This window comes from Vibrio anguillarum, from assembly GCF_001989995.2.
Classification (GTDB): domain Bacteria; phylum Pseudomonadota; class Gammaproteobacteria; order Enterobacterales; family Vibrionaceae; genus Vibrio; species Vibrio anguillarum.
Genome location: NZ_JAHGUP010000009.1, coordinates 57,672 through 115,342, shown reverse-complemented (window position 1 = coordinate 115,342; position 57,671 = coordinate 57,672). Strand labels below are relative to the sequence as shown.

Annotated in this window: 50 protein-coding genes and 1 other RNA gene (1 of these 51 only partly in view); 38 read left to right on the top strand and 13 right to left on the bottom strand. The window is 45.5% G+C overall.

What is annotated here, in order from left to right:
* Positions 1-120 precede the first annotated feature (120 nt).
* The gene (locus PL85_RS02050; RefSeq protein WP_013856040.1) at positions 121-1,761 is read left to right on the top strand and encodes a CTP synthase; all 1,641 of its coding nucleotides are present in this window, start codon (positions 121-123) and stop codon (positions 1,759-1,761) included.
* Positions 1,762-1,840: 79 nt separating this feature from the next.
* Positions 1,841-3,142, top strand: a complete 1,302-nt coding sequence (gene eno / locus PL85_RS02045; protein WP_013856041.1) for a phosphopyruvate hydratase — start codon at positions 1,841-1,843, stop codon at positions 3,140-3,142.
* A 116-nt stretch (positions 3,143-3,258) separates the two neighbouring features.
* Here the strand turns inward: eno and PL85_RS02040 are convergent, their stop codons facing one another.
* On the bottom strand, positions 3,259-4,470 hold the full coding sequence (locus PL85_RS02040) for a multifunctional CCA addition/repair protein (protein ID WP_064625887.1): 1,212 nt from the start codon (positions 4,468-4,470) through the stop codon (positions 3,259-3,261).
* A gap of 88 nt (positions 4,471-4,558) precedes the next feature.
* Between PL85_RS02040 and PL85_RS02035 the strand changes: the two genes are divergently transcribed.
* Positions 4,559-6,157 carry an ExeA family protein gene (locus tag PL85_RS02035; RefSeq protein ID WP_115339284.1) on the top strand — a complete coding sequence of 533 codons (1,599 nt, stop codon included), beginning with the start codon at positions 4,559-4,561 and terminating at the stop codon, positions 6,155-6,157.
* Positions 6,157-6,924 carry a general secretion pathway protein GspB gene (locus PL85_RS02030; RefSeq protein ID WP_115339283.1) on the top strand — a complete coding sequence of 256 codons (768 nt, stop codon included), beginning with the start codon at positions 6,157-6,159 and terminating at the stop codon, positions 6,922-6,924. The genes PL85_RS02035 and PL85_RS02030 overlap by 1 nt, the downstream gene beginning before the upstream one ends.
* 62 nt (positions 6,925-6,986) lie before the next feature.
* Here PL85_RS02030 and PL85_RS02025 read toward each other — a convergent pair whose 3' ends face one another.
* The 3 genes from PL85_RS02025 to PL85_RS02015 all read right to left on the bottom strand — a co-directional run bounded on the left by PL85_RS02025 (position 6,987) and on the right by PL85_RS02015 (position 9,838).
* A complete protein-coding gene (locus PL85_RS02025) occupies positions 6,987-7,595 on the bottom strand; it encodes a TIGR04211 family SH3 domain-containing protein (protein ID WP_026029138.1) in 609 nt (202 codons plus the stop codon).
* 158 nt (positions 7,596-7,753) lie between these two features.
* A complete protein-coding gene (locus PL85_RS02020) occupies positions 7,754-9,013 on the bottom strand; it encodes an inorganic phosphate transporter (RefSeq protein WP_026027278.1) in 1,260 nt (419 codons plus the stop codon).
* A 144-nt stretch (positions 9,014-9,157) separates the two neighbouring features.
* The gene (locus PL85_RS02015) at positions 9,158-9,838 is read right to left on the bottom strand and encodes a TIGR00153 family protein (RefSeq protein WP_013856047.1); all 681 of its coding nucleotides are present in this window, start codon (positions 9,836-9,838) and stop codon (positions 9,158-9,160) included.
* A 204-nt stretch (positions 9,839-10,042) separates the two neighbouring features.
* Between PL85_RS02015 and PL85_RS02010 the strand changes: the two genes are divergently transcribed.
* The 4 genes from PL85_RS02010 to hldE all read left to right on the top strand — a co-directional run bounded on the left by PL85_RS02010 (position 10,043) and on the right by hldE (position 17,670).
* Entirely contained in the window at positions 10,043-11,566 is a 1,524-nt protein-coding gene (locus PL85_RS02010; RefSeq protein WP_029388459.1) for a CYTH and CHAD domain-containing protein, read from the top strand.
* Positions 11,567-11,946: 380 nt separating this feature from the next.
* The gene (locus tag PL85_RS02005; RefSeq protein WP_115339281.1) at positions 11,947-13,203 is read left to right on the top strand and encodes a methyl-accepting chemotaxis protein; all 1,257 of its coding nucleotides are present in this window, start codon (positions 11,947-11,949) and stop codon (positions 13,201-13,203) included.
* Positions 13,204-13,329: 126 nt separating this feature from the next.
* A complete protein-coding gene (glnE, locus tag PL85_RS02000) occupies positions 13,330-16,176 on the top strand; it encodes a bifunctional [glutamate--ammonia ligase]-adenylyl-L-tyrosine phosphorylase/[glutamate--ammonia-ligase] adenylyltransferase (protein WP_029388460.1) in 2,847 nt (948 codons plus the stop codon).
* 63 nt (positions 16,177-16,239) lie between these two features.
* Positions 16,240-17,670, top strand: coding sequence for a bifunctional D-glycero-beta-D-manno-heptose-7-phosphate kinase/D-glycero-beta-D-manno-heptose 1-phosphate adenylyltransferase HldE (gene hldE, locus PL85_RS01995; protein WP_115339280.1), 1,431 nt, complete (start codon positions 16,240-16,242; stop codon positions 17,668-17,670).
* 85 nt (positions 17,671-17,755) lie between these two features.
* Here hldE and tolC read toward each other — a convergent pair whose 3' ends face one another.
* The gene (gene tolC, locus PL85_RS01990) at positions 17,756-19,063 is read right to left on the bottom strand and encodes an outer membrane channel protein TolC (protein WP_017046499.1); all 1,308 of its coding nucleotides are present in this window, start codon (positions 19,061-19,063) and stop codon (positions 17,756-17,758) included.
* Positions 19,064-19,297: 234 nt separating this feature from the next.
* Between tolC and nudF the strand changes: the two genes are divergently transcribed.
* From nudF to parC, 6 genes are all read left to right on the top strand, one after another.
* Complete coding sequence (gene nudF, locus PL85_RS01985) at positions 19,298-19,927, top strand: ADP-ribose diphosphatase (protein WP_019283349.1); 630 nt, start codon at positions 19,298-19,300, stop codon at positions 19,925-19,927.
* Positions 19,915-20,349 carry a DUF1249 family protein gene (locus PL85_RS01980; RefSeq protein ID WP_017042669.1) on the top strand — a complete coding sequence of 145 codons (435 nt, stop codon included), beginning with the start codon at positions 19,915-19,917 and terminating at the stop codon, positions 20,347-20,349. Before nudF ends, PL85_RS01980 begins: the two co-directional genes overlap by 13 nt.
* 47 nt (positions 20,350-20,396) lie before the next feature.
* Positions 20,397-21,218, top strand: coding sequence for a 3',5'-cyclic-AMP phosphodiesterase (gene cpdA, locus PL85_RS01975; RefSeq protein ID WP_013856058.1), 822 nt, complete (start codon positions 20,397-20,399; stop codon positions 21,216-21,218).
* Complete coding sequence (gene yqiA, locus PL85_RS01970) at positions 21,208-21,804, top strand: esterase YqiA (RefSeq protein ID WP_017042667.1); 597 nt, start codon at positions 21,208-21,210, stop codon at positions 21,802-21,804. The genes cpdA and yqiA overlap by 11 nt, the downstream gene beginning before the upstream one ends.
* A gap of 212 nt (positions 21,805-22,016) precedes the next feature.
* A complete protein-coding gene (parE, locus tag PL85_RS01965) occupies positions 22,017-23,900 on the top strand; it encodes a DNA topoisomerase IV subunit B (protein ID WP_017042666.1) in 1,884 nt (627 codons plus the stop codon).
* Positions 23,901-26,177, top strand: a complete 2,277-nt coding sequence (gene parC, locus PL85_RS01960) for a DNA topoisomerase IV subunit A (protein ID WP_017042665.1) — start codon at positions 23,901-23,903, stop codon at positions 26,175-26,177.
* A gap of 72 nt (positions 26,178-26,249) precedes the next feature.
* Here parC and degS read toward each other — a convergent pair whose 3' ends face one another.
* From degS to zapG, 3 genes are all read right to left on the bottom strand, one after another.
* Positions 26,250-27,314, bottom strand: a complete 1,065-nt coding sequence (degS, locus tag PL85_RS01955) for an outer membrane-stress sensor serine endopeptidase DegS (RefSeq protein WP_026027274.1) — start codon at positions 27,312-27,314, stop codon at positions 26,250-26,252.
* A gap of 142 nt (positions 27,315-27,456) precedes the next feature.
* Positions 27,457-28,821: a Do family serine endopeptidase gene (locus PL85_RS01950; RefSeq protein WP_115339279.1), complete on the bottom strand. Its 1,365-nt coding sequence runs from the start codon at positions 28,819-28,821 to the stop codon at positions 27,457-27,459.
* A gap of 116 nt (positions 28,822-28,937) precedes the next feature.
* Positions 28,938-29,381 carry a Z-ring associated protein ZapG gene (gene zapG / locus PL85_RS01945; protein WP_013856064.1) on the bottom strand — a complete coding sequence of 148 codons (444 nt, stop codon included), beginning with the start codon at positions 29,379-29,381 and terminating at the stop codon, positions 28,938-28,940.
* A gap of 144 nt (positions 29,382-29,525) precedes the next feature.
* Between zapG and zapE the strand changes: the two genes are divergently transcribed.
* From zapE to sspB, 8 genes are all read left to right on the top strand, one after another.
* Positions 29,526-30,632: a cell division protein ZapE gene (gene zapE, locus PL85_RS01940; RefSeq protein WP_115339278.1), complete on the top strand. Its 1,107-nt coding sequence runs from the start codon at positions 29,526-29,528 to the stop codon at positions 30,630-30,632.
* Positions 30,633-30,869: 237 nt separating this feature from the next.
* Positions 30,870-31,298 (top strand): 50S ribosomal protein L13, encoded by a 429-nt coding sequence (gene rplM, locus PL85_RS01935; protein WP_010318042.1) that lies wholly within the window; start codon positions 30,870-30,872, stop codon positions 31,296-31,298.
* A 15-nt stretch (positions 31,299-31,313) separates the two neighbouring features.
* A complete protein-coding gene (gene rpsI, locus PL85_RS01930) occupies positions 31,314-31,706 on the top strand; it encodes a 30S ribosomal protein S9 (RefSeq protein WP_010318040.1) in 393 nt (130 codons plus the stop codon).
* Between the two features lie 326 nt (positions 31,707-32,032).
* The gene (petA, locus tag PL85_RS01925; protein ID WP_010318038.1) at positions 32,033-32,629 is read left to right on the top strand and encodes a ubiquinol-cytochrome c reductase iron-sulfur subunit; all 597 of its coding nucleotides are present in this window, start codon (positions 32,033-32,035) and stop codon (positions 32,627-32,629) included.
* The gene (locus tag PL85_RS01920; protein ID WP_017046505.1) at positions 32,629-33,894 is read left to right on the top strand and encodes a cytochrome b; all 1,266 of its coding nucleotides are present in this window, start codon (positions 32,629-32,631) and stop codon (positions 33,892-33,894) included. The genes petA and PL85_RS01920 overlap by 1 nt, the downstream gene beginning before the upstream one ends.
* Positions 33,891-34,628 carry a cytochrome c1 gene (locus tag PL85_RS01915; RefSeq protein WP_115339277.1) on the top strand — a complete coding sequence of 246 codons (738 nt, stop codon included), beginning with the start codon at positions 33,891-33,893 and terminating at the stop codon, positions 34,626-34,628. The genes PL85_RS01920 and PL85_RS01915 overlap by 4 nt, the downstream gene beginning before the upstream one ends.
* 97 nt (positions 34,629-34,725) lie before the next feature.
* Positions 34,726-35,361: a stringent starvation protein SspA gene (gene sspA / locus PL85_RS01910; RefSeq protein WP_026027272.1), complete on the top strand. Its 636-nt coding sequence runs from the start codon at positions 34,726-34,728 to the stop codon at positions 35,359-35,361.
* Positions 35,362-35,370: 9 nt separating this feature from the next.
* On the top strand, positions 35,371-35,850 hold the full coding sequence (sspB, locus tag PL85_RS01905) for a ClpXP protease specificity-enhancing factor (RefSeq protein WP_026027949.1): 480 nt from the start codon (positions 35,371-35,373) through the stop codon (positions 35,848-35,850).
* A gap of 86 nt (positions 35,851-35,936) precedes the next feature.
* On the opposite strand, the gene PL85_RS01900 is transcribed toward sspB, so the two are convergent.
* The 4 genes from PL85_RS01900 to PL85_RS01885 are packed head-to-tail and all read right to left on the bottom strand — an operon-like array spanning position 35,937 to position 39,264.
* Positions 35,937-36,506, bottom strand: a complete 570-nt coding sequence (locus tag PL85_RS01900; protein WP_017042658.1) for a BON domain-containing protein — start codon at positions 36,504-36,506, stop codon at positions 35,937-35,939.
* Between the two features lie 3 nt (positions 36,507-36,509).
* Positions 36,510-37,100, bottom strand: coding sequence for a phosphoheptose isomerase (locus PL85_RS01895; protein ID WP_010318025.1), 591 nt, complete (start codon positions 37,098-37,100; stop codon positions 36,510-36,512).
* Between the two features lie 3 nt (positions 37,101-37,103).
* A complete protein-coding gene (locus PL85_RS01890) occupies positions 37,104-37,472 on the bottom strand; it encodes a YraN family protein (protein ID WP_017046509.1) in 369 nt (122 codons plus the stop codon).
* Positions 37,459-39,264 (bottom strand): penicillin-binding protein activator, encoded by a 1,806-nt coding sequence (locus PL85_RS01885; RefSeq protein ID WP_115339891.1) that lies wholly within the window; start codon positions 39,262-39,264, stop codon positions 37,459-37,461. The genes PL85_RS01890 and PL85_RS01885 overlap by 14 nt, the downstream gene beginning before the upstream one ends.
* Positions 39,265-39,333: 69 nt before the next feature.
* Between PL85_RS01885 and rsmI the strand changes: the two genes are divergently transcribed.
* The 16 genes from rsmI (at position 39,334) to lpxC (ending at position 57,433) form a co-directional block, all read left to right on the top strand.
* Positions 39,334-40,200 (top strand): 16S rRNA (cytidine(1402)-2'-O)-methyltransferase, encoded by an 867-nt coding sequence (gene rsmI / locus PL85_RS01880; RefSeq protein WP_013856074.1) that lies wholly within the window; start codon positions 39,334-39,336, stop codon positions 40,198-40,200.
* Positions 40,201-40,319: 119 nt separating this feature from the next.
* Positions 40,320-40,723: RNase P RNA component class A (gene rnpB, locus PL85_RS01875), an RNA gene on the top strand.
* 200 nt (positions 40,724-40,923) lie between these two features.
* Positions 40,924-41,874: a 16S rRNA (cytosine(1402)-N(4))-methyltransferase RsmH gene (gene rsmH / locus PL85_RS01870; RefSeq protein ID WP_010318016.1), complete on the top strand. Its 951-nt coding sequence runs from the start codon at positions 40,924-40,926 to the stop codon at positions 41,872-41,874.
* A 3-nt stretch (positions 41,875-41,877) separates the two neighbouring features.
* On the top strand, positions 41,878-42,195 hold the full coding sequence (ftsL, locus tag PL85_RS01865; protein WP_010318013.1) for a cell division protein FtsL: 318 nt from the start codon (positions 41,878-41,880) through the stop codon (positions 42,193-42,195).
* On the top strand, positions 42,192-43,922 hold the full coding sequence (locus tag PL85_RS01860; RefSeq protein WP_013856076.1) for a peptidoglycan glycosyltransferase FtsI: 1,731 nt from the start codon (positions 42,192-42,194) through the stop codon (positions 43,920-43,922). Before ftsL ends, PL85_RS01860 begins: the two co-directional genes overlap by 4 nt.
* Before the next feature lie 16 nt (positions 43,923-43,938).
* Positions 43,939-45,426, top strand: coding sequence for a UDP-N-acetylmuramoyl-L-alanyl-D-glutamate--2,6-diaminopimelate ligase (gene murE / locus PL85_RS01855; protein WP_115339276.1), 1,488 nt, complete (start codon positions 43,939-43,941; stop codon positions 45,424-45,426).
* The gene (locus tag PL85_RS01850; RefSeq protein WP_115339275.1) at positions 45,423-46,781 is read left to right on the top strand and encodes a UDP-N-acetylmuramoyl-tripeptide--D-alanyl-D-alanine ligase; all 1,359 of its coding nucleotides are present in this window, start codon (positions 45,423-45,425) and stop codon (positions 46,779-46,781) included. Before murE ends, PL85_RS01850 begins: the two co-directional genes overlap by 4 nt.
* Positions 46,778-47,860, top strand: coding sequence for a phospho-N-acetylmuramoyl-pentapeptide-transferase (gene mraY, locus PL85_RS01845; protein WP_017046513.1), 1,083 nt, complete (start codon positions 46,778-46,780; stop codon positions 47,858-47,860). The genes PL85_RS01850 and mraY overlap by 4 nt, the downstream gene beginning before the upstream one ends.
* A gap of 27 nt (positions 47,861-47,887) precedes the next feature.
* Positions 47,888-49,213: a UDP-N-acetylmuramoyl-L-alanine--D-glutamate ligase gene (gene murD, locus PL85_RS01840; RefSeq protein ID WP_412766526.1), complete on the top strand. Its 1,326-nt coding sequence runs from the start codon at positions 47,888-47,890 to the stop codon at positions 49,211-49,213.
* Between the two features lie 42 nt (positions 49,214-49,255).
* Positions 49,256-50,431 carry a cell division protein FtsW gene (gene ftsW / locus PL85_RS01835; RefSeq protein WP_038148764.1) on the top strand — a complete coding sequence of 392 codons (1,176 nt, stop codon included), beginning with the start codon at positions 49,256-49,258 and terminating at the stop codon, positions 50,429-50,431.
* Positions 50,418-51,479: an undecaprenyldiphospho-muramoylpentapeptide beta-N-acetylglucosaminyltransferase gene (gene murG / locus PL85_RS01830; RefSeq protein WP_088732836.1), complete on the top strand. Its 1,062-nt coding sequence runs from the start codon at positions 50,418-50,420 to the stop codon at positions 51,477-51,479. The genes ftsW and murG overlap by 14 nt, the downstream gene beginning before the upstream one ends.
* Positions 51,480-51,492: 13 nt before the next feature.
* Complete coding sequence (gene murC, locus PL85_RS01825; RefSeq protein ID WP_013856083.1) at positions 51,493-52,953, top strand: UDP-N-acetylmuramate--L-alanine ligase; 1,461 nt, start codon at positions 51,493-51,495, stop codon at positions 52,951-52,953.
* A 188-nt stretch (positions 52,954-53,141) separates the two neighbouring features.
* On the top strand, positions 53,142-53,915 hold the full coding sequence (locus tag PL85_RS01820) for a cell division protein FtsQ/DivIB (RefSeq protein ID WP_088718004.1): 774 nt from the start codon (positions 53,142-53,144) through the stop codon (positions 53,913-53,915).
* Complete coding sequence (gene ftsA, locus PL85_RS01815; RefSeq protein WP_010317995.1) at positions 53,908-55,170, top strand: cell division protein FtsA; 1,263 nt, start codon at positions 53,908-53,910, stop codon at positions 55,168-55,170. The genes PL85_RS01820 and ftsA overlap by 8 nt, the downstream gene beginning before the upstream one ends.
* 30 nt (positions 55,171-55,200) lie before the next feature.
* A complete protein-coding gene (gene ftsZ, locus PL85_RS01810) occupies positions 55,201-56,418 on the top strand; it encodes a cell division protein FtsZ (protein WP_017042647.1) in 1,218 nt (405 codons plus the stop codon).
* Between the two features lie 97 nt (positions 56,419-56,515).
* Positions 56,516-57,433, top strand: coding sequence for a UDP-3-O-acyl-N-acetylglucosamine deacetylase (gene lpxC / locus PL85_RS01805; RefSeq protein ID WP_064625869.1), 918 nt, complete (start codon positions 56,516-56,518; stop codon positions 57,431-57,433).
* A 70-nt stretch (positions 57,434-57,503) separates the two neighbouring features.
* Here lpxC and PL85_RS01800 read toward each other — a convergent pair whose 3' ends face one another.
* Positions 57,504-57,671, bottom strand: partial view of a DUF721 domain-containing protein gene (locus PL85_RS01800; RefSeq protein ID WP_010317992.1) — the final stretch only. 288 nt of this gene lie beyond the right edge of the window; the window shows 168 of its 456 coding nt (coding positions 289-456); the start codon falls outside the window, past its right edge; the stop codon is at positions 57,504-57,506.

The following is a 57,671-nucleotide window of genomic DNA, read 5'->3' as shown; positions in this document are numbered from 1 at the left end:
CAAAAAATAAAAAATGACAGTGTGATAGATTTCACGTTGTAGCGAATAAGGGCTTCTGGTATATTTTTATCCCGTCCAGAAGAAATCCATTTCCCTCATTCAACCAATTTCAGGTTAAACATGACGACAAATTACATTTTTGTTACTGGCGGGGTTGTATCCTCTCTAGGTAAAGGTATTGCGGCAGCATCTCTTGCGGCGATTTTAGAAGCTCGTGGTCTTAAAGTGACTATGATGAAGCTTGACCCTTACATCAACGTTGACCCAGGCACAATGAGCCCAACTCAACATGGTGAAGTGTTTGTCACGGAAGATGGCGCTGAAACTGACCTTGACCTTGGTCACTACGAACGTTTTATTCGTACCAAAATGACCAAGCGCAATAACTTTACTGCTGGTCGTGTTTATGCCGATGTATTGCGTAAAGAGCGCCGCGGTGACTACCTAGGTGCAACGATTCAGGTTATTCCACACATCACTAATGCGATTAAAGATCGCGTTATCGCAGGCTCTGAAGGTCACGATGTCGCTATCGTTGAAGTGGGCGGAACCGTTGGTGATATCGAGTCATTGCCATTTATGGAAGCGATTCGTCAGCTTGCGATTGAAGTGGGCCGTGAACACGCGATGTTTATGCACCTGACTTTAGTTCCTTACCTTGCCGCTGCTGGTGAAGTGAAAACCAAACCGACTCAACATTCAGTTAAAGAGCTGCTTTCTATCGGCATTCAGCCTGATATTTTGGTTTGTCGTAGCGATCGCGTTATCCCAGCGAACGAACGTAAGAAAATTGCTTTGTTCTGTAACGTGCCTGAAAAAGCCGTTATCTCGATGAAAGATGTTGATTCTATCTACAAGATCCCTCAACTGATCAAAGCTCAAGGTTTGGATGATATCGTTTGTAACCGTTTTGGTATTAAAGCACCGGAAGCGGATCTTTCTGAATGGGAACAAGTGATTTACGAAGAGGCTAACCCAACCGCTGAAGTGGTGATCGGGATGGTCGGTAAATACATTGAATTGCCTGATGCTTACAAATCGGTTAACGAAGCACTGAAACACGCAGGTTTGAAAAACCGTTTGAGCGTGAAAATCAAATACATCGATTCTCAAGACGTTGAAACCAAAGGTGCGGAAGTGCTGACTGGTTTGGACGCAATCCTAGTACCTGGCGGTTTTGGTGATCGCGGTATCGAAGGCAAAATTCTTGCTGCGCAATATGCCCGCGAAAATAAAGTTCCTTACCTAGGGATTTGTCTAGGTATGCAAGTGGCGCTGATCGAATACGCACGTAATGTTGCGGGTATGAAAGGTGCGCATTCAACAGAATTTAACAAAGAGACTCAATACCCTGTGGTAGGCTTGATCACCGAATGGGTAGATGACGAAGGTAACGTAGAAGAGCGTACTGAAAAGTCTGATCTTGGTGGTACTATGCGCCTTGGTTCGCAGCTATGCCACTTAGAGAAAGGCACCAAAGCGTATGAGCTTTACGGTAGTGCAACCATTCATGAACGTCATCGTCACCGTTATGAAGTTAATAATAAACTTCGTCCGCAGATCGAAAAAGCCGGCTTGAAAGTATCAGGTCTGTCTGCTGATAAGAAGCTAGTTGAAGTGATTGAGAACCCTGCTCACCCATGGTTTGTAGCAGCTCAGTTCCACCCAGAATTCACGTCAACCCCTCGTGATGGTCACCCACTATTTGCAGGCTTTATTAAAGCGGCAGGTGAGTTCCAACGCGGTGAATCAGAGAAGTAACAAGGATACGGGCAGTTGCAATTGTTGTGCTGCTGCCCTTTATAGTTTTGACATTTAAATTCAACGAGAGGAAACATTAATGTCTAAGATCGTTAAAGTTCTAGGTCGCGAAATCATCGACTCACGTGGTAACCCAACAGTAGAAGCTGAAGTTCACCTAGAAGGCGGTTTCGTAGGTATGGCAGCTGCGCCATCTGGTGCATCTACTGGTTCTCGCGAAGCTCTTGAGCTACGTGACGGTGACAAATCACGTTTCCTAGGTAAAGGTGTTCTTAAAGCGATTGCAGCTGTAAACGGCCCAATTGCTGATGCTCTAGTTGGTAAAGATGCTAAAGATCAAGCAGCTATCGACCAAGTGATGATCGACCTTGATGGTACTGAAAACAAATCTAACTTCGGTGCGAACGCAATCCTAGCGGTTTCTCTAGCGAACGCAAAAGCAGCTGCGGCTGCGAAAGGCATGCCTCTATACGAGCACATTGCTGAGCTAAATGGTACTGCTGGCCAATTCTCTATGCCTCTACCAATGATGAACATCATCAACGGTGGTGAGCACGCAGATAACAACGTAGACATCCAAGAGTTTATGATCCAACCTGTTGGCGCAAAAACTCTTAAAGAAGCAGTACGTATGGGTGCAGAAGTATTCCATAACCTAGCTAAAGTTCTGAAGTCTAAAGGCTACAACACTGCTGTTGGTGACGAAGGTGGTTTCGCTCCTAACCTAAAATCTAATGCTGAAGCGCTAGAAGTTATTGCAGAAGCAGTTGCAGCGGCTGGCTACGTGCTAGGCAAAGACATCACTCTAGCGATGGACTGTGCAGCATCTGAGTTCTTCGACAAAGACGCTGGCATCTACAACATGAAAGGTGAAGGCAAAACGTTCACTTCAGAAGAGTTCAACCACTACCTAGCGGGCCTTGTTGAGCAATTCCCAATCGTTTCTATTGAAGACGGTTTGGACGAGTCTGATTGGACTGGTTTCAAACACCAAACTGAACTTCTAGGCGACAAAATTCAGCTAGTGGGTGACGATCTATTCGTTACTAACACTAAGATCCTTAAAGAAGGTATTGAGAAAGGTATCGTTAACTCAATCCTTATCAAGTTCAACCAAATCGGTTCTCTAACTGAGACTCTAGCTGCAATTAAGATGGCTAAAGACGCAGGTTACACAGCGGTAATCTCTCACCGTTCTGGCGAAACTGAAGATGCAACTATCGCTGATCTAGCAGTAGGTACAGCTGCAGGTCAAATCAAAACGGGTTCTATGAGCCGTTCTGACCGTGTTGCTAAGTACAACCAACTAATCCGTATTGAAGAAGCGCTAGCTGGTCGTGCTCCTTTCAACGGTCTTAAAGAAGTGAAAGGCCAAGCTTAATCCCACGGGGTACAGCTTAGCATCATTACTTTAAAGAACGCCCTGCAATGCAGGGCGTTTTGTTTTTTCTGCTATCGCAACTCGCATTTTGAATTGCGAGTTGAGAAGAGAAAGATTTACACCGCGCTAATCGCTGCGATCCGTCGTTTATCCAGCTCTTCTTTGATCGCTTTCCCTTGAAAACCATCACGGATCACCTGTTGTACATCGACACTCAGTGCCGCTTGATAGGCTTTGAGAAAAATATCGCGTTGCGGATAAGGGGTCTCTTCGCAACCTAATCGACCCGCATGATCGGCCTGACAACAAAGTAAAACGTCCTGCAAGCGCTCAGGCTTGCGCCATGCATCGAGTTTATCGAGTATTTTGAGTTTGGTACTGGGTTTTAATTCTGCCGCTCGATGAATATTGGAGTGCTGCTCGCAGACGAGCAGTGCCAACTCTTTACACTCATTTGGAATACGCACCCGCTCGCACAAGGCTTTAATGATGTTAATTCCTGTGTGACAGTGCATTTTATGGCTGGGCCATTCGCTTTTAGGTGTGACTCCTTTTCCTAAGTCATGCACTTGCGCTGCAAAACGAACCGCTATCGATGAAGAGAGCTTCGCCGCTTGCGCTGCAACCATCAAGGTGTGTACTCCGGTATCAATTTCAGGATGCCATTTTTCCGGTTGAGGAACACCAAACAGGCGATCCAGTTCGGGTAATACCACTTTAAGTGCACCGCATTCATATAAAACAGAAAGAAATATTTCTGGATGCTGAGTTGCCAGTGATTTCTGCCACTCTTGCCATACGCGCTCGGCGGTTAAGTGTTGCAACTCACCTGATTGCGTTATTTGTTTCATCAGTGCCATGGTTTCATCGGCAATGGTAAAATCTAAATGTGCGAATTTGGCCGCAAAACGAGCCACGCGAAGGACGCGTAGTGGATCTTCGATAAAGGCATCAGAAACATGGCGCAGTAGGCGATTGTGCAGATCGCGCTGGCCGCCATAGGGGTCAATAAGCTTACCAGCGTTATCTTGTGCGATGGCGTTAATAGTCAGATCGCGGCGGGCGAGATCTTCTTCCAAAGTCACATCAGGTGCGTAGTAGCAGGCAAAGCCTGTGTAGCCAGCGCCAGTTTTGCGCTCAGTGCGAGCAAGGGCATACTCTTGTTTCGTTTTCGGGTGAAGAAATACGGGAAAATCTTTTCCTACAGGAGTAAAACCAGTGGCCAGCATTTGCTCTGGGCTGCTGCCTACTACAACCCAATCTTTGTCATAGATATCAATATGGAGCAACTGATCGCGTACCGCGCCCCCAACTAAGTATACTTGCACCGGATTACCTTAAATATGCTGAAACGCCATTGGCGATTGATGTTAGTAATGGTACTTTTCATCACAGTGAAATGATAGAGACGAGAGAATGTATAAGGAATTTTTTGGATTTACCGAGCCGCCATTTTCAATTGTACCGAGCTCTCGTTACCTATTTTTGAGCCATCGTCATCGTGAAGCGATGCAACATTTACAAGCAGGGCTGGGTGATGGTGGTGGTTTTGCGCTATTAACTGGCGAAGTGGGGACTGGCAAAACAACCATCGCAAGAGCGATGCTTGCGGCACTCGATGATAGTACTCAGGCGGGGTTTATTTTAAATCCAACTTTTTCGAACATCGAGTTGCTTGAAGCGATTTGTGATGAGTTTGCGCTGTCTTACCCATCTTCAGGGAGTTTAAAGGCGCTTAGCCAAGTAATTTATCATCATTTACTGCATAACCACGCGCAAGGGAAACAGACGCTATTAGTGATAGATGAGGCGCAGCATCTGGCCGCCGATGTACTGGAACAGTTGCGACTACTGACTAACCTTGAAACGGAGAGCCGTAAGTTACTTAAGGTTTTATTGATTGGTCAGCCTGAGTTACAACAAAAATTGCAATTACCTCAATTACGCCAATTTGCGCAACGTATTACCGGTCGTTATCACTTGCTGCCTCTCAATGTTCAAGAGACAGAGCAGTACATCCACTTTCGTTTAGCGTTAGCCGGCGGTCACAAGGATTGGTTTGATCAGAAAAGTATCAAATGGATAGCGAAACAGACCCACGGTATTCCGCGTTTAATTAACTTAGTATGCGATGCGAGTTTCAAGTTAGCCTATCAGCAGGGCGTGAAAGTGCTCTCATTTGAATTAGTGCGTACCGCGGGTCAAGAGGTCATGAATTTTCAGTCTTCGGTCTATCAGTCGCCTCATGCTCGCCTCGTACCGTCTTCAATATCGTATCGCTCTCCTCTCATTGCGGGCTTAATGTTAGCTGTGTTCATTGCGTGGTTTAGCCCGCCATGGATTGATCGCATGATGCGCTTTGCGTTGCCTTCCCCTGAATTACCTAAACCGATCACTCAAGTGGTGATCAGTGCTCAATTGGAACAAGATCTAGAACGCTCGAAGGCATTGGAAGCGGCCATTAGCGATCTTTATAAAGTGTGGGGTTACAGTGCATCTTTGGCCGATAGTTTTTGTGATGCTCAAGCACAAGGACGCTTTCAATGTCAGCGTATGCAGGGTGATTTCAACCAATTAAAGCAGTTAAATTTGCCAGTGGTGCTTACTTTAGCTGCGGAGCAAACACAAGCTTATGCGGTGCTGTACCAGATCAATGCTGAACAGGTGCAATTGTTAATGGCAGGAAAGCATGTGCAAATTAACCAAAGTCAGCTCAGTGACGTATGGACAGGAGAATATCACTACATTTGGCAGCACGATTTACTCCGAACGTTGAAACAGGGCATGCAAGGAGATGATGTTGAACTGCTTGACCAAAAATTGTCTCAGTTACTTGGAGAGCAAGCCACAGGGCATCAACAATTTGATGGTGAGGTAAAGCGCAAAGTAGCTTTTTTCCAACGCTGGCAGAAAATGGACAGCGATGGTATTGCTGGGGCTCGCACTATAAGTCGGCTTGAGCTATTGACTCAACACAACGCACCTCGTCTTCTCATTACTAAGGAGCAAGGATAATGTCGCAAGTGCTTAAAGCATTAGAGCAATCAGAGCTTAGCCACCAGAGCAAAAGCTTGCCTCACTCTTCTCATGTAACAGTGTTTAATCAATCCTTGCCATCTTCATGGTGCTCGAAATCATCACTTACCGCGTTGTTTGCTCCATCGCTGCTTTGTTGCGGTTATCTTGTTTATCATTCATATCAAGCGCGAATCGATGAGCTAGAACAATTGAAGCGCAATGCGACACAAGTTGTGCAACAAGAGGGGGCTTACCAAGTTCTGGAATACCCTGACTTTGGTGAGTTACAAACCAATACACCACGAGTGAAAACTCTTGCAGAGACAAGCTCTACGCCGCCATTTACTCCTTTACATGGTACTCAGTTGACGACTCGTGAGCCGCGAGATAAAAACGCAGATCAGGAGTTTGGCCTTAATGATCTCGACTTAAGTCAATTATCCCCGGAATTGGTACAACGAGTTGAGTTGGCGATTCAAGGCAAAGATCAAGTCGTACTGGTAGGAGACACATCAAAAGATCATCTTCTACTCACAGAACATCTTGATACTTTTTCAGGACGTATCCCAGCGCTGAATTTCCAGACTCACGTTTATTCAAGTCGCACAGATAAACGATGGGTAAAAATTAATGGCGTAGAGCGAAAGGTAGGCGATGATGTGGTGAATGGCGTGCAATTAGTCGAGATCAATCCGCAATCAACCTTGATACGTTTCGATGGTGAATTGATTGAAATCCCAGCTCTTTATGATTGGAAAGGATAAAAAAACGGTCACCTTTCTCTGGTGACCGTTTTTCAAGTGATAGATCCAGTCTGTTAGGGAGATTATGCCCAACCAGAAGGGTGTTTCTTACGGCGTGGGATAATGTGTGGCAAAATTAGTCCAAGTAGCAGACCAATACCCGCTACGCCGCCCCCGTAAGTAAAGTATTTAAGCAGTAGATCCTCTTTCTGAGTATCCAGCTTAGCGCGTAGTTCGCGAATTTCAGTTTGTGAATCAGTGAGCTGCTTGCTGATATCACTGTAGTTTTGTTCTAACTCTGAAATTTGTTGATTGCGAGCCTCTAATGAATTGGCCAATCCGGCTTTTTCACTGTCTGCATTTTGCTTTGCATTGGCCAATTTACTTTTCACTTCGGCCAGCTCACTCTCCAATTTCGGCAAACGCATCGCCATGCTTTCTTGGCGAGTGACAAAACGGCTTTCAACCCAACCCGTGCGGCCTTTCTCATCGGCAATCTGGCTATAACCAGTATCGTTATTAACATCAAGCAGCTTTACTTTGTCTCCTGCATCGATGCTACCGAGAATGCGAAATTGGTTACTTGGACCTGAATGAATATAAGTAAAGAGTTTGTCCGCAATATAGCGGTCTTGCGCAAACGTTGGCGCAGCCAACATGGTCAGTAAAACCATGCAGATCAGTTTTTTCACGATAAGTCCTTTAGCTATCAAATGAGGTATTAAAATGCTTTCGACAAATATTAAGAAGTTTCGTTGATTGGTGCAACAAAGAAGGGAGGCTAAGCCTCCCTTTCTGTGCGTTTGAGTCAATTAATGACATTGCACTTACAATCTATTGACTTATTGTATTAGCCAAATATTGCTTGCAGGGCATAGAAGAAAATGACCGCAAGTAAAGCGCCTGCTGGCAAGGTGACAATCCATGAAGCAACGATATTACGCACCACACCTAGATTCAATGCCGCAATTCCACGAGCAAAACCAACCCCTAATACCGCACCAACAAGTGTTTGTGTGGTTGAGATTGGAAGGCCAGTACCTGATGCCAATACGACCGTTGACGCTGTTGCCAACTGAGCGGCAAAGCCACGGCTTGGCGTCAGTTCAGTGATACCCGTACCGACCGTCGCCATCACTTTGTGACCAAGGGTAGCTAGGCCAACCACAATACCAAAACCACCCAGTGGCAAAATCCACCAAGCAATTGAGCTTTTAGCACTAACAGCACCCAAGCTTTCAACAGTTGAAACCACCGCAGACAGAGGACCAATCGCGTTAGCTACATCATTTGAACCATGCGCAAAAGCCATTGCACACGCAGTGATCACCATCAATACGCTAAAGATGCTCTCAACACCGGAAAACCCATGGTCTTCTTCGCGGTTGGCAAATTTTCTCTTGATGTAGTAGTAACCACCGACCATAACAAGGCCTGATAACGCCGCAGAACATAACCATGCTTCACCGGTGCTCAGGTGTAAGCCTATATGTTTAAGGCCTTTTTTGATGGTAACCAGTGCGATCACCATAGTGGTGATGAACATATAAATAGGAACAAAGCGTTTGGCATTCATCAGTGGATTTTCAGTATCGAAAATCAATCGTTGAGCACTGACGAAGATTAAGTAGGCGAACAAACCAGAAATGACTGGGGTGACAATCCAACTGCCTACGATGCCTTTTACTGAGGCCCAATCAACCGCTTCTGGGCCGACAGATATGCAGGCAAATCCGATAATTGCGCCGATGATAGAGTGAGTCGTTGATACAGGCCAACCCATGTATGAAGCCAACAATAACCATGTTCCGGCGGCGAGAAGTGCAGACATCATGCCATAAACAAGAACGTCGGGTTGGTGAGCGAAAAGTGCGGGTTCGATGACGCTGTTACGAATGGTTTCGGTTACTTCACCACCCGCTAAATATGCACCAGCGAATTCAAAAATCATCGCAATGATAATAGCTTGTTTTACGGTTAGCGCTTTTGAGCCTACTGAAGTTCCCATTGCATTAGCAACATCATTTGCACCAATACCAATCGCCATCATGAAGCCAAAAGCGGCTGCAACAAGAATCAGGACAGTGCCGTAGTTCGCAAGGATATCCATCGTAATACCTAGTCTTTTGATAACAAGCGGAGCATAACTGGACTCATTTTCTCGAAGCGAGTCAAAACCATCAGCGGAGAAAATAATCAACGCCTAAGCTGATGGATCAAGTTTTGCTCTTCGTTATTTGGTTAACTTACTGATTTAAGAGCGAGAAAGCATTAGTTCAAGACGAGCGCCAACGCGCTGAGCTTGATCGGCAATGCCGCCCACCCATTCTAGAATTTTGTACAAGAACATTACATCGATCGGATTCATTTTCGACTCAATAGCCATTAATTGTTGGCGGAGTCGAACCTGCATCGCATCGGTGTCATCTTCAATCACATCCAGTTGATTGATCATTTCCGCCACCAGTGTGACTTCACGACCTTTAAATCCTGTTTCCAATAACTCATCGAGCTCATTGATCACTTTTTGCGCTTGATTTGCTGCATCAAGGCAGCGTTTTACGTAGGCAATGAAGTTTTCTTGAAGAGGCTCTGGGATGATCAATTGACGGCCGTAGACACGGCCTGCAATATCTTTTGCAAGGTTGGCCAGTTTATCTTGCTGAGTTAACAGCTCTAGCATGTCAGTACGATCGACAGGCATAAATAAACCGCGTGGTAGTTTAAGACGAATTTCACGCTTGAGTACGTCCGCTTCTTTCTCTAAATGAGAAATTTGGGCTCGAATTTCACCTGCTTTCTCCCAGTCACCCTTTGAACAAACTTCAAAGAAATTGACTAAGTGAGAGCAACATTCATTCACACACACAACGTGGCGCTGCAAAGGCTTTATAGGGGACTTTGCAAATAACCCCATAATTGTATTTACTGGCATGGTCGTTCAACCTAAAAAATATAACCTTAAAATAACATATACCATTCATGGCGAAATGTTGAGCGATGGCTATAAAGGCGCGCATGTTAACCCATTAAATCTCTCATTAAAACTGTTTTAGATCATCATTCCGGTGATATTTGTTACTTGCCCCACTGTGCATTAGGCCATATTCTTTCGCTATCTGCTTTGAAAGGGTTAGTTATGGAAACCGAGATAGAACTGAAGTTTTTTGTTTCACCAGAATTTTCGGAAATTTTGCGCTACAAGATCTCTGAAATCAAAGTACTTCAGCACAGTTGTCGAGCGTTAGGGAACACTTACTTCGATACACCTGACAACTGGTTGCGTCAACACGACACAGGGCTTCGTATTCGTCGCTTTGATGATGTGTATGTTCAAACTGTTAAAACGGCGGGTCGAGTCGTTGCAGGGTTGCACCAAAGACCAGAATACAATGCTGAGCACAACAGCAATGAACCGAACTTGACGCTTCATCCGGAAGATATCTGGCCACAAGGTAAAGATATTACGACCTTACAATCTGAACTGATGCCTCTATTTTCGACCAACTTCACACGCGAGCAGTGGCTGATTGGCATGGCTGATGGCAGCCAAGTTGAAGTGGCTTTTGATCAAGGCTTTGTCGTTGCAGGTGAAAAACAAGAACCTATCTGCGAAGTGGAGCTGGAGTTGAAATCGGGGCAAACGGATGCTTTGTTTACGTTAGCTCGCCAGTTTTGTGAGCACGGTGGTATGCGTCTGGGTAACTTGAGTAAAGCGGCGCGAGGCTATCGTCTTGCGTCTGGTTATCAAGGTGATGAAGTTCACGCCTTAACCTTGGTCAATACAGTCAGTACTGACAGCGTGGAAGAGTGTTTTATTCACTCGCTAGAGCATGCATTATCCCATTGGCATCACCATGAACAGATCTACACCGAGCGCGATTCAATTCCAGCGTTACATGAGATAAGCCACGCCACCAGTTTTTTACGTCAGATCCTGAGCATTTATGGCGGCATTGTGCCACGTCGCGCTAGCGCTATTTTACGTCAGGAATTGAAATGGTTGGAGCAAGAGTTATCGTGGTTAAAAACTCATGACTACCTAACCAATCTGCTTGAAGATAAAGGCCACGCACTGCGTAAACTGGACGCTCGTAAATTTATCATCGCCGAGTTAAAAGAGCAGCAAGAGGCACTACCTAATCGGGAAGAAAACTTAAAGCTGCTCAGTTCGGCGCGGTATACAGGGTTACTGCTTGATCTCAGTCGTTGGATTTTGAGCCGTGGATGGCAACCCTTCTTGGACGATAAAGCCAGAGAAAAAATGGCGCGTAACGTCGGTTCGTTTTCGGTGAAGCAGTTGGATCGCACATGGGCCGAGTTAATGGAAGCTTTTCCTCCTAAAGTTGAGCTAAGCCCTCAAGAGTATGTTGATCAGCAGTATCGTTTAATGCGTAATCTCTACACTGGCATTGGTTTTGCGAGCCTTTATGATATTGAAGAACGCAAAAACTTCCGTCTCCCTTGGGCTGATTTACTGCAAGGAATAGATGATTTATTAATGCTCAAGCCGCTAGAGAATTTGATCGACAAGTTGCAAGAAGACGAACAAGAACAACTCAAGCGATGGCTGATTCGTCAACAAAACTCCATTGTTCATGCGATGGAGCAGACGCGACAAATTGGCATTGAAGCCGAGCCTTATTGGCGTAAAAGTCGCTAATCAACCAGGCTCACAGCCAAAATGAAAAAGAGATACTGCGGTGTCTCTTTTTTATATCTCTGCTCATTTAGTTTCATTAATTTCAATTAATTTGTGGATGAGATCAAATCTCCAACAGGTTGCACAACGAAACGACTACAGTTCAAAAAATCAGGGTCGATAGAAACCTAACAGGTATCATGATTGACAGGGATGAACAACAAGCCTGAGATCACAAATAATGCCATGAGTGAGTGGATCCGCAACAATAAACACATTGGATTTGTCTCATCTTTGATATCATCTTTTTCATACGAAGCTCAAAATAAATAGCTTTTTTCGTTTTTGAGTTTGCTTACTTACCGAAATTTCAACATATAAGACATAGTGGAGAACTGACAATGGCAACAATGGCATTTAAGCCATGGGAACGTTTGATTACCGATATTCGTCTCGTTCCTAAAATGGTTATGCTGATGGTGTTTAGTACAGTATTGATCATCGCAAAGCAGCTTTGGGATGCTCGTACTTTTTACGAATCACTGCTTGCAGCAACTCAGAATACCGAAATCGCTCAGCAACACTATGATGCTTATTTGACTCAAGTAGTATGGCAAACGGCATTCATGATCATCGTTTTTGTTGTGCTTTTACTCGCCGCAGCCAAAGTCATGCTGCGTCAAACACAATATTTAAGTGATTCAATTAAGTTGATGGCAAGTCGTGATCTTTCCACACCGATTAATATGGAATGTAAAGATGAGTACGGCGACGTTGCGCGAGAGCTTGAGAAAACCCGCCGCCAGTTGCAAGACGTCATTAAGATGCAAGTGGATGCCTCACAAGAGCTTTCGTCACTTACTGAAGTCATGACCATCAGCATGTCAGAAACCAAAGATTCGGCTCAAGAAGAGTTTAACGAAATTGACCAATTGGCCACCGCCATGAGTGAAATGACATCCACGGTGCAAACGGTCGCAGAGCATGCACAAAATGCATCAGCACTAACCGAGCAAGCGTCAGGTCAAGCAGAAACTGGTCAGCGTTTTGTCAAAGGCACCATCACTAAGATGAGTGAGCTATCGAAGGATATCGCGGCATCAGCGCAAGCCGTCAACCAAGTTGAAGAACGAGTGGTTGCGATTGGCAGTGTTGTTGGAACCATCCAAAGTATTTCCGAGCAAACCAACCTACTCGCGCTCAATGCTGCCATTGAAGCTGCTCGGGCTGGTGAAGCTGGGCGTGGTTTTGCGGTGGTGGCCGATGAAGTGCGTAACTTAGCGCAGCGTACCCAAAAAGCGACGATTGAGATCCAAGAGATGATTTCTCAATTACAAAATAGTGCCAATTCAGCCGTTGATTTAATGGAAAAAAGTGTAGTTGAAGCGGCTGAAGGAGTTGAGCTAGTTACCAATGCGGGCGCTGAATTAGATGGTATTGTGAATCAAGTGCAACGGATCAATGACATGAATATCCAAATCGCAACGGCCGCTGGGCAGCAAACTAGCGTGGCTCAGGAAATGGACCAAAATCTAACCAATGTAAGGGAGCTCGTTGAAGCCTCAGTAACAGTGGTTGGTGAGTTGCTTGAAACATCAGAGATCATGCAAAGCAACGCCGAAGAGTTAGATCGGAAAATCACGATGTTCAAAGTCTAACTCTGTAGAAATTCGATCCTTCAATCAACGCCCACAATTCTTGTTGTTGGGCGTTTTTTATTGATATAAGTTTGCTATAAATAGCCTTCTAGCGACTGCATTGGTCTCAATTCACAAGGATGTCTCATGTTACTGCCTTCATCACTTCACGCTTTTGCGCACACAACCTATCAACATTTGCTAGAGCAACAACCGAGCATTGCACAGTGGTCCGAGCCATTGAAAAAACAGCTGTTGTATGTGGTCGGGATGAGCCAGTTTATCAATGAAGCATTATTGCGAGATGAACGGTTGTGTATGCAATTACCGGAAATGTTGGCGGGAGAGTCAAGGCTAGAGCATTACCGAGACGATCTCGCTATACAGCTAGAAGAGTGCAAAGATGAAATGTCAGGGCATCGTATTTTGCGTCAGTTTCGTAACCGTGAAATGGTGTGCATCGCTTGGCGAGATTTCACCGCCAGTTGGACATTAGAAGAGAGCCTTGCACATCTTTCAGCACTGGCGGAAGCACTCATTTTTGAGACTTACCAGTGGCAGTACGCTGTTTGCTGCTTCGAGTGGGGAACGCCAACTAACGACCAAGGTGAAGCACAACCTATGCTGATCATCGGCATGGGCAAGTTAGGTGGCGGTGAGTTGAACTTCTCATCGGATATCGACCTCATTTTTACTTATCCTGAAAACGGTGAAACACAAGGCGCTCGCCGCAGCATCGCGAATGCGCAATTTTTTACCCGCTTAGGCCAGCGAATCATTAAAGCGTTGGATCAACATACCTTTGACGGTTTTTGCTACCGAGTTGATATGCGTTTGCGTCCTTTTGGTGAGAGTGGCCCACTGGTGATGAGCTATGCGGCGCTCGAAGATTATTACCAAGAGCAAGGGCGTGATTGGGAGCGTTATGCGATGATCAAAGCTCGAGTGATGGGGCGGGAAATGTATCCGCAGTACCAAGAGCTGCGTCAAATGCTGCGACCATTTGTGTTCCGCCGCTACATCGATTTTAGCGCCATTCAATCTCTGCGCCGTATGAAATCGATGATCAGCAGCGAAGTGCGACGTCGAGGGCTGCATAACAACATCAAATTAGGCGCAGGCGGGATCCGCGAAATTGAATTCATCGCCCAAGTCTTTCAGTTAATTCGTGGTGGACGAGAACCCAGTTTACGTCAGCGTGGACTATTAGAAACACTGGTTGCAATAGAAGAACTTGCCCTGCTCAAACCGCAAGAAGTGGCCGATTTACGACAAGCTTATCTGTTTTTACGTCGCCTTGAGAACCTATTGCAAGCGATGGCCGACAAGCAGACGCAAACCTTGCCAGACAATGAACTGGATCAACTTCGCTTAGCTGTTGCTATGCAATGCACTGACTGGGTAACGCTGCTTCACGAAACGCATCAACACATGATCAAAGTACATCAAGTATTTGCAACTCTGATTGGCGATGATGAAGAAGATGATGACCAGTGCGTTGCTAAACATTTTCACGAGCTGTGGGATATGGCGCACAAGCCTGATGTGCTTGAAACGATTTTTCAACAAGAGCTTACCTGTGATGATCCTGTCGGCATGGCGCATGTATTGATCCAATTTAAAGAGGATTTGGCGAAAAAAACGCTGGGCCCACGCGGACGAGATGTATTAAACCGGTTGATGCCAAAACTGTTCCAAGCGATTTTCATTCACCCAGATGCGCAGTTTGGCTTACCTCGTGTGCTGCATTTGATGTACAAAATTGTGACTCGAACCACTTACCTTGAGCTGCTAGATGAACACCCTGCGGCATTGACGCAACTGGTGCGTTTATGTACCGCAAGCCCGATGATTTCGGAACAGCTTAGTCGTTACCCCATTTTACTCGATGAACTTATCGACCCGCAGCATCTCTATAATCCAATGGAGTTGTCCGCTTATAAAACTGAACTGCGTGATTTTCTTGCTCGTATTCCTGAAGAGGATATGGAGCAGCAAATGGAAGGATTACGCCAATTTAAGCAGATCTGCATTTTGCGTATTGCTGCTGCTGATATTGCCGGTGCGTTGCCTGTGATGAAAGTGAGCGATCACTTAACCTACCTTGCTGAAGCCATCGTTGAAGCTGTGATCAACCAAGCTTGGCAGCAAGTCAGTGCAAAATACGGCCAACCCACTCATTTAAAAGAGAGGAATGGTAAAGGGTTTGCAGTCGTTGGCTATGGCAAAGTGGGGGGCTGGGAGTTGGGCTACAATTCCGATCTTGATATCGTGTTTCTCCATGACTGCCCAGTGGATTGTTACACCGATGGCGCAAAAGAGATTGATGGCCGTCAGTTTTATTTGCGCTTAGCCCAGCGCGTGATCCACATTTTTGCCACTCGTACCGCCTCTGGTATTTTGTATGAAGTTGATACTCGTTTGCGCCCGTCTGGAGCGTCCGGTTTGTTAGTTAGCCCCGCTGAAGCGTTTGATGAATACCAGCGCAATGAAGCGTGGACGTGGGAACACCAAGCCTTAGTTCGTGCCCGAATGATTTATGGTGATGAGCCACTGCAACAGGCTTTCCATCGCACCCGCCATGAGATTTTGTCATTGGCAAGAGATGAAACCAAGCTCAAGCAGGATGTCGTCGCGATGCGGATAAAAATGCGCGATCATTTGGGGGGAAAGAAAAGTGGCCGCTTTATGCTTAAACAAGATGCTGGTGGCATCACTGATATTGAGTTTTTAGCTCAATATCTAGTGCTGCGTTTTAGCCATGAAAAGCCAAAATTGACGTTTTGGTCAGACAACGTACGCATTTTTGAGTCACTGCTGAACCAAGGTGTTATGGAGGAAGAACAAGCGCTGGCTCTCACCGATGCCTATACCTCAATGCGCAATCAGATCCATCATCGAAACTTGCTTAACTTGGATGCGGATGTTGACGAAAGTAAGTTTGTTGACCTGCGAAAACGAGTCACAAACGCTTGGCAGCAGTGGCTAGGTTGAGTGTTTTAGAGACTCAATGAGCTGTGTTACACTCAGCGCAATAACAAAAATTGGAGATCCACAATGAAACCAATCCTACCTGACTACAATGATGCAGGTGTATTGATTATTGGCGATGTGATGCTTGATCGCTACTGGTATGGCCCAACTGGTCGCATCTCACCAGAAGCCCCCGTTCCTGTAGTAAAAGTAGAGAATAGCGAAGAACGTCCAGGCGGCGCGGCAAACGTTGCAATGAACATTGCTTCGCTGGGCGGTCATGCGCACATTGTTGGTTTAACTGGCGTGGATGAGCCTGCTAACGTTCTGACTGAAACGTTAACAGCGTTGAAAGTGAGTTGTGATTTTGTTGCTCTGCCAAATTATCCAACCATTACAAAATTACGCGTGCTAAGCCGAGGCCAGCAACTGATCCGTTTGGATTTCGAAGATAAGTTTGAGAACACCGATCCAGAACTGATTTTATCTCGCATGGAGCTGGCGTTACCGAAAGTGAAAGCGGTGATCTTGTCCGATTACGCTAAAGGTGCATTAGAGCATGTGCAGCAATTGATCCAAAAAGCACGTGCAGCCAACGTCCCCGTTTTTATCGATCCTAAAGGAGCCGATTTCGAACGTTATCGCGGTGCAACATTGCTCACACCTAATATGTCTGAATTTGAACAGGTCGTAGGCAAAGTAAAAACAGAGCAAGAGCTAGTAGAAAAAGGCTTTGCCTTGATTGAACAGTTTGATCTTGGCGCGCTGTTGGTGACTCGCAGCGAACATGGCATGACACTGTTACAACGCAATCAGAAGCCATTCCATTTACCAACATTAGCCAAAGAAGTGTATGACGTAACGGGCGCTGGAGATACGGTGATTTCAGTGTTGGCGGCATCAGTTGCAGCAGGTAAACCACTTGATGAAGCGTGCGCATTAGCCAATGCGGCGGCGGGTGTTGTGGTTGGGAAATTGGGCACCTCAACCGTTTCAACCATTGAACTAGCGGAAGCGGTTCACGGTAGCAAAGATACTGATTATGGTGTCATCAGTGAACAAGCCTTAATTGATGCGGTAAAAGTGGCTCAAGCTCAGGGCGAAAAGGTGGTAATGACCAATGGTTGCTTTGATATTTTGCATGCAGGACATGTTTCTTATCTTAACCACGCAGCCAAATTGGGCGATCGCCTGATTGTTGCCGTTAACACGGATGAGTCGGTTAAGCGTTTGAAAGGCCCAGGTCGCCCAGTCAATACAACGGATCGCCGCATGGCGGTACTGGCTGCATTGGGCGCTGTCGATTGGGTGGTTCCTTTTTCTGAAGATACGCCACAGCGTTTGATTGCAGCTGTACTACCTAAATTATTGGTGAAAGGTGGTGACTATAAACCTGAAGATATCGCCGGTGGTGAAGAAGTGATTGCGGCGGGTGGAGAAGTCAAAGTGTTGAACTTTGAAGATGGTTGCTCAACCACAGAAATTATTGAAGCGATTAAAGGCGGCAGAGGCTAACATCACGCCACATCCTTTGGCTGATTGTATAAAATGAGCCAATCGCTACAAAAAAGCCGCTGAAAATTCAGCGGCTTTTACTTTTTTAGCTGTCTGCTTTTAAGCCAGCGTTGATATCTAAAATATCTTGCTCGCTCAAGGTGCCTACTGCTTGACGCAATTGCAGTACGCTCAGCACATAGTCATAACGTGCGTTAGAGAGATTTTTATTCGCATCGTAGAGACGGCGCGTTGAATCAAGCACATCAACAATAGTCCGTGTACCGACATCAAACCCTGCTTCGGTCGCTTCCAGTGCTGATTTCGCTGAAATAACTGACTGTTCATAAGCACGTAAAGCGCCAATAGAGGCATTGATGTTGTTGTTAAATGCGCGTACATCTTTCACAACGCTGCGATACGTTTTTTCTAAATCTTGGCTTGCAGCAACGTACGCAAATTCAGCTTGTTTGGTTTGCGAAGTGGTTTTTCCGCCAGTGTACAATGGCACCGCAAGGTTAATACCGACATTAAAATCGTTATAATCGCCTTTAGAGCCGCTGTTATTATTACTTTCATCGCCGTACTTGTAGCCGCCATCAAGAGTCAGTGAGGGTAAGTGCCCTGAACTTGCTAATGAAATATTATCTTTCGCGACATCTTGAGCAATACGAGCGGTCAGCAAAGAGAGATTTTTCTGTTGGGCTTCTTCAAGCAGAGCATCAATCGGCTGTGTTGTTTTGCTGGCTGAAAAACGATTAGTATCCAACACACTTAAATCAGAATGTTCTTGGCCAGTAATTTCACGCAAGGTTTCATAACTATTGGTGAGGCTATTTTTTGCCAAAACTTCATCAGCAAGCACGCCATCGTATTGCGCTTGTGCGTCATGCACGTCAGTAATCGCAGAAAGGCCGACTTCAAAACGTTGTTTCGTTTGCTCTAACTGACGAGCAACAGCGGCTTTTTCTGCACGGACAAATGCCAAGTTATCTTTGGCGCGAAGCACTTCAAAATAGGCTTGTGCAACGCGTAAAATTAGACCTTGCTGGGTGGCCGCATAGGCTGAATCCGCTTTGCGTGCATTCTTTTCTGCCGTGTCTAAAGAAACCCAACTTGAACGTTGATAAAGCTGCTGAGAGAAACTGATGCCTGCGGTGAGCTTATCACTTTCGCGTGCATCAATATCGCTGCGGTTAATATTGTAACCAGCGGTCAGGTTGATTTGTGGTAACAGATCGCCACGGCTAGATGTGACCGCTTCAAATGCAGCATCACGTTGAGCTGCAGAGCTCAGTAACTGAGGATCATTTTCTTTGGCTTGATTATAGATTTCAGTAAGAGTATCCGCCCATACTGAAGAACTCAGGCTGCCTAATGCTGCGCTGATGAATAGTGGAAGCAGTTTTTTCATTGGTCCTATTCCCTGCCTTAATATGTAAGAAGGTTACTTTTAAGGAGTTTAACTTAAATTGGTGGTAATTCACTCGAAACTTTGCACTTTTTTACACATAACTGTCCATCTGTGCAATAAAATTCGATACTCGTTTAAAAATAAATATAAAATTTATATAAAAAGTTGAGCAATATCCTTGGTGATGGATGAATTCCATGATTAAACTATGAGATTCACTGAGCGAGGTTTCAAATGCAGCAGTCTGACAAACAGTACAACATTTTTACGCCCCAAGATGTGGACGTCATTTCAAAAGAAACACTGTTCCAAGGTTTTTTCCGCATGGTGAAATACCGCTTTAAACACAAGTTGTTTGAAGGTGGATGGAGTGAGGAGATTGAAAGAGAAATGTTTGAAAGAGGTCATGCTGCGGCTATGCTTCCTTATGATCCTGCGCGTGATGAAGTCGTGATTATAGAGCAAATTCGAGTTGGAGCACTAGAGCACGCCCATCCTTGGCAACTGGAGATTATTGCTGGAGTCATCGACCCTAATGAAACGTCCGAGCAGGTTATTCGTCGAGAGGCGATGGAAGAGGCGGGAATTGAAGTGAACCGAATCGAAAAAATTAGCTCTTATTATCCATCATCTGGTGGATGCTCTGAATTACTCGACGTCTTTGTTGGTGAAATCGATGCAACGCAAGCTAAAGGCGTACATGGGCTTGACTATGAAGGTGAAGACATCAAAGTTCATGTCATGAGCCGTGAAGAGGCTTACCGCTTAGTGAAAAACGGCCAAATTGAGAATGGTGCCTCAATTATCGCTTTACAATGGTTAGAGCTAAACTATCAACAGTTACAATTGCAATGGCAGAATTAGCATTGAAAAAACCGTATCACGTTGATTTATCGGAACTAATGCGTGTGTACGAAACTAACTACGCGAAATTGAACGCTTTGTTACCAAGTCAGCCGAGCGTGGGTGACTTACGCTGTTATCAGGCTGCTCAAATGACCTATCAATTACAAGTGCTAGAGGTCACAAAGTACACAACTTTAGTGGAGATTTGTCAGAGTGATGACGTTTCAGTATTTCCATTACCGTCGATGTCTGTCAGGCTTTACCACGATGCACGTGTTTCCGAAGTGTGTGCAAGTGCGCGGATAAATCAGATCAAAGCTCGCTATGATTACCCGAATGAACAAATGATGCAAAAAGATGAGAAAGCGCAAATCAATCGCTTTTTAGGCGATTGGCTTACTTTCTGTTTAAAGCACGGGATTAGTCGAGCTCCAATTTAGTCTTCGTCATAGATGAAAATTAGTCATTCAATTTGGATTAATAAATTTTGAACGTGTCGCCAACTCTAGACAATTCAGACAGCATCAAGCTGCTACAAATTACCGATACGCATCTGTTTGCGCCGGATGATGGCAGCCTGTTGAGTGTTAATACGGTAGATAGCTTTCATGCTGTTGTGGCAGAGATTTGCGCACAACATGTTGAATTTGATGCAATTCTGGCTACGGGCGACATCTCGCAAGATCATAGTGCTGAGTCTTATCTTCGTTTCTCTCGTGGTATTTCTTCATTAGAAAAAACTTGTTTTTGGCTTCCCGGTAATCACGACTTTAAACCCAATATGGGCGCCGTATTCCCGTCAGAGCAGATTCAACAGTCGGAGCATGTATTACTCGGTGAACACTGGCAGATGGTGATGCTCGATTCTCAAGTGGTGGGCGTACCGCACGGACGGCTGAGCGATCAACAATTGGCTTTACTTGACGAAAAATTATCGACGCACCATCAGCGACACACCTTGATTGTGCTGCATCATCATCCTCTATTGGTGGGGAGCGCCTGGCTCGATCAACATAGCCTTAAAGACAGCGATGCTTTTTGGAATATCGTCACGCAACATCGCAATGTGAAAGCCGTCCTGTGTGGTCATGTTCATCAAAATATGGATAAACTCCATCACGGTGTCAGAGTGATGGCCACTCCCTCGACCTGTGTACAATTTAAGCCCAATTCAGATGATTTTGCTTTGGATCGCACTTCCCCAGGATGGCGTGAATTGACGCTATCTGCTGATGGTCAAATAGAAACTCAAGTCAAACGTTTAGCTAACGGCGCATTCCAACCGGATTTTAACGCTAATGGATACTGAGATGCCTACTCGTCAACCTATGCTGCTTTATATTCACGGCTTTAATAGCTCGCCGCTGTCGCACAAAGCACAAGTGATGGTGAAGTATTGCCAAATGCAGCGTCCTGATATCAAAGTGATGGTGCCTAAGTTACCCAGTTTTCCCGCGCAAGCTGCGGAATATCTACTTGATCTTATTCATCAACATCAAGATCAATATCGTATTGCGCTGGTGGGGAGTTCATTAGGCGGGTATTTGTCTATTTGGTTAAACCATTTGTTTGGTTTTCGTGCCGTGGTGATAAACCCAGCAATCAAACCGTATGAATTATTGGTCAATTTTTTAGGCGAACAAGTCAACCCCTACACGCAAGAGCACTATCGGCTAGAGGCGAAACATATTGAAGAGCTCAAAGCATTAGAGGTTAAAATTAATGACGTCACGTCATTTTGGTTGTTGCAACAAATGGGCGATGAAGTCTTAGATTACCGTCAAGCCGTCGCTAAATTGACGGGAGCAAAACAGACGGTTGAATTTGGCGGCGATCATAGTTTTGTTAACTTTGAGCGATATCCGCGACAAATCATCGAATTCCTAGATCTCTGACCGATTCATTGAGGGGAGAGTCATAATTTTACCTGTAACTTACTTATCTCGCTTGACATAAGCAAGGCTCTTCCAGACTATGTCCTATCTATACTTTTGCAGTTTGTAATGCTGAAAAAATCAGCGTTGTTGTCGTTAATTAATCACAAGCACATCATTGATAAACTGTCGAAAAAGTAACGAATCATTTATCTATAAAAGCATTCCGTATTATGACTGAACAATATAATGCTGGGGCCATTGAAGTTCTTAATGGTTTAGAACCAGTACGTCGCCGACCTGGGATGTATACGGACACCGCGCGACCTAACCATTTAGGCCAAGAAGTTATCGATAACAGTGTCGATGAAGCGCTAGCCGGATATGCCTCCAAGGTACAAGTTATTCTCCACGCAGATCAATCACTTGAAGTGATCGATGATGGGCGTGGTATGCCTGTTGATATTCACCCTGAAGAGAAAATATCAGGCGTTGAGCTTATCTTCTGTAAATTGCATGCGGGTGGTAAGTTTTCAAACAAAAGCTACCAGTTCTCCGGTGGTTTACATGGGGTAGGTATTTCCGTAGTGAATGCCCTATCCAAGCGTGTGGAAGTGACCGTTCGCCGTGATGGGCAAATATATGAAATGGCGTTTGAGCACGGTAATAAAGTCGAGGAATTGACAGTAACTGGCACCTGTGGTCGTCGCAATAAAGGGACGAGTGTCCACTTTTGGCCCGATACCAGCTACTTTGATTCGCCTAACTTTTCAGTGACTCGCCTAATCAATAATTTGCGCGCTAAAGCGGTACTTTGCCCGGGGCTCGAGATCACCTTTAGTGATAAGGTTAACAATCTTGAGCACCGTTGGTACTACGAAGACGGCCTAAAAGATTATCTCGCAGAAGGCGTAAAGGGTTACACCTTATTGCCCGAAGAGCCATTTACGGGTGAGTTTGTCGCTGAAACTGAAGCGGCCAACTGGGCAGTGATTTGGCTACCTGAAGGTGGTGAGATGATCACTGAAAGCTATGTTAACTTAATCCCGACCGCACAAGGTGGTACGCACGTTAACGGCTTACGCCAAGGGTTGCTCGATGCGATGCGTGAATTCTGTGAATTCCGCAACCTGTTGCCGCGTGGCGTTAAGTTAACTGGTGAAGATGTCTTTGACCGCTGTTCTTATGTGTTGTCGGTTAAGATGCAAGACCCACAGTTTGCAGGGCAAACCAAAGAGCGCCTTTCTTCACGTCAAACCGCGGCTTTTGTTTCAGGTGTGATAAAAGACTCCTTTAGTTTATGGCTGAATGAAAAACCACAACTCGCTGAATTACTTGCCGAAGTGTGTATTGCCAATGCGCATCGCCGCATGCGAGCCAGCAAAAAAGTGGTACGGAAAAAAATCGCATCAGGCCCCGCGCTCCCCGGTAAACTGACCGACTGTTCAGTACAAGACCTGAGCCGCACGGAAATCTTCTTTGTCGAAGGGGATTCAGCAGGAGGCAGTGCTAAGCAAGCGCGCGATCGTGAATTTCAAGCGGTTATGCCACTGCGTGGGAAAATTTTAAATACGTGGGAAGTGTCGGCAGACCAAGTGCTGGCTTCACAAGAAGTGCATGATATCTCTGTTGCGCTTGGGATTGATCCTGATAACGACGATCTCGATGGATTGCGTTACGGTAAAATCTGTATTCTCGCAGATGCGGACTCTGATGGTTTACATATTGCCACCTTGCTCTGCGCCTTATTTACCAAACATTTCCGAGCACTAGTCAAAGCGGGCCACATTTTTGTTGCTATGCCTCCTTTGTATCGGATCGACTGCGGCAAAGAGGTCTTTTATGCACTCGATGATGCTGAAAAAGAGGGCATTTTAGAGCGACTTAGCCAGAAAAAAGCCAAAATCAACGTCCAGCGATTTAAAGGTTTGGGTGAAATGAATCCGCTTCAATTGCGTGAAACAACGATGGATCCAAACACGCGCCGCTTGGTGCAACTGACCATTGATGATGCTGAAGCAACGGATGAGATGATGGACATGTTGCTAGGTAAAAAGCGTGCAGATGACCGCCGCGCATGGTTGCAACGTTATGGCGATATGGCAGAGGTGCAATAAATGTCAACTGAAATAACCTTTGATGGTGTTGAGAAACTGCCGCTGCGTAAGTTCACTGAAGACGCCTATCTCAATTATTCGATGTACGTCATCATGGACCGCGCACTGCCTTATATTGGCGATGGTTTAAAACCGGTACAGCGACGTATTATTTATGCGATGTCGGAGCTTGGACTCTCGGCGTCAGCCAAGTACAAAAAATCAGCGCGTACCGTTGGTGACGTGCTCGGTAAATACCACCCGCACGGTGATTCGGCCTGTTACGAAGCGATGGTATTAATGGCACAACCCTTTTCTTACCGCTATCCATTGGTGGATGGTCAAGGTAACTGGGGTGCTCCGGACGATCCAAAATCCTTCGCGGCGATGCGTTATACCGAAGCGAAACTGTCTAAATTCGCTGAAGTTTTACTGGGTGAGCTTGGACAAGGCAACGTTGATTGGCAGCCTAACTTTGATGGGACAATGCAAGAACCACAAATGCTGCCGGCGCGTTTACCTCATATTTTGCTCAATGGCGTCACGGGAATTGCGGTGGGCATGGCGACCGATATTCCGCCACATAATGTGCGTGAAATTGCCGATGCGACGATTCACCTGATCGATAACCCGGAAGCGCAACTGCATGATGTGATGCAGTACGTGCAAGGGCCAGATTATCCGACCGAAGCGGAAATTATTTCACCTAGAATTGAAATTGAGAAAATATATCGCTCAGGTCGCGGCAGTATCAAAATGCGCGCGGTTTGGCATAAAGAGGGGAGTGATGTTGTGATCACAGCATTACCTCATCAAGTCTCAGGCGCTAAATTGCTCGAACAAATCGCTAACCAAATGCGCGCGAAGAAATTGCCAATGGTTGAAGATTTACGCGATGAATCGGATCACGAGAACCCTACGCGTATTGTTATTGTGCCGCGTTCTAACCGCGTAGATTGTGACTTGTTGATGAGCCACTTGTTCGCATCAACCGATCTAGAGAAAAGCTTCCGTGTTAACTTGAACATGATTGGCTTAAACAATCGTCCTGAAGTGAAAGGTTTAGTGACCATTCTTTCTGAGTGGATTGAGTTTCGTCGCACCACGGTTCGCCGCCGTTTACAGTACCGTCTTGATAAAGTCATGGCGCGTTTGCACATCTTGGAAGGTTTGCTCATTGCTTATCTGAATATTGATGAAGTGATTGAAATCATTCGTACTGAAGATGAACCGAAAGCGGTACTGATGGCCCGTTTTGGTATTAGTGCTATTCAAGCCGATGCGATTTTAGATACCAAACTTCGCCACTTAGCCAAACTTGAAGAGATGAAGATTCGTGGTGAGCAAGATGAGCTTGCTAAAGAGCGCGAAAAATTAGAGCAGTTGCTTGGTTCTGAGCGTCGCTTGAACACATTGTTGAAGAAAGAGATCAAAGCAGATGCTGAGAAGTATGGTGATGATCGCCGTTCACCACTGATTGAGCGTGCTGAATCTAAAGCCTTGACTGAGCGTGACCTTGTGCCAAGTGAAGCGATCACCGTTGTGCTTTCGGAAAAAGGCTGGGTACGTCATGCCAAAGGGCATGATGTGGATTGCCAAAGTTTGAGCTATAAATCCGGCGATCAGTATTTGGCTCATGCTTGTGGTAAGAGCAATCAACAGGTCGTATTCTTGGGTAGCGATGGTCGAAGTTATTCGCTTGAAGCCCACTCGCTACCTTCGGCGCGCAGCCAAGGTGAGCCGATTACGGGTCGTCTCAACATCACAGAGGGCTCGTCTATTCGCCAAGTAGTGATGGGGGAAGAGGATCAACTCTGGTTGGTGGGCTCGGATGCCGGTTATGGTTTTGTGTGTAAAGGTGGTGAACTACTGTCGAAAAACCGTAGTGGTAAAGCCTTAGTTAATTTGCCTGAGAACTCAGAGGTAATGACGCCGCAGGCCATCGGTAATTTGGAGTCTGATGACATTTTAGCGATCACGAATCAGGGTCGAATGTTGCTATTCCCAATCAAAGATTTACCACAGCTAACCAAAGGCAAAGGCAACAAAATAATCAATATTCCTGCGGCTAAGTCCAAAGAGCGTGAAGAGTTTGTGTCACACTTAATCTCCTTGCCTCAAGGAGCGGCTATTACGCTCTATGCTGGCAAACGCAAACTTGGTTTGAAAGCCAGCGATCTAGAAAACTTCCGTGGTGAGCGTGGACGTCGAGGTAGCTTGCTGCCGAGAGGGTTACAACGTGTTACTGCGATTGAGATTGAATCAGAACTTAGTGATTCAGATCTTGAGCAAGAGTAAAAATCTATAAATAAAAGCCCCCTTCGTCAGTTGGGGGCTTTTTTATGTCTCTTTGTTTTTGGTGGCTTAGTTTTATTCGCGTAGGTCTTCAACAATTGTCACGGGAAGTGTCATCTCTTCACCTTTACGTAAGATGAGCACATCGACAACGGTACCTGGGCGCAAGTCAGTGACAATTTCCATCACACTCTTGCGACCATTAATTTTTTTACCGCCAATTTTTAGAATAATGTCCCGCTCTTTAAAACCAGCCGTTTCCGCAGGGCCATTGGGGTCAATGCCCAACACAACTATACCGCCAATATGTTCACTGCCAAGTAAGCGAGATGTTACTGGAGTAATATCTTGCCCATCAATACCGATATAGCCGCGAATCACGCGTCCATCAGCAATGATTTTTTCCATAATGGTATTGGCTAATTTGTAGGGAATCGCGAATGATATACCATCGGTTTTCATTTCAGTTGCTTGTTGAAACGAAGCCGTATTAATACCTACGAGCTCTCCTTGAGTGTTGACCAAAGCTCCACCTGAATTGCCTTCATTAATGGCCGCATCAGTTTGGATGAAAGCTTGACGTCCATCGGTACTGACTGATGAACGTTCAGTGGCAGAAATGATACCAAAAGTAGTGGTTTGTCCAAGGTTGTATGGATTGCCAATGGCCAGTACCACATCGCCAACTTTCACCGAGTAATTGGGATTTTGTGGAATAACGGGAAGGTTCGTTCCTTCGATTCGCAAAATTGCGATATCCGTGCGTCGATCTTTGCCTACTAATTGCGCGGCTGCGAGACGGCCATCTTGTAAGGCCGCTACGATTTGGTCGGCTTGGGCTACTACGTGATAGTTAGTAATGATGTACCCTTTCTCGCTCACAATTACACCAGAGCCTAACCCTTGAATCGACAGTTTACTGCGATCGCTTTCGGTGTATTTTTGGTTGTAAATATTGACTACAGCAGGTGCGGCGCGGCGAACGGCTTGGTTAAACGAAATTTGCAAAGAGAGCGCATTGGGAGACTCTTCGGCCGCGATTTGCGGGAGAACATTTGAACGTAGCGAGGGAACCGCTAGTAAAATAACAACAGCAGCGAGAAGCCCAAGCCCCACTGAACGAAGTAAAAAGTTAAGCATATCTTCCCCAAACAAAACCCGCTATATACTCAGCTTATTTTACACCTGAGCTTGAGAGAGGAAGAATAGCACTACATGATTGAATAAGAAAAGGGCAGCATTCAAATGCTGCCCTGATCACTCTACAAGAGATTCTCACTAATTAGCGAATAACCAAGTAAATGGTTCTATCACCTCGTTGGATATTCAGCGCAAGTATGCTCGGCTTTTTCTCCAAAATTTCGCGTAATTGTGCGAGGTTTTTCACTCGTTGGCGGTTAACACCAATGATGATGTCCTCTTTTTGTAGTTGATACGCTTCTGCCGCTGACCCTTTCTCTATAGCAGTCACTTTAACGCCAGCGATTGGGTCTTGATCCGTCGTATTGGTCAGTGCCGCACCAGTCAACCCCGAGTGCAGTTGCTCTGCTTTGGTTGTGGTGTTGTTTTCACTCAAGGTTACGTCGAAGGTTTTGCTTTTACCATCGCGGATAACATCGATTGTGATTTTTTTACCTGCACCTAATGTTGCCACTTTGGCTCTTAATTCATTGAAGGTAGAAACGTTTTTTCCATTAATAGCTGTGATGACATCACCCGCTTTGATCCCTGCTTTATCGGCGGCGCTATCTTTGATAACTTGGCTAACAAACGCCCCTTTACTTGACTCATAGCCTAGCGCTTCAGCCAGTTCAGAGGTTATTTCACCCCCTTGAACGCCGAGCACGCCACGTTTTACCTCACCAAATTCTAAGATCTGTTCGGTCAAGTTTTTCATCATATTTGATGGTATTGCAAAACCTATCCCAACGTTGCCACCATTCGGCCCAAGAATCGCGGTATTAATCCCAATCAATTCACCATTGAGATTGACTAAGGCACCACCAGAGTTGCCACTGTTAATCGCGGCATCGGTCTGAATAAAGTTCTCAAAGTTTTCAAGATTAAGTCCACTTCGTCCTAGCGCAGAAACAATGCCGGAAGTCACCGTTTGACCAAGACCAAACGGGTTCCCGATCGCGACAGTGAAATCACCTACACGCAGCTTGTCTGAATCTGCGATACGAATTTGGGTTAAATTTTTTGCTTTTTTTAGTTTGATCAGCGCGACATCGGACATTTTATCACCACCGACGAGCTCCGCATCGTATTCTCGGCCGTCGTATAGTTTGACGCGAATCTTATCAGCGCCATCGATGACGTGATAATTAGTCACAACATAACCTTTGTCTGCGTCAGTAATGACACCAGAGCCTAATGCTCTAAATGGCCGCTCTTGCGATTGGTCGATTGGAAAATCAGGACCAAAGAAAAATCGAAACTGCTCGGGTAAACGTTGATGGGAGACTTGAGTTCCCTCAACTGAGATACTCACAACCGCTGGTGTCACTTGCTCTAGCATCGGTGCTAAGCTCGGCAGTTGCTCACCACTGACAGAAAAGGGTAGCGCTGCCATTGCGGGTAGTGGGGTGATGATTGAACTTAAACTTAACGATAGAGCGGTTAAAAGAAGTAAAGGTTTTTTCATCATAAGCTCCTTTGGAATAACTGTGTTCGAAGTTTAATATTTGTACGAAAGACAAAACTTCAACACTCTCGTGAGGTTTATGACTCAAAAACCTTTATAAAGTTCATGAATTCAGATTAAACGGCTTTCACCTTAACCACGTCTGCAGAATGAATGATCTCTTTTTTGGGGGTATTAAAAAGCCCTGTTGCGCCATTGGCATAATCTTTCGGTGGCTGTTCCAAAATGTCATCGTTGCTTTTATCTGTATCATTATGCAGAGCGATTTTTTTGATAAATGGGTTATCTTGCTCTGGCATATTCGGCAGAATTTCGGACGATGTTTTGGCCATGTGTTGATACAGTTTTGTATAATCTTTACCTAGTGTATCGAGTATTTCTGCCGCTTGAGCAAAATGATCCGACAATTCTTGGCGTTGTTGTTCCAAACTAAATTTCGCGTTATCTAATTCTTTTTGTAGAGACTTTTGGTTTTTATATTGAGGCGTAGTCAATCGTGAAATGACCATTCCCAACACAGCCCCTACTAGCAAGCCTACAATGGCATATATCCAAGGCATAACAGCTCCTTATTGTTGTTATTTAACATGTTTTTTACCTGTTGGTTACACACGTCGCTTGGACATGTTACTATGACTGCTCTAGCCAATAAAGCGAAATACACGAAATAGCAGTTTCCATTTTCTTTAGTGCAGTAGGCGGTCATGACACCAAAACAGCGATATGAACACGATGTAAAAAAACTCGGTTTTCAACGAGACTCTGCTCAAGAAAGCGCCGTCGATGCGCTGGATTTACTCTACCATCAGTTTCAGGATTATCTTAACCAACCAGTTAAGCCCTCCGCGGTTTGGACTAAATGGCTTGGCCGCCAACCTAAACAGCCTAACTTACCTAAAGGGCTCTATTTTTGGGGCGGTGTCGGGCGAGGAAAAACCTATCTAATGGATACGTTTTTTGAAGCTCTGCCAACCACTCGCAAAATGCGAGTGCATTTCCACCGTTTTATGTACCGAGTTCATGATGAGTTGAAGGCGCAGGCTGGAGTTGAAGAGCCTTTAGAAAAGGTTGCCGATATTTTTAAGTCTGAAACGGAAATTATCTGTTTTGATGAATTTTTTGTATCAGATATTACCGATGCGATGATTTTGGGTACCTTGTTTCAAGCACTGTTTAAGCGCGGCATTATCTTAGTGGCGACATCGAACATTCCGCCGCACGACTTATACCGCAACGGCTTGCAGCGAGCACGCTTTCTCCCTGCAATTGCTTTGATTGAATCACACTGTCATGTGTTGAACGTCGATAGTGGCATTGATTATCGCTTAAGAACATTAGAGCAAGCGGAAATTTACCACTATCCATTGGATGAAGCAGCAAGCCACAATTTACAACATTACTATCGGCAATTGGTTGGTGACGAGAAAAAAGAAGCACGCAGTGAGATTGAAATCAATCATCGCACCCTCTCTGTTGTAAAAGCTAGTGATGGTATTTTACATGCGACATTTGAACAGTTATGCCAAACGGCGAGAAGCCAAAACGATTACATTGAGTTGTCCAAAATTTACCATACAGTACTGCTGGCTGATGTGAAGCAAATGGATCGCGCCATCGATGATGCAGCGCGGCGTTTTATTGCGTTGATTGATGAATTTTACGAACGACATGTAAAAGTAATTATCTCCGCCGAAGTGGCGCTGGACGATCTGTATCTGCATGGGCAACTTGAGTTTGAATTCAAACGTTGTCAGTCGCGGTTAATTGAAATGCAAAGTCATGAGTATTTATCAAGGGAACATCTGGCCTAGCTCAATCCGAACACTTTTAAAGCAAAATAAAAAATTCGTGATTTTGTTCAAAAAGAGGTGATTTTTTCTACTGACTTCCCTATAATCCTGCGACCCACCGTTACTGCAGGCCTGTTTCTGTGAAACGAGAGGCCGAGAGAAACCAAACGCTCGAAGGGGTAACTTTGGACTCTTAGACAGTGGGGGCATTTTAATGCTCCTTTTAGTGTAAATTTTATTTAACGGGTTATTATTAGCATGAAAACTTTCGTTGCTAAACCAGAAACTGTAAAACGCGACTGGTATATCGTAGACGCTGAGGGTAAAACTCTAGGTCGTCTAGCAAGTGAAATTGCATCTCGCCTACGTGGCAAACATAAAGCTGAATACACTCCTCACGTAGACACTGGTGATTACATCATCGTTGTAAACGCTGAGAAAGTTACTGTAACTGGTAACAAAGCAGCAGCTAAAACTTACTACCGTCACACTGAATTTCCAGGCGGCTTAAAATCAATCACTTTCGACAAGCTGATTGTTCGTAAGCCAGAGATGGTTATTGAGCTAGCGGTTAAAGGTATGCTACCACGTGGTCCTCTAGGCCGTGCTATGTACCGTAAGCTGAAAGTTTACGCTGGCGCTGAGCACAACCATGCTGCTCAACAACCAAAAGTACTAGACATCTAATTGGGGATTTCGAAAATGGCAGAGAATCAATACTACGGCACTGGCCGTCGCAAAAGCTCAGCTGCACGCGTTTTTATTAAACCAGGCAGCGGCAACATTGTAATCAACAAGCGTAGCCTTGATGTTTACTTTGGTCGTCCAACTTCTCGCATGGTTGTTAAACAACCTCTTGAGCTTGTTGAACTAACTGAGAAACTAGATCTATACATCACTGTTAAAGGTGGTGGTATTTCTGGTCAAGCTGGTGCTATCCGTCACGGTATCACTCGCGCTCTAATGGAATACGACGAATCACTACGTCCTGTTCTACGTGCAGCTGGCTACGTTACTCGCGACGCTCGTTGCGTTGAACGTAAGAAAGTTGGTCTGCGTAAAGCACGTCGTAAACCACAATTCTCTAAGCGTTAATCTTTTTTCAAAAGATTCGCTTCCAGTGTTACTGGATTGTGGTTCAAAAGCCCGGTATTTATACCGGGCTTTTTGTTTTTTGGTGTTAGCAAACACTCATTTTTTTAATCACATCATTTGGTTCTTGCTCTTTAATCTTCCTTTTGTGACCTCACGTGCGATTTACTTCACGAATGTTACGAAAAGGTAGCTTTATCTTGTCAAAAAGTAGGGTTTTATTTATGATTTGCCATCAAATAAATACAACTAGATTCGTATTTTGTTAGCCATGCTCTTGATAAGCGGAATAATAATAATCCACAGGGAGCAAATGGGAGAATGTTTGGATGAGCAATGCGCCTTTAAATAACGGTCGCAGACGTTTCTTAACCGCGACAACAGCCGTTGTCGGAGGGTTAGGAGCTGCTGCTGTCGCCGTTCCTTTTATTAAATCTTGGAACCCAAGTGCCAAAGCCAAAGCGGCTGGAGCCCCCGTTGAAGTTGAAATCGGTAAACTTGAAGAGGGGCAAATGGTTCGTGTTGAGTGGCGAGGAAAACCTGTTTGGGTTGTTCGTCGCTCTCAATCAGTGGTCGATGGGCTAAAAGATATCGAAAACCAACTTCGAGATCCTCAATCGGATGAGCAGCAGCAGCCTAATTATGCGCAAAATGCTTATCGATCGATTAAACCTGAATATTTCGTTGCTGTGGGTATTTGTACTCACCTTGGCTGTTCACCTACTTATTTGCCTGATTCTTTTAGTGAACAAGTTCAAGGGGTTAAATCTGGTTTTTTCTGTCCTTGCCATGGTTCTAAATTTGATATGGCGGGTCGAGTTTTTCAAGGTGTTCCGGCACCACTAAACTTGGTTATCCCTCAATATATGTATCTTAGCGATACTCGTATTGTCATAGGATTAGATGAGACCGGGGAGGCTGCATAATGCAAGTTTTACTTGATTGGGTAGAAAAGCGTTTACCTGCAATGAACGCTTACAAAAAACACCTATCTGAATATCCAATGCCGAAAAACTTTAACTTTTGGTATTTGTTTGGATCGTTAGCCATGTTGGTTCTTGTTAACCAACTGCTCACTGGCGTATGGCTAACCATGAACTATGTGCCATCAGGTGAAGGGGCTTTTGCATCTGTTGAATACATAATGCGTGATGTTGAGTATGGTTGGTTACTGCGTTATATGCACTCCACTGGCGCTTCAGCTTTCTTTGTGGTGATTTATCTACATATGTTCCGTGGCTTAATTTACGGTTCCTATCAGAAGCCTCGTGAGCTGCTATGGCTATTTGGCATGCTGATCTTCTTAGTGTTGATGGCCGAAGCCTTTATGGGATACTTGCTACCATGGGGACAAATGTCCTATTGGGGAGCGCAAGTTATTATCTCTTTGTTCGGTGCAATCCCCGTTATCGGCGATGATTTAACTCTATGGATACGTGGTGACTACGTTATTTCAGGTGCCACTCTGAACCGTTTCTTTGCACTGCATGTGATTGCTTTACCTATTGTTTTATTGTTGCTAATTGTTCTCCATATATTAGCACTGCATGAAGTCGGCTCTAATAACCCTGACGGTATCGAAACCAAAGTACCAAAAGGGTCGATGGGCGATGATTATAAAACGCAGTTTAAATTTCACGACTACTACACCAAGAAATACGACATCATTGATTCGATTCCATTCCATCCTTACGGGACAGTGAAAGATCTTATTGGTGTAGCCGGTTTCTTAATCCTGTTCTGTTATGTGTTGTTCTTTAACCCAGAGATGGGGGGCTACTTCCTTGAGCCGCCTAACTTTGAAGCGGCAAACCCACTAAAAACGCCAGCACACATCGCACCTGTTTGGTATTTCACGCCTTTCTATGCAATTTTACGTGCTGTTCCTGATAAGTTAATTGGTGTGGCTGCGATGGGTGCATCGATTGTGGTGTTGTTCTTATTGCCATGGCTGGATCGTTGTAAGGTTCGTTCTTACCGTTATCGTAGTAAGTTCCACTTAATCAATATTATTCAGTTCACTATCTGCTTTATTGCGTTAGGTGTTTTAGGTGCGTTACCTGCGACAGCCACTTACACAATGCTTGCACGTATATTTAGCGTTGGTTACTTCATGTTCTTTGTTTTGTTGTTCTTCTACAGCAAAAATGAAGCAACGAAACCATTACCAGAGAGGGTGACATTTAAATGAAAAAGTGGATTGTAATTTTGTTTGCAATGCTGCCATCTCTTGCTTTGGCAGCTGGCGCAAATGTACATTTAGATAAAGCAAATAATGATTTAACAGATCAAGCATCACTGCAGCATGGTGCAAAGCTATTCATGAACTACTGTTTTGGTTGCCACTCAACTCAGTACCAGCGTTATGAGCGTGTAGCGAATGATTTGAATATTCCCTCGGATTTGATGAAAGAGAATTTGATTTTTGATCCGAATGCCAAAATTGGTCAACTGATGGAGAATGCGATTCCAGATAAGTCGGCATCGAAATGGTTTGGTGCACCACCACCAGATTTAACGCTTGTGGCTCGTGTTCGAGGAACAGATTGGTTGTATACTTACCTTCGTTCATTTTATGCCGATCCTAGCCGGCCCTTTGGCGTAAACAACATCGTATTCCCAAGTGTCGGTATGCCTCATGTGCTTGAAGAGCTACAAGGGATCCCACAACCAGTTTATGGTACTCATCTTGTCAATGGCGAGGAAGTCAAGGCTGTTATTGGTGCCGAGTCTGATGGAACGGGTGAGCTGAGCCAAAGTGAGTATGATCAAGCGGTCCGTGACATTGTTAACTTCCTTGAATATTCAGCAGAACCAGTCAAGCTTGAACGTCAAACTTTAGGTTGGTGGGTAATGGCATTCCTTGTGCTATTTACTATCGTGGTTGTTCTATTGAAGAAAGAATATTGGCGTGATGTGCATTAATTGTGCTACCATGCGGCGTTAATTTCTAATTTTTAGAATCTTCAATGGAGGCTTGGCCTCCATTGTTTTTATATCTGTAAGTGTGCTGGAGGGCTCCATGGCTGTAGCTGCCAATAAACGTTCTGTGATGACGCTATTTTCGAGTGCATCTGATATGTATAGTCATCAGGTACGTATTGTTCTAGCGGAAAAAGGTGTCAGTGTTGAAGTAGAATTAGTTGATGAAACCAATCTGCCAGCTGACCTTATTGAGCTAAACCCATATAAGACAGTACCAACGTTAGTTGATCGTGAGCTTGCTCTTTATGACTCAAAGATCATCATGGAATACCTAGATGAGCGTTTCCCTCATCCACCGCTGATGCCTGTTTATCCTGTGGCTCGTGGTAATAGCCGTTTGATGATTTACCGTATTGAGAAAAACTGGTACTCACTGGCTGAGAAAGTCGTGAAGGGCAATGCGGAAGAGTCAGAAGCTGCTCGTAATAAATTACGCAATGATCTGCTTACTCTTGGTCCTGTGTTCGCGGAATACGAATATTTCATGAGTGAAGAGTTTAGCCTCATTGACTGTTATTTAGCTCCATTACTATGGCGCTTACCTATTTTGGGTATTGATCTGATTGGTCCTGGCTCTAAAGAGCTTAAAGTATATATGAATCGTGTTTTTGAGCGTGATTCATTCTTGGCTTCTTTAACAGAAGCTGAACGTGAGATGCGTTTAGTTCGTTAAGGCAGTTTGATGGATATCTCTCAAATGACTCCTCGCCGACCTTATATGCTTAGAGCATTTTATGATTGGCTATTAGAAAATGAATTGACTCCTCATGTTGTTGTGGATGCTACTCTTACGGGTGTACGAGTGCCGATGGAGTTTGTGCAAGATGGACAAATTATCCTTAATCTTGCCCCAAGAGCGATAGGTAACCTTGAGCTTGGCAATGAAGCGATTACGTTCAATGCTCGCTTTGGCGGACGTCCTCATTCGGTCATAGTGCCTTTGTACGCAGTGCAAGCTATCTATGCACGTGAAAACGGTGCAGGTACTATGTTTGAACCGGAAGAGGCCTATATCCCTTATCTAGAAGCGGGCATAACAGAGGAATCTGAACAAGAGCCGATGTTAAGCGTTGCTTCTCAAGAAGATGAGGAATTATTAGAGACTCGAGCACAAGAAACCTCTCGGCCGAAGGGAAAACCAAGCTTAAGAGTTATTAAGTAACTCATTTTCACACATTAAGCAGTCATGATCGAAAAAGCAGCGATATTCGCTGCTTTTTTTCTAAAAAAAACAAAGGATAACCTAGGTTATTCGCTGTATTGAAATGCCTTAATCACCTGTTTTACGCCTGATATGTTTCGAGCAATATCACTGGCTAGATTAGCCTGTTCTGCCGAGACATAGCCAAGTAAAAATACTTCTCTATTTTCTGTGATTACTTTGATTTTGATTGTGTTCAGTTCAGAATTGGCCAACAGCGCTGATTTTACTTTAGTCGTAATCCAACTGTCGTTACTGATTTCGCCAATTGATAAAGGCGCTTTTATTCTGACTTGATTATGAATGGTTTTGACCCCTTTTGTCTCACGTGCTTTATTTTCAAACTCATTGAGTAATCCGGAGTTTTCAGCTTGTCCCATCAACACGACAATCCCTTGATAAGAACTGGCCGTAATGCGAGTTTTTCCGTTAAAGGGGGCTTTATTGGCGATACCTGCTACTTCAAATTCGATGTTATTATCATTCCAAATTTCTTGAGTGGTTCGAGGGTCTGTTACTAGGCTCGCTGTTGTTGCCGCGCCAGCAAGGATAACTCCTGCACAACCTGATACAGCAAAGCTCAACAGTAGAATGAGTGAAAGTTTTAATCTATTCATTGTCTATTCTTCATGAGAAGGGAAAAGGACTTGATCAATCAAGTCACATAAGCAGTGTAGGGTGACCATATGAACTTCATGGATTCGAGCCGTCCGCTGCGAGGGGATGCGGATCTCCACATCATTTTCACCTAGAAGACCAGCCATTTCTCCGCCGTCTTTGCCTGTGAGAGCGATAATCGTCATATCACGAGTCACAGCCGCTTCCATCGCTTTAATGATGTTTTTGCTGTTACCACTTGTTGAAATAGCCAACAAAACATCACCAGGTTGACCAAATGCACGTACCTGTTTCGAGAATATTTCTTGGTAGTGATAGTCGTTAGCAACTGCGGTTAACGTGGTATTGTCTGCGGTTAATGCAATGGCGGGTAAACTCGGACGTTCAGTTTCAAAACGGTTCAGTAAGCAAGAAGAAAAAAGCTGGGCATTGGCCGAAGAGCCACCATTACCGCAACAGAGAATTTTATGACCGTTAAGTAGCGTTGCCACCATGGCTTGTGCAGCATGCGTGATCGCATGGGGTAGTGCTTCAGCAGCCGCAATTTGAATTTGGATGCTTTCGGTAAAACTGTCTTTAATGCTGTCGAGCATCGTTTATCCTTGAGTTATTGCGTTTTTAATCCACTCAATGTGGTGCACATCTTGGTGGATGGCGATCACATCGAAACGAAAATCGGTGTCATAGGGCGATAGGCCATGTTTCAGTAGCCATAAATTCGCGGTTTTCATCAACTTTGCCATTTTTGCGGTAGTAACCATTTCTGCGGCATGCCCATGACATTGGTTTTTTCTGTATTTAACCTCTACGAACACTAAGGTGTTTTTATCTCGCATAATGAGGTCGATTTCACCGACTTTGGTATTGAAGTTTTGTTCAATAAAAGCCAAACCACAACCTAATAAATAGTGTTTGGCTGCGGTTTCATACTGTTGACCAACTGCTCGGCGGCTAAAGAGCGCCATGCACCGCCCAACTGATCTCTCTCTGTACCACGCATTGCTCATCAATACTTAATGTGCCTGTTTTGCCATCGATACTATACCCCTCGACGACTTTCATTTGTGGCAACTCAATCATTAACTGATAAGCATCCATACCTAATGCTTGTAAGCGTCGCTCGCTATTGGAGTTCTTTGGCCACAATTGGTTCATTTCATTATCCAGCATTGAATTGGGATGAATGAGTAATGGAATATCGCTATAAGTTACACCAGAGAGGTCTTCATACTGTGTGTTACCACTGTTACTACGAGAGTTTGAGAACAGTTTGGGTGGCTTAGTGTCAGGGTTAATTGCGACCTCGATAAAGGGTTTAATTAAAGTCAATTCTGCGCTGTTAGCCACGATATAAACCGAATCGATATCACGACGACTGCGGGGCAGGCTTTGCAAATCAATACCCATCAACGCATCCATTTGCGCGATATTTTGTTGGCTATCTTGTAGACCAAATACTGAGTTAATGTTGCGTTGCAATTGACGCTTATCACCAAATAGGTTCACCGATACTTTATTCTTGCTGTATTTTTGCCATTCTGCGTTAAACGCTTCTACTACACGCTGGCCGTAATTACCTTGAGGAGCGAGTATTAAAGGGTATTGATAGCCTTGGCTAAACAGATACTTAGCGGCTTGTTCAACCTCTTGCTCTGGCGAAAGTGCAAGATAGCAAGTGTTAGGATGATCTTCAATTTGGTCTGGAATATTCAACGCCAGCGTAGGGATAGAAGTTAAGCGTGCTTGTTGAAGCTTATGTAGATTCTCGATGTTCTCTTTGATGAGTGGCCCAACAATGAAATCAATGTTTTTTTCAATCAATTGCTTGTCTATGAGCGCGGCGTCTTCGGCATTGGTATCAATCACAGTCAAGGTAGCATTGAGGTCACGGTTACGGTCATTCATCATCGCCATGATAAAGCCATCACGGATCAGTTGAGCTTGCGTGGCAAACTTTCCTGAAAGAGGAAGTAACAACGCGGTGTTAGTGGGCTTGATGATCTCCAGCGCTAGAATATCTTGTATCGCTTTAGGCGTATAACGAGCCGCTGGGTGATTGCTGTTTTCCACGAGCCATTTTTCGAGCGTATTCTTCAACTGCGGAATATTACTATTGAGCGTTTTCATATATACAGCCAGTTGTAGCCAGCCATCGAGCACGTTTTCGTTAGGCTCTGGATTTAATTGGGTAATTTCACGTTCGCTATAATGATTGAAATTGAGCCAAATTTGATCGGCAATCGCCTCTTGCTCGGCATCATCAACGTAAGTGCTTAATGCAATAAGCTCCCTACTTGAATCAAAAGGGCGGCTGAGTGCGGTAAAAATATCGGCGCGCATTTGATGGTATTGAGCCCATGTTTCAGGGCTTAGCTTCCACCAAGCCTGAAAATTAAGCTGAGAGAGCGCTTGTGAAAACTGCTCCGCATTACTCAACAACTGCGCCTTAGCCATTTGCCATTCAGCTTGTTGCGCTTCAGAGAGCGACTGTTTGGCTAAGCGCATAATCAACAGTTGCGCTTGTTCGCTGTTGTTTTCGTTAATGGCGGCTTTAAGAGCCATGATCAACCAATCATTTTGCAGTGAACCTTGGCTACTATCTGCTTGCATCAAGTAAGTTTGCGCTGACTTGGTGGGATCTTGCGTAATATCGACTGAGGTGGGCGTCGATGGTGAAGACGAACACGCCGCCAAAGCCATTGCTAATGCAACGGGCGTGAATAAGCGTGGTACACTGAGTCTCGGATGGTTCTTCATAGCCATGAGTTCTTTCGTTATTCCGTGTAAAATTGTCTCTATATTAATCGTTGAAGTGATGGTAAACAAATGACAGATAGCAAAACCTTGCCAGCAGAGATCCCAACTCTCTACATTGTTCCTACGCCAATTGGCAATTTGGGTGATATTACCCAGCGAGCCATTGAAGTACTCTCAAGTGTTGATGTTATCGCTGCGGAAGATACACGCCATACTGGCAGACTTCTCGCTCACTTCAATATCCAGACTAAAACCTTTGCCTTGCATGATCACAACGAACAGCAAAAAGCACAAGTGTTAGTCGATAAATTATTATCAGGGCAATCTATTGCGTTGGTTTCTGATGCAGGAACGCCACTGATCAGTGATCCAGGGTACCATCTTGTCAATCAATGTCGTCAAGCTGGTGTGAGAGTTGTGCCACTTCCGGGCGCCTGTGCTGTGATTACTGCGCTCAGTGCATCAGGCTTGCCTTCTGATCGTTTCAGTTTTGAAGGTTTTTTGCCGCCGAAAAGCAAAGGGCGTAAAGATAAATTCCTAGAGATCGCTAAGGCTGAACGCACCTGTATTTTTTATGAGTCACCACACCGAATTAGTGAATCACTGCAAGATATGTTAGCTATCTTAGGGCCAGATCGTAACGTGGTGCTAGCCCGCGAGCTCACCAAAACCTTCGAGACGATTCAAGGTTTGCCGTTAGGCGAACTGATTAATTGGATTAATGAAGATGAGAACCGCAAGCGTGGTGAAATGGTGTTACTGATCCATGGTTACAGAGAAAGCGTGGACGATAGCTTGCCAGACGAAGCGTTGCGCAGTTTAGCGATTTTGACAAAAGAGCTGCCTCTGAAAAAAGCGGCCGCATTGGCGGCTGAAATTTATAACCTTAAGAAAAATGCCCTTTATAAGTGGGGGCTTGAAAACCTATCTGCTTAATTAGCCAGCGGCATCTTGATGTTTTAAATCGATGGATAATTAAACGCTTAAGCGTGAATTAAACACAGAAGTTGTTTGAGCCTAGACAGTACCTATCTTTCTCTATACAATCCGCCCTCGGAGTTGACTGGGTAGTCGCTGCTTCATTGATGTCCTTTAGCCTTGTGCTGAGGAGACTGATGGAGGGGAGGAAAGTCCGGGCTCCATAGAGCAGGGTGCCAGGTAACGCCTGGGGGGCGAAAGCCTACGACAAGTGCAGCAGAGAGAAGACCGCCGATGGCCCAATTTCTTCGGAATGGGCACAGGTAAGGGTGAAAGGGTGCGGTAAGAGCGCACCGTGCGTCTGGCAACAGTTCGTAGCAAGGTAAACTCCACCCGGAGCAAGACCAAATAGGCTTCCACATTGCGTTGCTCGCGTAAGGAAGCGGGTAGGTTGCTTGAGCCAGTGAGTGATTGCTGGCCTAGACGAATGGCTACTGCCGCGCAAGCGGAACAGAACCCGGCTTATACGTCAACTCCACCTATTGCAGACCCATCATAACTCTTGCGGTTATGATGGGTTTTTTGCTTTTTATTGACGAAAATTATTTCGTAAGCACTAAACTTAGCGCAATATCACGTGATGCCAACGTCAAGTGGTAGCGATGCGGCGTTAAATCAGTAAACTGAATACTTGCGCCGTAGCCGATTGCTATATTTCAGCTTTAGCCCGATGAGAAAACGATGACTGAACCTTTTCAACACATTTCTGTACTACTGAATGAATCCATTGATGGCCTTGCTATCAAACCAGACGGTATTTATATCGACGGCACGTTTGGCCGTGGTGGTCATAGTCGTACAATTCTCTCTAAGTTGGGTGACAATGGTCGTCTGTACAGCATAGATCGCGATCCACAAGCGATTGCTGAAGCTGGAAAAATTAACGACCCGCGTTTTACTATCATCCATGGCCCATTTTCTGGCATGGCACAATACGCTGAGCGCTACGATCTGGTCGGGAAAGTGGATGGAGTACTACTTGATTTAGGCGTTTCCTCGCCGCAGTTGGACGATGCCGAGCGCGGTTTTAGCTTCATGAAAGATGGCCCGCTTGATATGCGTATGGACCCGACGTCAGGGATCCCTGTCTCGCAGTGGCTTGCGCAAGCCGATTTGGACGACATTACTTGGGTGATTCGTGAATTTGGTGAAGACAAGCACGCGCGCCGTATTGCCAAAGCGATTGTCGCTTACCGTGAAGACGATGAAAAAGAGCCTCTGACGCGCACCAGTCAATTGGCTAAACTGATTTCAGAAGCCGCGCCGAAAAGCTTTAAAGAGAAAAAACACCCGGCTACGCGCTCATTTCAAGCATTTCGTATCTATATCAATAGTGAATTAGAAGAGATCGACACTGCATTAAAAGGCGCAGCTAAGATCTTAGCCCCACAAGGGCGCTTATCGGTGATCAGTTTCCATTCGCTTGAAGATCGCATGGTCAAACGCTTTATTCGTAAAGAGAGTAAAGGCCCAGAGGTTCCACATGGTTTGCCGTTAACAGAAATACAAATTCAGGCATTGGGCTCAGCCAACTTAAAACCAGTTGGGAAAGCGATTATGCCAACTAAAGAAGAAGTGGAACTCAATCCCCGCTCACGCAGCTCAGTATTACGAGTTGCTGAAAAACTGTAGTCCATGTCTAAGTCGCCGCCTAACTTAACCAAACTGATTGCACTTGACCTGTTTACGGTGGGTCGAGTGCCGCTTATTTTGTTAATGTTAATTTTTGCCAGTGCGATGGGAGTGGTGTTTATTACCCACCATTCTAGGCAGGCGATTTCAGAAAAAGATCAAACCTTAGTTGAGCGCGAGCGGCTCGATAATGAATGGCGTAACCTCATTCTTGAGGAAACGGCCCTCGCAGAACATAGCCGCGTGCAGAATCTTGCCAAACAAGAGCTGGAAATGAAGCGACCTGATTCTGATAAAGAAGTGGTGATTACGCTCAAATGAAAAAAAACAAAGACAAAGCCCAAGCGGCACCTCGTCAAGAAAAAGCGACATCTCCTATTTTGATCCGTTGGCGATTCTATCTCATCCTCTTTTTTGTATTCGTTGCTTTCGCTTTATTGGTTGGGCGCGTTGCCTTCATCCAAATTATCGAACCGGATAATTTGATCCGCGAAGGGGATATGCGCTCTGTCCGAGCCAAAACCTTGCCATCGGCACGCGGAATCATTTCAGATCGTAATGGTGAACCTCTCGCAGTCAGTGTTCCTGTCGATGCAGTATGGGCTGATCCTGTGGCTATTTTTAAAGCCGGCGGCTTAGTTGAACGTGAACGTTGGTACGCACTGGCTGATGTGTTAGGCATTAAGCGCAGTGAGCTGCTGAAAAAAATTGAAGAGAACCAAACCCGCCGTTTTATCTATTTGCAGCGTCAAGTGAGCCCTGCAATGGCCAATTATATTCGCGAACTTAAATTAGCGGGTGTGGGGCTAAAGGCCGAATCTCGCCGTTACTATCCAGCTGGTGAGGCGAGTGCGCACTTAATTGGTGTGACGGGCATCGATGGCCACGGTTTAGAAGGGGTTGAGCGCAGCTATGATAAATGGCTGACGGGGGAAGCTGGCAAACAGGTGATCCGTAAAGATCGGTATGGCCGAGTGGTGGAAAATATCTCGCTTGAAGAGCGTGAAGAGGGCAAGCCGCTGGCGTTGACCATTGACCAACGTTTGCAAGCGATCGCCTTTCGTGCGGTCAAGCAAGCTGTAGCGGACTATCGTGCCACTTCGGCATCGGCCATTTTGCTCGACGTGAAAACGGGTGCAGTATTAGCGATGGTTAACGCCCCTTCATACAACCCCAATAACCGTTCCGATTGGCAAAGTTTTAAAATGCGTAACCGCGTGATCACGGACGCCTTTGAACCGGGCTCAACTGTTAAACCTTTTGTAGTATTGGCCGCGCTTGAAAATGGCGTTGCAAATGACAAAACGGTGATAGATACAGGGAATGGCATCATGCAAATCGGTGGTAGTCGAGTGCGTGATACCTCAAAAGTCGGCAAAGCCGATTTAACCTTAATTCTGAAAAAATCGAGTAACATCGGAGTGGCTAAGCTGGCGCTTGAAATGCCTCTCGAAGCTCTATTAGGTATGTATACCTCTGTAGGGCTTGGTGAAATGTCCGGTTTAAACCTCGTCGGTGAGACTTTGGGTATTTTCCCGAATCGCCGCCGTTGGTCACCGTTTGAAATTGCCACCTTGGCATTTGGCTATGGTTTGTCAATTACCCCCATTCAGTTGGCTCATGCTTATGCCACTTTAGGCAATTTAGGTCAGTACCAACCAATCCATATTATTGACAGCAACCAGCAAGATTTATCACGCCAAGTGGTTGATAAAACTAATGCTAAGAAAGTGTTGGAAATGTTAGAAACCGTTACCCAACCCGGTGGCACAGCAACTCAAGCCGCGGTTCCGGGCTATCGTATTGCGGCCAAGTCAGGCACTTCGCGCAAAGCGATTGCCGGCGGTTATGGTGATGAATATTTTGCTTACACGGCAGGAGTGGCTCCAGTGAGCGACCCTCGAGTCTCGTTAGTGGTGATGGTGAATGAACCTCAAGGTGACTTATATTATGGCGGTTCCGTTGCCGGCCCTGTCTTTGCCGAAATAATGAAAGGAGCGTTGCAGATCCTCAATGTTGCTCCTGATGAAAATCGATTCCAAAAATAATTAAGAGAGAAGCACAATGACGCCGAGTATGTGTTTACAAGATCTCATCGCCCCTTGGCTTGACCTCGATGGCCATTCTATTTCAACGTTGTCGGTGACTCGTTTAGTGCTCGATAGCCGTAAAATATCACCCAATGATACCTTTATTGCAGTGGTCGGCCATGCCATCGACGGAAGGCAGTTTATTGAGAGCGCCACTCAAGCTGGGGCGAATTTGGTATTGGCTCAAGCGTGTGGGCAGCATCCGCATGGCAGTATGACTACCGTCAATGGCGTGTTAGTGATTTACCTTGCTGATCTAAACCAACATCTATCTCAACTGGCATCGCGGTTTTACCGCTCGAAGACCAGTACGTTGATTGGGGTTACGGGAACCAACGGTAAAACCACCATTACTCAATTAATCGCGCAGTGGATTGACTTGTTAGGCGAGAAAGCGGCGGTGCTGGGTACGACGGGGAATGGTTTTCTTAACCATTTACAGCCTGCCGCCAATACCACAGGTAATGCCATTGAGGTCCAAGAAACACTCTATCAATTAGCGCAGCAGGGCGCTCGCTATACTGCGCTGGAAGTCTCTTCGCACGGATTAGTTCAAGGGCGAGTTCAAGCATTGAAGTTCGCTGTGGGCGTGTTTTCTAACTTAAGCCGCGATCATCTCGATTATCATGGCACCATGGAAGAGTACGCCAAAGCAAAGCTCTCCTTATTTACCGCTCATCACTGCCAACACGCTGTCATTAATGCCGACGATGCGGTGGGTGCGAGTTGGTTAGCACAGCTGAAAGCACCGATTGCCGTCTCTTTAAAACAGCAACCGCAATGCGCTAAAGCGCTGTGGGCGAGCTCGGTCTCTTACAGTGATAATGGTATTTCATTAACCTTCGACGGCTACTATGGTCAAGGTGAATTGAGCGTGCCGTTAATTGGCGAATTTAACGCCAGCAATCTTCTACTCGCTTTTGCCGCTATGCTGACTTTAGGTTTTGATAAACAAGCCTTGATGACAACGGCTTCTCAACTGCAGCCGGTCTTAGGGCGAATGGAGCTCTTTCAAGCGCCAAATCGTGCGAAGATCGTCGTCGATTATGCACACACGCCTGATGCTTTGGAAAAAGCACTATTAGCACTTCGCGTTCATTGCCAAGGTCAGCTATGGGCGATTTTTGGTTGTGGTGGCGACCGTGATAAAGGCAAACGCCCGATGATGGCCGAAATTGCAGAGCGCTGCGCCGATAAGATCATTTTGGCCGACGATAACCCTCGTAGCGAAAAACCGGCAGACATTGTACAAGATATGGTGGCAGGGCTTGAGTTTGCAAGTCGCGCACACGTTGAACACAATCGTTACGCTGCCGTGCAATACGCCCTGCAACATGCTGATCAGCAAGACATCATTTTATTGGCAGGTAAAGGGCATGAAGATTATCAAGTGATGGCCCATCAAACTATTCACTATTCGGATCGCGAAACGGCGCAAACCTTACTGGAGATAAGTGCATGATAGAAGTCTCTTTACAGCAATTGACGCACGTTTTGCATGCACAATTGGTTGGTTGTGATGTCACCGTGTCTGAGGTCTCGACCGACACGCGTCAAATCAAACCCGGTGCGCTCTTTGTTGCCTTGGTCGGTGATAAATTTGATGCTCATGAGTTTGCTGTACAAGCGGTTGCGTCTGGTGCAAAGGCGTTATTGGTTCAGCGCCCTTTGGCGGTTTCGGTTCCTCAACTGGTGGTCACCGACACCAAATTGGCGTTAGGCCAGCTTGGCGCTTGGGTTCACCATCAGTGTCAAACACCGACCGCTGCGATTACAGGCAGTTGCGGTAAAACCACAGTCAAAGAGATGGTGGCAAATATTTTATCAGCCAAAGGCCGCGTGCTCTTTACTGCTGGCAATTTTAATAATGATATCGGCGTGCCGCTCACTCTGCTTCGCTCTGGTCTTAGTGATGCGTATGCGGTGATTGAGTTAGGGGCGAACCATATTGGTGAAATTGCTTATACCACTTCTTTAGTGAAGCCGGATGTCGCATTGGTGAACAATGTTGCGGCGGCGCATCTGGAAGGTTTTGGCTCAATTGAAGGCGTAAAACAGGCGAAAGGTGAAATTTATCAAGGCCTTGCTTCAGGTGCGACAGCCATTATTAATTTAGAAAGCCACGGTGGTGAGCGGTGGAGCGCTATTTTAGCGGACAAAATCGTTAAAACCTTTTCTAGCCGTCAAATGGCAGATTTTTACGCCCGTGGTATTAAGCTTAACGAACAAGGTGAAGCCCAGTTTGAAATGATCACACCCGTCGGTCATATTGACATTGGGCTCAATATTGTGGGTGAACATAACGTTTCCAATGCGTTGGCTGCGGCGGCATTAGCCATTGAGTTGGGTGCAAATCTTGAAGAGGTGCAGTACGGACTTGCGCATCTAGCTCAGGTGAAAGGGCGTGTTGATGTCACCCAATTGAGCACGACTGTGAAACTGATTGATGACAGTTACAATGCCAGTGTTCCAGCGATGAAAGCGGCGGTTGATCTACTTAACACTTTCTCTGCAAGGCGTTGGTTAATTTTAGGTAATATGGCTGAGTTGGGCGATGAAAGCCTTGCACTTCATCGTCAAGTCGGTGAACATGCTGCACCATTCCAGTTTGACTATGTCCTTACTTACGGTCGCGATGCAAAAGTGATCAGTGACCTATGCCATGGCCTCCATTTTGAAAGCCATGCGGACATGATTGCTTATATCGAGCAGCAATTATCACAATTCGATCAAGAGTCTCATACCTTACTTGTCAAAGGTGCAAACAGTGCGGGTATGAGTAAAATTGTGGCTGCTCTCAAGGAGAAATACTCATGATTATTTGGCTCGCGGATCTACTCCAGCCATACTTCTCTTTTTTTCGTCTGTTCGAATATCTCTCATTTCGGGCCATCGTCAGTATTTTAACCGCACTTGCTCTGTCGTTATGGATGGGGCCGCGCTTGATTAAACGTTTGCAACTACTGCAAATTGGTCAAGTAGTGCGTAACGACGGTCCAGAATCACATTTTAGTAAGCGCGGTACGCCAACCATGGGCGGAGTGATGATCCTCGCCTCTATCATTATTACCGTACTGCTGTGGACTGATCTCTCAAACCCTTACGTGTGGGCTGTACTCGCGGTGCTGCTTGGTTATGGCGTCGTCGGTTTTGTGGATGATTATCGCAAAGTGGTGCGTAAAAACAGTGATGGATTGATCGCGCGCTGGAAATACTTTTGGCAGTCGGCCATTGCGTTGATAGTGGCGTTTGCTCTCTATGCACATGGCAACGATACCGCTGCTACTCAGCTTGTGGTGCCTTTCTTTAAAGATGTGATGCCGCAACTGGGTTTGCTCTACATTGTGCTGACCTATTTTGTCATCGTCGGAACCAGTAACGCGGTGAACTTAACCGATGGTCTGGATGGTTTAGCCATCATGCCGACGGTTTTAGTTGCTGCCGGTTTTGCTGTGATTGCATGGGCAACTGGGAACGTCAATTTCGCCAGTTATCTGCATATTCCTTATGTTCCTTATGCCTCAGAGCTAGTGGTGGTGTGTACTGCAATTGTGGGGGCCGGTTTAGGTTTTCTGTGGTTCAACACTTATCCTGCACAAGTCTTTATGGGCGATGTGGGTTCACTCGCTCTAGGCGGTGCACTCGGTACAATTGCGGTGTTGGTTCGTCAAGAGTTTGTGTTAGTGATCATGGGCGGCGTGTTTGTGATGGAAACCTTGTCGGTGATTTTACAAGTCGGTTCCTACAAATTGCGTGGTCAACGCATTTTCCGGATGGCCCCTATCCATCACCACTATGAATTGAAAGGTTGGCCAGAACCACGTGTGATCGTCCGTTTTTGGATTATCTCAATTGTGTTGGTGTTAGTGGGTTTGGCTACACTAAAAGTGCGCTAGTGATAGAGCAAAACGGCGTTGAATGGAATGAAGATGGATCGTTGGCAAACTGTTAATAATGTGGTGGTCGTGGGGCTCGGTATGACGGGCCTCTCGGTGGTGAACTACCTTTTGAGTTTAGATCGCTCGCTCACGATTAAGGTGATCGACACGCGGGACAACCCGCCAGGTCGAGAACATTTAAGCTCGCAAGTTGAGCTACATTGTGGCAGCTGGAACCAAGCTTGGTTATTTGACGCTGACCTGATTGTTACCAATCCGGGCATTGCTTTAGCTACGCCAGAGATTCAACAGGCGTTAGCGCAACATATTCCCGTGGTGGGCGATATTGAGCTCTTTGCTTGGCAGGTGGATAAGCCTGTTATCGCTATCACCGGATCCAACGGTAAGAGCACAGTGACGGATTTAACCGGAGTACTTGCTAAAGCTGCTGGGCTTAAGGTTGCCGTTGGCGGCAATATTGGTGTGCCTGCTTTAGATCTACTTCAGCAAGAGGCCGATCTTTATGTGCTGGAGCTCTCAAGCTTCCAGCTGGAAACGACCTCAAGTTTAAAACTCGTCTCTGCTGCCTTTCTCAATCTGACTGAAGATCATATGGATCGCTACGATGGTATGGAATCGTATCGCCAAGCTAAATTGCGCATTTTTAAGTATGCGCAAGCGGCGGTCGTGAACGCCGATGATAGCCAGACGGAACCTCCCTCATTTTCAGGTCATATCGCACGTTTTTCCGTTGAACATGACGCGGACTATTGCACGAAAATGATTGATGGAAAATCGTTCTTAGTGGCGAAAGGCACGCCATTGTTGGCAAGCGAGGAACTCAGCTTAGTGGGACGACACAATAGTGCTAACGTGCTCACTGTGCTCGCACTGCTCGATTTGGCGGGTGTTGATTACTCATCTGCGCTTGATGCATTGAAATCTTACCGCGGGCTGACACATCGTTGTCAGGTTGTTGCTGATAATCACGGCGTAAAATGGGTCAATGACTCGAAAGCGACCAATGTCGCAAGCACTCAAGCGGCGTTGTCGGGGTTAAATTGCCAAGGGACTTTGTATCTGCTTGTGGGGGGCGTTGGCAAGGGCGCTGATTTCTCGCCATTAGCACCGATACTAAAAACATTGAACGTAAAACTGTGCTGTTTTGGCGTTGACGGTGGGCAATTCATGCCACTGCATCCATCGGCTCAGTTCTATTCATCGATGGAAGAGATTATCGTATCGATCAAACCGCAGCTGCGTCGTGGTGATATGGTGATGCTTTCGCCTGCTTGTGCCAGTTTTGATCAGTTTAAAAACTTTATGGCCAGAGGTGACGCCTTTGCCGAGCTTGCGCAGCGTTACGCTTAATCAACAGGAAATTGCATTTTGTCCTTTTCAAGCCTCATCAAAATGACTCGTCAATGGTTTCAGAGCCAAGCGCCTGAAGCCTTGTTTGATCGTCAATTGGTATGGATTGCTTTAGGTTTGATGCTGACTGGGCTTGTGATGGTGACATCGGCTTCGTTTCCTATCAGTTCGCGTTTAACGGATCAACCGTTTCACTTTATGTTTCGTCACGCCATTTTCTTGATGCTGGCTATCGTGACATCGAGTGTGGTGTTGCAAGTGCCAATGAAACGTTGGATGCAATACAGCTCGGTGCTACTTGGCGTCTCTTTTATGCTGCTGATTGTGGTTTTGCTCGCGGGCAAATCGGTCAATGGTGCCTCGCGTTGGATCCCTTTGGGGTTATTTAACCTGCAACCTGCGGAGGTCGCGAAACTGTCACTGTTTATTTTCATGGCTGGTTACTTAGTTCGTAAACAAGATGAAGTGAGGCAAACCTTTTTTGGTGGTTTCATGAAACCGATTATGGTGTTTGGAACCTTGGCTATCTTGCTACTTGGTCAGCCAGATTTGGGAACCGTGGTTGTGATGCTGGTGACTCTGTTTGGTATGCTGTTTATTGCTGGGGCCAAACTGTCACAATTTATTGCGCTCATGGTGGCTGGAATTGTTGCGGTAATCGCACTGATTGCGGCAGAGCCTTACCGTATTCGCCGTGTAACTTCATTTCTTGACCCGTGGGAAGACCCGTTTGGCAGCGGTTATCAATTGACTCAATCTTTGATGGCCTTTGGTCGTGGAGAGTGGTTTGGTCAAGGGCTGGGTAACTCGATTCAAAAGCTAGAGTACTTACCTGAAGCACACACTGATTTCGTATTTGCAGTGCTGGCTGAAGAGCTCGGTTTTGTTGGCGTTGTACTGGTTCTACTGCTGATTTTTAGTCTGGTGCTTAAAGCGGTGTTTATCGGTAAAAAAGCCTTTGAGCATGATCAGCAATTTGGTGGCTATTTGGCCTTTGGTATTGGAATTTGGTTTGCATTCCAAACGCTCGTCAATGTGGGTGCTGCAGCGGGTATGGTGCCGACTAAGGGCCTAACGCTGCCCTTGATCAGTTACGGCGGTTCAAGCTTAATTATTATGTCGGTTGCGGTGTCGATCTTATTGAGAATTGATCATGAATGTCGACTCAAAGATCGCAATCGAGTGTCTATAGAAAAAGAATCCAATGATAAACAATAAACGTTTAATGGTTATGGCTGGTGGCACGGGGGGACATGTTTTTCCCGGTCTCGCTGTGGCTAAACAGCTCCAACAACAAGGTTGGCAGATCCGCTGGCTAGGGACTGCGGATCGGATGGAAGCAGAATTAGTGCCTAAACATGGTATTGAGATCGACTTTATTCAGGTCAAAGGTTTACGTGGCCAAGGCATAGGGCGTTTGCTGAAAGCGCCTTTTCAAATTGTGAACGCGATTTTTCAAGCGCGTCGTTATTTGAAGCAGTGGCAACCTGATGCGGTGCTCGGCATGGGCGGATACGTCAGTGGCCCCGGTGGCGTGGCAGCGTGGTCTATGGGAATTCCCGTTGTGCTTCACGAGCAAAATGCCGTAGCAGGGTTAACCAACCGTTGGCTTTCGAAAATTGCCAAACGCGTATTTCAAGCCTTCCCCGGAGCCTTTACTGAGGCGCAAGTCGTAGGTAACCCTGTACGTCAAGATGTCGCTACATTACCCGAGCCGCAAGTACGCTTTGCTGAGCGAAATGAACCGATCCGCATTCTCGTGATGGGCGGCAGCCAAGGTGCGCAGATTCTCAACCGAACTTTGCCTGACGTACTAGCTGTGCTTGGCGATAATTACCAAGTTTGCCATCAAGCAGGCAAGAATAATCAACAGTCGGTTGAGCAAGCTTATCGCGCGCTTCAGATCAAAAATGCACACGTTACTGAGTTCATTGAGGATGTGGCTGGCGCTTATGCGTGGGCTGATTTACTGGTGTGCCGCTCGGGAGCATTAACGGTTTCTGAAGTGGCAGCGGCCGGTGTTGGCGCTATATTTATCCCTTTTATGCATAAAGACCGACAGCAAGCGCTTAACGCGGATCACTTAGTCGCTTGTGGTGCGGCCAAAATGATTGAACAGCCGCAGCTCACAGTAGAAAAACTAGCGCAAGAGATTGCTTCTCTTGAGCGTCATGATCTGCTGTTGATGGCGCAACAAGCGCGTGCAGCCGCACAACTGGATGCTGATAAAGTCGTTGCCGACGCTATCATCGCACTTACCCAATAACGAGAAATTTTTCATGACCATTAAACATACTCAAGATTTAGCTCAAATCCGTGCCATGGTGCCAGAGATGCGCCGCGTCAAGTGTATTCACTTTGTCGGTATTGGTGGGGCGGGAATGAGCGGAATTGCAGAGGTATTGCTCAATGAAGGCTACCAAATTACCGGCTCTGATCTTGCTTCCAACCCTGTGACTGAAAGATTGGCAAGTAAAGGGGCTATCATTTATATCGGTCATCAAGCCACTAATATTGAACTCGCCAGCGTAGTGGTAGTCTCTACTGCAATCGATGAGCTAAATCCTGAACTGAAAGCGGCGCGTGAGCGACGCATTCCTATTGTTCGTCGTGCAGAAATGTTGGCGGAATTAATGCGTTTTCGTCATGGCATTGCGGTGGCTGGTACGCATGGTAAAACAACGACTACGGCATTGGTTACGCAAATTTATTCTGAGGCTGGTTTAGATCCTACGTTTGTTAATGGCGGGTTAGTCAAAAGCGCCGGCACCAATGCGCGTTTGGGCTCAAGTCGAATTTTGATTGCTGAAGCTGACGAAAGTGATGCTTCATTCCTTCATCTTCAGCCTATGGTTAGTATCGTGACTAACATCGAAGCTGATCACATGGATACGTATGGCGGTGATTTTGAAACGCTCAAACAGACCTTCATCGATTTCCTACACAACCTGCCATTTTATGGTCAGGCGATATTATGTATTGATGATCCTGTTGTGCGTGAAATCATTCCACGTATCAGCCGTCAAGTGATCACCTACGGTTTTGCCGATGATGCAGATGTCAGGATTGAGAATTACCATCAGCAGGGGCAACAAGGCCAGTTTACGGTCGTCAGACAGGGACGAGCCAATTTGGATATCACGCTTAATATTCCAGGTCGTCATAATGCGCTTAATGCCTCCGCGGCTATTGCAGTGGCAACGGAAGACGACATCAGCGATGAAGCGATTTTAAAAGCGATGGCTAGCACCCAAGGTACGGGACGTCGTTTTGATCATCTGGGCGAGTTTGATACGGGCAATGGGGTTGCGATGCTCGTTGATGATTATGGTCATCATCCTACCGAGGTGGGTGTGACTATTAAGGCGGCGCGTAGTGGTTGGCAAGAAAAACGGCTAGTGATGATTTTCCAACCTCATCGCTACAGTCGAACTCGCGATCTGTATGATGATTTTGCCAATGTACTGGAGCAAGTCGATGTGCTGATCATGCTCGATGTCTATGCCGCAGGAGAAAAGCCGATTGCGGGAGCCGATGGTCGATCGTTGTGCCGAACGATACGCAGTCGCGGTAAAATCGATCCTATTTTTGTTCCCGACAGCACCATACTGCCTTCGATTCTGGCTAATGTATTACAAGATGGTGACCTCGTGCTGACGCAAGGTGCTGGGGATATCGGCAAGGTAGCGAAACATTTAGCGGGGCTCGAACTGAATATCAGTAAAATGCAACAGGTTTAATTTAAATGGCTTATTTGTGTATCAATATTGAATAACATGGTATCCAGTCCAGATTTATTACTTTCAATGTTTGATACTTTCAGCGACCTCAGTATAATCCGGAGGTTAAAGTCAGTGCTTTTACCTCTATTGTGAACCAAATAGGGCATGCGATTGCGATTTAGAAACAGGAACATCAGGCTTTGTTAATGAATGTGTTCGATGAAAGCCGAGCTGTGTCCCGTTCGCCACTCATAAAAGATCACGCCGCTGGCGCTATTTTTTTATTTGTGGTGTTGTTGCTGATAAGTTCACTCATTTATTCAACACTCAGTTGGATGTGGGACGAACAGAGGCTACCGCTTTCAAAAATTGTTCTACAAGGTGACTTGCAATACGTATCTTCGCTAGATGTGCAGCGCGCTTTTGCTCAGTTGGATCATATCGGTACTTTCATGTCGCAAGATATTAACGTACTTCAATCGAGTGTACAGGTCATCCCGTGGGTGGCCCATGCATCGATTCGTAAACAATGGCCTGACACAATAAAAGTGTTTCTGACAGAGTATAGAGCGGTAGCGATTTGGAATGGCAACGCTTTGTTAGACGGATATGGCACGGTATTTAATGGTGATATTGGTCAATTGAACGGCGATAGAGTGAAACTTTATGGCCCGCAAGGAACCAGTCACGAAGTACTGGATGTTTGGAATAAAACGAACCCTAAGTTTCAATCATTAAACTTAAATATATCGTCACTGTTACTCAACGATCGTCGAGCGTGGCAAATAATTTTAGATAATGGCATTCGCTTAGAGTTAGGTAAAGAATCACTAGATGAGCGAGTTGCACGTTTTATTTCGCTGTATAAGAATTTAGGTAATAAAGCTGAACAAGTTAGCTATATCGATCTTAGATATGATACAGGAGCCGCAGTAGGTTGGTTTCCTGAACAAGAAGCACAAGAGAGTAAAAATGACTAAGACCGCTGATGACAACATTATTGTTGGTCTTGATATAGGCACTGCCACCGTGTCAGCTTTAGTCGGTGAAATACTGCCTGACGGTCAAATTAATATTATTGGCGCTGGTACGAGCCCATCCCGTGGGATGGATAAAGGGGGAGTTAACGATCTTGAATCGGTCGTTAAGTCTGTCCAAAGAGCGGTTGACCAAGCAGAATTAATGGCGGAATGCCAAATTAGTAATGTGTTTCTCTCTCTATCTGGGCGACATATTGCGAGCCGTATTGAAAAAGGCATGGGAACTATTTCAGATGAAGAAGTTTCTCAAGAGGATATGGATCGAGCGATTCATACCGCCAAATCAATAAAAATTGGGGAAGAGCAAAGAATATTGCACGTCATTCCTCAAGAATTTACGATTGATTACCAAGAGGGAATTAAAAACCCGCTTGGTTTATCAGGTGTGCGCATGGAAGTGAGCGTGCATCTTATTTCTTGTCATAATGATATGGCGAGAAATATTATCAAAGCGGTAGAACGCTGTGGTTTAAAAGTTGAACAACTGGTTTACTCTGGTTTAGCGGCAAGTAATGCAGTTATTACGGAAGATGAGCGAGAGTTAGGTGTGTGCGTGATTGATATAGGCGCAGGCACTATGGATGTTGCTATCTGGACCGGTGGTGCGTTACGACATACTGAAGTGTTTTCTTATGCAGGAAACGCAGTAACCAGTGATATTGCTTTTGCATTTGGCACACCAGTCAGTGATGCTGAAGAGATTAAAGTAAAATATGGCTGTGCGCTGAGTGAATTGGTAAGCAAGGATGATACCGTTAACGTCCCAAGTGTAGGAGGAAGACCTTCGCGAAGTTTGCAAAGACAAACCTTGTCGGAAGTGATTGAACCTCGCTACACTGAATTAATGGGATTAGTTAACCAAACTATAGATACTGTCCAAGACAAATTGCGCAAAAATGGTATTAAACACCATTTAGCGGCTGGTGTTGTTTTAACTGGCGGCGCTGCGCAAATTGAAGGTTTGGTTGAGTGTGCGGAACGCGTTTTCCGCAATCAAGTTCGCGTAGGCAAGCCTTTAGAGGTGAGTGGCCTTACAGATTACGTAAAAGAGCCGTATCATTCTACGGCGGTTGGTTTACTTCATTATGCGAAAGAGAGCCAAATTAATGACGACACGGAATACAGCGAACCGAAACGCCAATCCATGTCGAGCTTAATTGGTCGTTTGCGTAACTGGATACAAAAAGAGTTTTAACCTGAGTTGCAGGGAAAACGGAGATAACACATGTTTGAACCGATGATGGAAATGTCTGACGATGCTGTAATTAAAGTCGTTGGAGTTGGTGGTGGTGGCGGTAACGCTGTTGAACACATGGTGCGTGAGTCCATCGAAGGCGTGGAATTCATCAGTGTCAATACCGATGCGCAAGCACTTCGTAAAACAAGCGTAAGTAGCGTCATTCAAATTGGTGGTGATATCACTAAAGGTTTGGGTGCTGGTGCAAACCCGCAAGTTGGACGTGATGCAGCTCTAGAAGACCGAGAAAGAATTAAAGAAGTTCTGATGGGTGCCGATATGGTATTTATCGCAGCTGGTATGGGCGGTGGTACAGGTACAGGTGCAGCTCCTGTTATTGCAGAAGTTGCCAAAGAACTGGGTATCTTAACCGTAGCGGTTGTCACGAAACCTTTCAGTTTTGAAGGAAAAAAACGTTTGGCATTTGCTGAGCAAGGTATTGAAGAGTTGTCAAAACACGTTGACTCTTTGATTACCATTCCTAATGAAAAACTACTGAAAGTGTTAGGTCGTGGTATTACCTTACTTGAAGCATTTGCGAGTGCGAATGATGTACTTAAAAATGCAGTGCAAGGTATTGCAGAGCTAATTACACGCCCAGGCATGATTAACGTGGACTTTGCTGACGTACGTACTGTGATGTCAGAAATGGGCCATGCTATGATGGGTAGTGGAGTGGCTCGCGGCGAAGATCGTGCAGAAGAAGCGGCAGAGATGGCAATTTCTAGCCCTCTTTTGGAAGATATTGATCTTGCAGGCGCTCGTGGCGTGTTGGTCAATATTACCGCTGGTTTGGATATGCGACTAGACGAATTTGAAACCGTCGGTAATACTGTTAAGGCGTTTGCGTCTGACAATGCGACAGTTGTCATCGGTACTTCGTTAGATCCTGATATGGCAGACGAAATTCGCGTGACTGTCGTTGCAACGGGTATTGGTAATGAGAAAAAGCCAGACATCACTTTAGTTGCAGGCGGTAAAGCCAAAGTCGCACCAGCAGTTCAGCCACAAATGGTTCAACAAGCAGCGAAAATCGAAGAAAAAACGGCACAGCCTTTGCAAGAAAGAGCAGAAGTGAAACCGCAATCAGCATCGTCGTCAACTGTTTCATCTTCTTCCGGTGCAAGTCAAAATACGGCACCGAAAGCAGATAAGGAAAATGGATATCTTGATATCCCAGCATTTTTACGTCGTCAGGCTGATTAACAATTAGACATAATTTGACACTGTTCAAAATTATGGTAGCATTCGCGGTCGGTGCTTTACCGACCGTGTTTTGTCGCACTGACATAGAGGCAAGTAGATGATCAGACAACGAACTCTGAAAGAAATAGTGAAAACAACTGGGGTGGGCTTACACTCTGGTCGTAAAGTCACATTAACGCTTCGCCCTGCTGCTGCAAACACTGGGATCATTTACCGCCGTACTGATATCAATCCTCCAGTAGACTTCCCTGCGGATCCTGAATCTGTTCGCGATACCATGCTATGTACTGCTTTGGTCAACGATGAAGGTATTCGTATCTCTACTGTTGAGCACTTAAATGCAGCATTAGCGGGCATGGGAATCGACAACGTTATCATCGAAGTTGACGCACCTGAAATTCCTATTATGGATGGTAGTGCTAGCCCATTTGTTTACTTGCTACAACAAGCGGGCATTCAAACGCTGAATACACCAAAACGTTTTATTCGAATTAAGAAACCAGTTCGATTTGAAGATGGTGATAAGTGGGCGGAACTTGTACCCCATAACGGTTTTCGTATGGATTTTGAGATTGACTTTCAACATCCTGCTATCGATTCTGATGAACAACGCATGGTGTTTGATTTTTCCTCGCAAGGTTTCGTCAAAGAAATTTCAAGAGCTCGTACTTTTGGTTTCATGCGTGACATTGAGTACCTACAATCGCAAAACCTCTGTTTAGGTGGTAGCTTTGATTGCGCCATCGTATTAGATGAATACCGTATTCTTAATGAAGAAGGTTTGCGTTTTGCCAATGAGTTTGTCACTCATAAAGTATTGGATGCCATTGGTGACTTGTACATGTGTGGTCATTCCATTGTGGGTGAGTTCCGTGCTTATAAATCAGGCCATGGTTTAAATAACCAGCTACTGCGTGCGGTCTTAGCCGACCAAGAGGCGTGGGAATGGGCTACTTTTGAAGAAGAAGTTGGCTCTCCAGTGGCGTTTGCTGAACCAAATATGGTTCTCGCTTAATAGCAATTTTTAAATAAAAAGGCCAGACAACTGTCTGGCCTTTTTATTTGTACTAATTCATTGATGACGCTTATTTGGGCCTAGCCAATTTCGCCAAATTTTCCAAACGTTTTTTGACTTTAGGGGAAGCGCTACTCGCCACCATCAGTAATGCCTGGGCCGTATTTTCAGATAGTGGTGGGCGAGCGACCGTTTCTTTTTCTTCTTTCATACCACGATTACGATAGAGCGCTGGGTT

Coding starts and splice junctions, on each gene's coding strand:
- PL85_RS02050 (WP_013856040.1), top strand. CDS start 121: ATGACGACAAATTACATTTTTGTTACTGGCGGGGTTGTATCCTCTCTA.
- eno (WP_013856041.1), top strand. CDS start 1,841: ATGTCTAAGATCGTTAAAGTTCTAGGTCGCGAAATCATCGACTCACGT.
- PL85_RS02035 (WP_115339284.1), top strand. CDS start 4,559: ATGTATAAGGAATTTTTTGGATTTACCGAGCCGCCATTTTCAATTGTA.
- PL85_RS02030 (WP_115339283.1), top strand. CDS start 6,157: ATGTCGCAAGTGCTTAAAGCATTAGAGCAATCAGAGCTTAGCCACCAG.
- PL85_RS02020 (WP_026027278.1), bottom strand. CDS start 9,013: ATGGATATCCTTGCGAACTACGGCACTGTCCTGATTCTTGTTGCAGCC.
- PL85_RS02015 (WP_013856047.1), bottom strand. CDS start 9,838: ATGCCAGTAAATACAATTATGGGGTTATTTGCAAAGTCCCCTATAAAG.
- PL85_RS02010 (WP_029388459.1), top strand. CDS start 10,043: ATGGAAACCGAGATAGAACTGAAGTTTTTTGTTTCACCAGAATTTTCG.
- PL85_RS02005 (WP_115339281.1), top strand. CDS start 11,947: ATGGCAACAATGGCATTTAAGCCATGGGAACGTTTGATTACCGATATT.
- glnE (WP_029388460.1), top strand. CDS start 13,330: ATGTTACTGCCTTCATCACTTCACGCTTTTGCGCACACAACCTATCAA.
- hldE (WP_115339280.1), top strand. CDS start 16,240: ATGAAACCAATCCTACCTGACTACAATGATGCAGGTGTATTGATTATT.
- tolC (WP_017046499.1), bottom strand. CDS start 19,063: ATGAAAAAACTGCTTCCACTATTCATCAGCGCAGCATTAGGCAGCCTG.
- nudF (WP_019283349.1), top strand. CDS start 19,298: ATGCAGCAGTCTGACAAACAGTACAACATTTTTACGCCCCAAGATGTG.
- PL85_RS01980 (WP_017042669.1), top strand. CDS start 19,915: ATGGCAGAATTAGCATTGAAAAAACCGTATCACGTTGATTTATCGGAA.
- yqiA (WP_017042667.1), top strand. CDS start 21,208: ATGGATACTGAGATGCCTACTCGTCAACCTATGCTGCTTTATATTCAC.
- parE (WP_017042666.1), top strand. CDS start 22,017: ATGACTGAACAATATAATGCTGGGGCCATTGAAGTTCTTAATGGTTTA.
- parC (WP_017042665.1), top strand. CDS start 23,901: ATGTCAACTGAAATAACCTTTGATGGTGTTGAGAAACTGCCGCTGCGT.
- degS (WP_026027274.1), bottom strand. CDS start 27,314: ATGCTTAACTTTTTACTTCGTTCAGTGGGGCTTGGGCTTCTCGCTGCT.
- PL85_RS01950 (WP_115339279.1), bottom strand. CDS start 28,821: ATGAAAAAACCTTTACTTCTTTTAACCGCTCTATCGTTAAGTTTAAGT.
- zapG (WP_013856064.1), bottom strand. CDS start 29,381: ATGCCTTGGATATATGCCATTGTAGGCTTGCTAGTAGGGGCTGTGTTG.
- zapE (WP_115339278.1), top strand. CDS start 29,526: ATGACACCAAAACAGCGATATGAACACGATGTAAAAAAACTCGGTTTT.
- rplM (WP_010318042.1), top strand. CDS start 30,870: ATGAAAACTTTCGTTGCTAAACCAGAAACTGTAAAACGCGACTGGTAT.
- rpsI (WP_010318040.1), top strand. CDS start 31,314: ATGGCAGAGAATCAATACTACGGCACTGGCCGTCGCAAAAGCTCAGCT.
- petA (WP_010318038.1), top strand. CDS start 32,033: ATGAGCAATGCGCCTTTAAATAACGGTCGCAGACGTTTCTTAACCGCG.
- PL85_RS01920 (WP_017046505.1), top strand. CDS start 32,629: ATGCAAGTTTTACTTGATTGGGTAGAAAAGCGTTTACCTGCAATGAAC.
- PL85_RS01915 (WP_115339277.1), top strand. CDS start 33,891: ATGAAAAAGTGGATTGTAATTTTGTTTGCAATGCTGCCATCTCTTGCT.
- sspA (WP_026027272.1), top strand. CDS start 34,726: ATGGCTGTAGCTGCCAATAAACGTTCTGTGATGACGCTATTTTCGAGT.
- sspB (WP_026027949.1), top strand. CDS start 35,371: ATGGATATCTCTCAAATGACTCCTCGCCGACCTTATATGCTTAGAGCA.
- PL85_RS01900 (WP_017042658.1), bottom strand. CDS start 36,506: ATGAATAGATTAAAACTTTCACTCATTCTACTGTTGAGCTTTGCTGTA.
- PL85_RS01895 (WP_010318025.1), bottom strand. CDS start 37,100: ATGCTCGACAGCATTAAAGACAGTTTTACCGAAAGCATCCAAATTCAA.
- PL85_RS01890 (WP_017046509.1), bottom strand. CDS start 37,472: ATGGCGCTCTTTAGCCGCCGAGCAGTTGGTCAACAGTATGAAACCGCA.
- PL85_RS01885 (WP_115339891.1), bottom strand. CDS start 39,264: ATGAAGAACCATCCGAGACTCAGTGTACCACGCTTATTCACGCCCGTT.
- rsmI (WP_013856074.1), top strand. CDS start 39,334: ATGACAGATAGCAAAACCTTGCCAGCAGAGATCCCAACTCTCTACATT.
- rsmH (WP_010318016.1), top strand. CDS start 40,924: ATGACTGAACCTTTTCAACACATTTCTGTACTACTGAATGAATCCATT.
- ftsL (WP_010318013.1), top strand. CDS start 41,878: ATGTCTAAGTCGCCGCCTAACTTAACCAAACTGATTGCACTTGACCTG.
- PL85_RS01860 (WP_013856076.1), top strand. CDS start 42,192: ATGAAAAAAAACAAAGACAAAGCCCAAGCGGCACCTCGTCAAGAAAAA.
- murE (WP_115339276.1), top strand. CDS start 43,939: ATGACGCCGAGTATGTGTTTACAAGATCTCATCGCCCCTTGGCTTGAC.
- PL85_RS01850 (WP_115339275.1), top strand. CDS start 45,423: ATGATAGAAGTCTCTTTACAGCAATTGACGCACGTTTTGCATGCACAA.
- mraY (WP_017046513.1), top strand. CDS start 46,778: ATGATTATTTGGCTCGCGGATCTACTCCAGCCATACTTCTCTTTTTTT.
- murD (WP_412766526.1), top strand. CDS start 47,888: ATGAAGATGGATCGTTGGCAAACTGTTAATAATGTGGTGGTCGTGGGG.
- ftsW (WP_038148764.1), top strand. CDS start 49,256: ATGACTCGTCAATGGTTTCAGAGCCAAGCGCCTGAAGCCTTGTTTGAT.
- murG (WP_088732836.1), top strand. CDS start 50,418: ATGATAAACAATAAACGTTTAATGGTTATGGCTGGTGGCACGGGGGGA.
- murC (WP_013856083.1), top strand. CDS start 51,493: ATGACCATTAAACATACTCAAGATTTAGCTCAAATCCGTGCCATGGTG.
- PL85_RS01820 (WP_088718004.1), top strand. CDS start 53,142: ATGAATGTGTTCGATGAAAGCCGAGCTGTGTCCCGTTCGCCACTCATA.
- ftsA (WP_010317995.1), top strand. CDS start 53,908: ATGACTAAGACCGCTGATGACAACATTATTGTTGGTCTTGATATAGGC.
- ftsZ (WP_017042647.1), top strand. CDS start 55,201: ATGTTTGAACCGATGATGGAAATGTCTGACGATGCTGTAATTAAAGTC.
- lpxC (WP_064625869.1), top strand. CDS start 56,516: ATGATCAGACAACGAACTCTGAAAGAAATAGTGAAAACAACTGGGGTG.